Below are 53429 nucleotides of genomic sequence, written 5' to 3' on the forward strand. Positions count from 1 at the left end.
CCCCCCCCTCGTGGGGCTCTTCATTTTGCCTACTGCCGCTGTTAATTTGCCATGCCACCTCCGACCCCCGCGGTCGGGCGTGTCGCCCGTTTTCTCCGTGAGGCACGATTGGGAAGAAACTTCCCTACGTGGTCATGCTCGCCTTACCATAGGCGCTAAGTCCAATTTCGTACTGGTTCCCAGCTGGGCCTGATACAACAATTGGCGCGAACGCCTTTGTTAAAGCAACCTCCGTATTAAAGCACGACCACACTGCAAATGTAAAATCGCGATTCCAAAGTGCAACGTACATCACACCCATTACGGAACAGTCTGCTTAACGACGGCTATTGCGCCGGTCCCATCCCGTCTAATGTCGGCTATGTACAGATACAAAGAATCCCGACTTCCGCTTACGCGGAGTCGGGATTCTTCTAAGACCTAGCTAAAGCATTTCCCCATTGGGGAGAAGACTTACTTAATGATCTTGGTAACGCGGCCAGCGCCGACGGTGCGGCCACCCTCGCGGATAGCGAAGCGCAGGCCCTCGTCCATTGCGACCGGCTGGATCAGCTTGACAGACATGTCAACGTTGTCGCCCGGCATGACCATCTCGACACCTTCCGGCAGGGAAACGACGCCGGTGACGTCGGTGGTGCGGAAGTAGAACTGCGGACGGTAGTTGTTGAAGAACGGGGTGTGGCGGCCGCCCTCATCCTTGGACAGGATGTAGACGGAACCCTCGAACTCGGTGTGCGGGGTGTAAGCGCCCGGCTTAGCAACGATCTGACCGCGCTCGATGTCCTCACGCTTGGTACCGCGGAGCAGCAGACCACAGTTGTCGCCAGCCTCAGCGGAATCCAGCAGCTTGCGGAACATCTCGATACCGGTAACGGTGGTCTTCTGGGACTTCTCCTTGATGCCCAGAATCTCCACCTCGTCGTTGACGTTCAGAACGCCGCGCTCAACACGACCGGTAGCAACGGTGCCGCGACCGGTAATGGTGAAGATGTCCTCAATCGGCATCAGGAACGGCTTGTCGGTCTCGCGGACCGGGTCCGGGATGTTGTCGTCACAAGCCTGCATGAGCTCGACGATGGACTCTGCCCACTTCTCGTCGCCCTCAAGAGCCTTCAGAGCGGAGATGTGAACAATCGGAGCCTCTTCGTCGTAGTCCTGCTCAGCCAGCAGCTCGCGAATCTCCATCTCGACGAGTTCGATGATCTCTTCATCGTCAACCATGTCGCACTTGTTCAGTGCAACGAGGATGTACGGAACGCCAACCTGGCGAGCCAGGAGAACGTGCTCACGGGTCTGCGGCATCGGACCGTCGGTAGCGGCGACAACCAGAATCGCGCCGTCCATCTGAGCAGCACCGGTGATCATGTTCTTGATGTAGTCGGCGTGGCCCGGAGCGTCGACGTGAGCGTAGTGACGCTTCTCGGTCTGGTACTCAACGTGCGAGACGTTGATGGTAATACCGCGCTCCCGCTCTTCCGGCGCCTTGTCAATAGCGTCGAAAGCGAACGACTGGTTCAGGTCCGGGTACTTGTCAGCCAGAACCTTGGTGATAGCGGCGGTAGTGGTGGTCTTACCGTGGTCAACGTGACCAATGGTACCGATGTTGACGTGCGGCTTCGTACGCTCGAACTTCGCCTTTGCCACTTTTAGTCCTCCTGGAGGTCTAGGTGGCCACGACTCTCGCAGCCACAATTTTGTGGTCACTCAATCCGCCTTCACAACATCAGAAGCTTTCAAGCTGTTCGCTTACGACTTCGGAACGTGCGCGCGCAAAAGAGCACTATTCTTTCACTGTGCCAGTTACTCGATACTAGGGCAGGATACTGGAGTTTTCCAAACCAGACCAACCCCCTAGTTAAGGGTGGGTAACGGCCAGCAACTCACATCGTCATTTACCTGCATAAATACTAGATATTTGAGTTGCGATCTAAAATCGCCCAACGATATGAATTGCGAGCAGCTACCCCCAAGAGCTTGCCTGTGCTAACACGAGCCAAGAGTCTGGCGACATCTCAGCACAGTCAAATCTTAAGGGAATCTACTAAAAAGCTGCAGACCCTCGCACTGCACCGTCTAAAAAGAGTGACAGCGCAGTGCGCACAGAGATGGGGTCAGCCCTGATAGAGCGCCCCACCCTGCCGATGCAATTTAAGCGCCGGTGCGCGCTGCAATGATCTCCTCGGCCACGGAGGAAGGAACCTCAGCGTAGGAGTCGAAGATCATGGTGTAGTTAGCGCGACCCTGGGTCTTGGAACGCAGGTCACCAACGTAGCCAAACATCTCGGACAGCGGAACCAGAGCCTTAACAGCCTTGACGCCCGTACGGTCCTCCATGGAGTTAACCTGACCACGACGGGAGTTGATGTCACCGATGACCTCACCCATGTACTCTTCCGGAGTAATGACCTCAACGGCCATCATCGGCTCAAGCAGGACCGGCTTAGCCTTCTGGACAGCTTCCTTCAGAGCCTGCTGACCAGCAATCTTGAAGGCCATTTCAGAGGAGTCAACCTCGTGGTAAGCACCGTCGAGCAGGGTTGCCTGGATGTTCACCAGCGGGTAGCCAGCCAGGGTACCGTACTGCATTGCGTCCTGAATACCAGCGTCGACAGATGGAATGTATTCCTTCGGAACACGGCCACCGGTCACCTCGTTGACGAACTTGTAAGTGGTGGACTCACCCTCTTCAACCTCGTCAGTAGACGGAGCGTAAGGCTCCAGAGCAATGATGACGCGGGCGAACTGACCCGAACCACCGGTCTGCTTCTTGTGGGTGTACTCGAACTTCTCGACCGGCTTGCGGATGGTCTCGCGGTAAGCAACCTGCGGGTTACCGATGTTTGCTTCGACCTTGAACTCGCGCTTCATGCGGTCAACCAGGACGTCAAGGTGGAGCTCGCCCATACCGCCGATAACGGTCTGGCCGGTTTCCTCATCCAGGCGAACGGTGAAGGTCGGGTCCTCTTCAGCAAGACGCTGAATAGCGGTACTCAGCTTCTCCTGGTCAGCCTTGGACTTCGGCTCAATAGCAACGGAGATAACCGGATCCGGGAAGGACATGGACTCCAGAACGATTGGAGCATCCTGTGCACACAGGGTGTCACCAGTGGTGGTGTCCTTCAGACCAATGAAGGCGTAGATGTTACCTGCCACTGCCTCGTCAACAGGGTTCTCCTTGTTGGCGTGCATCTGGAACAGCTTACCGACGCGCTCCTTCTTGTCCTTGGTGGAGTTCAGGACCTGCTGGCCCGGCTCCACGCGACCGGAGTAAACGCGGACGAAGGTCAGCTTACCGAAGAACGGGTGAGCAGCGATCTTGAATGCAAGAGCAGAGAACGGCTCATCCTTAGACGGCTTACGAACCATATCGACGTCCTCGTCGCCCATCTGGTGGCCGTGCACCTCACCGATGTCCAGCGGATTCGGCAGGAAGTCAATGACAGCGTCGAGCAGCGGCTCAACACCCTTGTTCTTGTAAGCGGTACCACAGTAGACCGGGTAGACCTCAGAGTTCAGAACCATCTTGCGGATGGCGCCCTTAATCTCGTCCATGGTCAGCTCTTCGCCACCGAAGTACTTTTCCATGAGCTCCTCGTCGGACTCAGCGACGGTCTCAATGAGCTTCTCACGGTACTCGTTAGCCTTGTCGACCAGGTCAGCCGGAATCTCCTCGACCTGCGCAGGAGTGCCAATCTCGACCTTGCCCGGCCACATGAGGGCCTTCATCTCCAGCAGGTCAACAACGCCGTCGAAGTCATCCTCAGCGCCAATCGGCAGCTGCATAACCAACGGCTTAGCGCCCAGGCGGTCAACGATGGTGCCAACGGTGTAGTAGAAGTCAGCGCCCAGCTTGTCCATCTTGTTGACGAAGCAAATACGTGGGACATCGTACTTCTGAGCCTGACGCCAAACCTGCTCAGACTGCGGCTCGACACCTTCCTTACCGTCGAAGACTGCGACGGCACCGTCGAGCACACGCAAGGAACGCTCGACCTCAACGGTGAAGTCGACGTGACCCGGGGTATCGATGATGTTGATCTGGTTGTCGTTCCAGAAACAGGTCACAGCAGCGGAGGTAATGGTAATACCGCGCTCCTTCTCCTGCTCCATCCAGTCGGTTGTGGACGCACCATCGTGAGTCTCGCCGACCTTGCGGTTAATACCCGTGTAGTACAGGATGCGCTCGGTCGTAGTCGTCTTACCAGCATCGATGTGCGCCATGATGCCGATGTTGCGGACCTTGTGGAGGTCCTTCTTAACGGGAAGTGCACCTTCAGCCACTTGATTCCCCACTCGTTTCAAATCGGTTTGGCGGTGAGGCTCAATTACGGGATTGCAATTGGCCGTCAAATCCGCCGTCGGTCGGGTTTGCTTTATCTATAATGCCACCGTCTTGGCGCGAAGTCGCGCCGTGACGTACACCTTTTGCGTAAATTCTACGCAAGACATCAGGTGTAAGCGCCGGGCTGGCCCTATTTGAGTGACCCTTAAAGATCCGTGGACCGCGACCGACGCGCGCCGTTGACATACCGGCAGCTGCTTTACGACGGTGACCACTCGCGGCCCCGTCGATAAGCGATTACCAGCGGTAGTGAGCGAATGCGCGGTTTGCTTCCGCCATCTTGTGAGTGTCCTCACGACGCTTGACGGATGCACCCAGGCCGTTGGATGCATCGAGGATCTCGTTAGCGAGACGCTCGGTCATGGTGTTCTCACGACGCTGACGCGAGAACATCAGCAGCCAGCGCAGCGCCAGAGTGGTGCCACGGCCCGGACGAACCTCGACCGGGACCTGGTAGGTGGCGCCACCGACACGACGGGAACGAACCTCAAGAGCCGGCTTGACGTTCTCGATTGCGCGCTTCAGAGTCAGCACCGGGTCAGTACCGGTCTTCTCTTCGCACAGCTCAAGTGCACCGTAGACGATGCGCTCTGCGGTCGACTTCTTACCGTCAATCAGAACCTTGTTGACCAGCTGCGACACCAGAGGGGAGCCGTAGACCGGGTCGTTGACGACAGGACGCTTCTGTACTGGGCCCTTACGTGGCATGGCTTACTTCTCCTTCTTTGCGCCGTAGCGGGAACGAGCCTGCTTGCGGTCCTTGACACCCTGGGTGTCGAGGGAACCACGGACGATCTTGTAGCGGACACCCGGGAGGTCCTTAACACGACCACCGCGGACGAGCACCATGGAGTGCTCCTGCAGGTTGTGGCCCTCGCCCGGGATGTAAGCGGAGACCTCGACGCCGGAGGTCAGGCGCACACGAGCGACCTTACGAAGAGCCGAGTTCGGCTTCTTCGGGGTGGTGGTGTAAACACGGGTGCAAACGCCGCGACGCTGAGGGGAACCCTTCAGAGCTGCGGTTGCAACCTTAGCCTTCTTGTCATGGCGGCCCTTACGGACCAGCTGCTGAATAGTGGGCATGAAGCCTCTTTCTTCTTTCTCTCGCCGCCTGAGATTCTCGTGCCCGATGCCGACCGCAGCGGAGTAACCACCATCCGTGTGAATGCTTCACAAGAAAAGTTATTACTCATCCAGTGGTGAGCCCATCGGTTTAACACGAGAAAAGCGGAGGGATTTTGAACGTGCGAAACCCAGTCAGCCGCTCTCGCTGGCCTACTGGGTAATGTCTCAAGTTCCCAATTCTTTTCTGGGATCGTTGTATAACAGTACGCGAGCTGGGGCTTTACTCCAAACACCCAGGTAATAGCGTAAAAATTTCAGCCACTTTGATCAGTGCGAAGGCCGACTCACAAATTATCGTCGTAAAGCACGGCGCGCCTCCCCACGCGCTCTCTTTCGTCACTGCAGTCACGCGCATGCTTTACGACGACTAGTTCTGTGGCCTTATTTATAGCCGGTTTTACGCCTCTAATTCACTTCGATGACACAGTTGCCGGCGAGCCCCACTCGCCCATCGGCTTCCACCTGAATGTTCGGAATGGTGTCGTTGGGGATGTCTGTTGGAATTTGCATCTCGGTCAGCGTGCTCGAAAGCTCAAACCCTTGGGTTTCTGCTTCTCGCTCCGGACTATTGCTATTAATGGTCAGCTTGATGTGGTCACCAGGCTGACCGTGATATGTGATCCGCGCTGTGGGCTTTTCGTGGTCGATTGCGATGACGCTTTCATCACAGGCGCCATTAGGCCCGATATTGCCCAGAATCGGCTCATCGGGCTTTCTGCTGTGCGCATTATTAGCACTCGGGGCAGGCGTTGTAGGTGCCTCCGACTGCGTATCATGACTGCCGTCATCGGCCTCACGGCCGACCTGTTGCTGGTCCTGTCCCCCACAACCAGCCAGGGCAGCCGCACATACAACTGCCGATAATGCGATTACGCCAACTTTTTCTACCTTCATATACTTTCAGGCTAGCTAGCGGACATGAGAATTATCGACGCTTAAGACAATTAGTCTTTCCACCACTGACGCTGCGGGACATCACCACGGGAGCCGTCCGGGAACACCTTTACACCCAGAACCTGGTGCAGCTGGATCTGGTTACATGCGAAGTTGTACTCGGAACCAGCCATGTACATGCCCCACAGCTTTGCGGTCTGCTCACCAACCAGCTCGACGGCCTTGTCCCAATCCTTGTCCAGTCGTTCACACCAGTCATAGAGAGTGTGCTCGTAGTCGAAACGCAGGTTCTGCTGATCGAGCATCTCAAAGCCCTGATCCTGCATTGCTCGCATGATAGTTCCGACACCGGTGAGCTCACCGTCTGGGAAGATGTAACGGTCGATGAAGGTGCCCTTGCGGGTGCGGTGGTTATCCCAGTAGGTGATGCAGTGGTTCAGCATCAAACCGCCTTCTTTCAACTTGCCATAGAGGAAGCCGAAGAAGCTCGGGTAGTTCTCCACACCGATGTGCTCCAAAAGACCGATTGCGGAGATGGCATCGAAGCCTTCTTCAGGAACATCGCGGTAGTCCTGGAAGCGCACCTCAGCAAGATCTTCCAGGCCCTCTTCCTTAATCTTGGCCTGTGCGTACTCTGCCTGCTGCTTCGACAGAGTCACGCCGATGGCCTTAACGCCGCGCCTTGCCGCATAGAGAACCATGCCGCCCCAACCACAGCCAACGTCGAGAAGCCTATCGCCTTCCTTCAGGCGCAACTTATCGAATACCAGGCGGTACTTGTTTTCCTGTGCTTCTTCGAGCGTGGAGTTCTCATTCGGGTAGTAGGCGCAGGTGTACGTCATCGATGGGCCCAGGATGATCTCGTAGAATTCATTACTGACGTCGTAATGCGACGAAATCGAGTCTGCGTCGCGTTCCTTAGAGTGACGTGCTAGACCGTTTTGCAGGCGCTTCTTCCACCATGCAGTACGTTCAATCTCGGGCACAACAGGAACATATGGCAGCCCCATCGAACGCAGGGAGCGAACAATCTTCGCCAAAGTTGCTGCAGGTGGCATCACGAATTGTTCGTGCAATTTCATCAGAGCGTCGAACGCTTCAATTGGGTGTCCGAGACGGACGCGAGTCAGCTCGATCTCACCGGTGACGAATGCGCGACCGAATCCGACATCATCACGCAGATGAGTAACGATGTAGTTCAGCGCATCGAGCGAGCGGACGTTCAAGCCTACTTTTGCATCGTCGGGGCCAGCGACTGAACCATCAAAAGCCGTCAGGCGAATTGGCAGAGGCTTCTCCGAGGTATCGATGAAGGCCTCGAAAATCTCTGCAACGTTCATTGGAGTAAATGCCATGGTGAATCCTTGCTATTAACTGGCTATTTCGAAGAATTGGAGAAAAGCCGCTTGAAGTGGTTGGGCTTCTAGTTAGGCACCAGTGACGGTCTTGTCATACAGCCGCGGGAACCGGGAATCAGGGTCGTAGATTGCTTTGAGCTCATCGGGTAGGTTGCCACCGTAGAGTGCTCCGAATTGTTCTGGTGAGTAGAACGCCTCGGAATACAGTGACTTGTGACCGCCCAAATCGCTGACCTTGGCCTCAATAACGCGGTTGAACGCGCCGAGGCGAGTATCTCCTGGGACATGGTTGTTCGGCACTGCAGACCAGAACCCGACATTGATCCAGGTGGTCTCGGGATCTAGCGGATACAGTGGCCAAGCACTGCTGCTGCCAGCGAGCTTGTCGCCAGTACCAATTAGCTCGCTGGAGCCATCACGAAGGTGAATCGGGCATAGCCACACAGGCTGGATATCGCAGGCTTGGAAAAACCAATCCAGGTATTCAGCCAAGTGGTCAACAGTGACCTCGATATCTTGGACGACGCGCTCATTGGCCGGCAGGCCTTTTCGTGCTTTCATTTCGCGTCAATGTCGTACTTGCGATCGAGGCCGACGAACTTCCAATACACCGAGGATCGTTTGAGCTCGCGCGGCCACATTGCACGAACTGCGGGATTTTGGGTACCGAAGGCTCTAGAGCACCAGAACCAGTCAATATCCCAGCGCCAGATGTAATCGCGAATCTTCAGGCGATCTCGAGTAACGCCGGAGGGGTGCTGCAGGGACCTGTAGTAGATCTTGTCTCGGGAGTAGTCCGAGACGGGACCTTCCTCATCAGTTTTGCGTCCCAGCACCAGGTAAATCTCATTCGGCGAGAAAGCGACACCGTCAAGGAAGTGAACAGGCTCGCCTTGGAACTCCTTTTCCACGGAAATCTTTGCCAGATCCTCTGCCGCTTCCGTCGTGGAGTTGTACCGAACGTGTCGCAGCTCGACGTATGGAAGTGCTTCTTCGAGCTCGATTTTTAACCGTACGGTGTAGCCGAGGGAACCATAGGAGTTTGGAAAGCCACGGAAAAGATCGACATTTTCCGTGCGCGAGCAGGTCACAATTTCGCCGGTACCGACTAGGACATCCATCTCGATGACGGACTCATGTGGCAGGCCGTTACGGAAACTCGTTGGCTCCACGCCAATACCGGTCACAGCTCCACCGAGCGTAATTGTCTTTAGCTCTGGCACAACCAAAGGCATCAGACCGTAGGGCAAAGTGGCATCTACCAGGTCTTCGTAGGTACACATTCCCTGCACGTCGGCAGTCTTTTCAACTGGATCGACGGCGATTACTCCGCCGAGACCGCTGACATCTAGACCTGGTACGAGAGTTTTACTACGCCCGCGAAAAAGGTTTGATGTGCGCTTCGCCAACCTGACCCGCTGGTCAGCAGGAATAGCTTGAAAGCTATCAACTAGCTTCCGCACGCCTTCTTCATGCGCATGCCAGCCCACAGGCTCAATGCGCACTGAATCAATTCCTCGCCCCGGCGCCATTTGCGCCACCGTAGAAGTAATTTTTCCGATTAGTCGTGGCAACGTGCCGACATCAGAATTTGGTCGATGAGCCATGGTGAATACCGCAACGGCATTTCACAGGTATTTTCTACGCGAATTCGCCCTAATTTTGTCTTTTTGGAAAAACTAAGGGCCTCTGCTGGGCTACCAATATCGAAAAATACCCGGATTGAACAGGTAAATTACGTCTACATATATAACTTGATTTAGGACGACTTAACTAGGCGTTCTTGTACCCTGCAAATGGGGTGGCAAGAAGTACGCCTCGCCATACTCAGCGCTCACCGTTCGTCGCTCACCGTTCGTCATGTTCACTGCCAGCGAAGGCAACTGCATTGCTAGTACCAGCGAGCTGACGTATAGGTGGGGCATGGCTAAAAAAGTTATTGTTATCGGCGGCCACGGCAAGGTGGCCCAAATCGCTACTCCCCTACTCATCAATGAAGGCTACGAAGTAACCTCAGTTATTCGTAACCCTGATCAGGTCTCGGACATTGAAGCGCTCGGTGCCACCCCAGCTGTCTATGACATCACCGAGCTCTCGACCGAGAAGTTCGCTGACCTGCTACGCGGCAATGATGCCGTCGTTTGGTCCGCTGGCGCAGGCGGCGGTTCATCAGAGCGCACCTACGCAATCGACCGCGATGCCGCAATCACCTCGATGGCAGCTGCCAAGGCCGCCGGAGTTAACCGCTACGTAATGGTGTCCTACTTTGGTGCCGGCCCGAACCACGGAGTTCCTGAGGATAATTCCTTCTTTGCCTACGCCGAGGCCAAGGCCGCCGCGGATACAGCTTTGCGCGAATCTGACTTGGACTGGACAATCCTGGGACCGAGCACGCTGACCTTCGACGAAGGCCAGGATTCCATTGACACCGATGCCACAAAGGCCACAAAGGTTGCCCGTGCAACGGTTGCCAATGTCATCGCGCAGACCGTATTCAACGATCAAACGATTGGTCGCACCATTAACTTCAATGAGGGCGATACCCCCATCTCAGAGGCGCTAAAGGCCTAGCGCCTCCTCTCAGGACGTTCGCACTGATGCGCTACGCCCCCGCCGCGATTGAGCCGGCATAACATGTCGGCCGTCGCGGTCCATTGTCAGTGCGAGCGAGGATATGTACTGCTCCGCGCCATCGTCGCCACGCTCCGCCGAAAGGATTACATCAGGTCGTTCGACCTGTTCACCGGTGATGACACAGGTGAAAGACTCATTGGATGGGTTCCCGTGCTCGTCGAAAAGCGGTGCGGCGATGCCGTCGTCAAAGCGACGTCGGTAGTAGCGCCCCTTAGTCAGAATTGCCATCGTCGGCGTGACGACGAAGGCGATTGCTGCGGCGACGAGTGCGGAGTACGGCACCAAGCTCTCGCCGAAAGCGCCGAAGTACATGGCGATTGAGATTGTCGCGGAAGCAACGAGCGAGGTAATGCCGACGGGGTTGAAGTCGTGAATCATTCCGCGTCGGTAGTCGGGATAAATCGGCGAGATCTTCAGGACCCACTTGTTAATTGCAATGTCCGTAGCCACTGTGAAAATCCACGCAATGGCGAGGTTTGAGTAGAACCCCAGAACCGCATTGAGCATGGAGAACATGTCGAACTCCATAAGCGCCAGTGCGATGCCGAGATTGACGAAGACGAAGACAATGCGTCCCGGATAGGACTTTGCCACTCGCGTGTAGGCGTTAGTCCACGCCAGCGAGCCAGAGTATGCATTCGTGGCGTTGATCTTGATTTGGCTCATCACCACCAAGACGACCGCCAGCGTGATTGCCAGCCACGTGGGCACCATTTCCTGGTACACCGTCATGAACTGATGCACTGGCTCAACGGCTTCGGTCATGCCGCCGCCGACCACCGAAATCATGTAGACCGCGAGAAACACACCGATAATCTGCTTAGCTGCACCGAAGATAACCCATCCCGGCCCAGCCATGATGACCGAGGCCCACCACGACGTGGCGTTGTCCTTTGTCTTCGGCGGCATGAAACGGATGTAGTCAATGTTCTCGGCAATCTGCGCCACCAGCGCCAAACACACACCGGCAGAAGCCATCATTGCCGCCAGGCTAGGACCTTCTCCCTGCCCCTGATAATGCAAGAAAGCGTCCACGGAGTCAGGGTGCCTGACGACGAGATACACCATCGGTAGCACCATCATGACTAGCCAGAGTGGGTTGGTCCACGTCTGCATCTTCTGTAGCGTCTTCATTCCGAAAACCACTACGGGGATGATGATGAGCACGCTCACCAGGTATCCCAGCCAAAGTGGTATCCCGAGCCCGAGCTTTAGGCCCTGGGCCATAATTGCGCCTTCGGTGGCGAAGAAGATGAATGTAAAAGTCGCGAAAATGACGTTGGTGATTACGGAGCCGTAGTAGCCAAAGCCGGAACCGCGTGTGATGAGGTCGAGGTCGAGATTGAACTTTGCGGCGTAGATTGCCAGCGGCGCGCTGGAGAGAAAAATCAAGACTGCGGCGATGAGAATGCCAACCACAGCGTTTGTTGTTCCGTGAGCAATGCCGATTCCAGCACCGATGGAGAAGTCAGCCAAGTAGGCCATTCCTCCCAGTGCCGAGCTGGCAACTGCTACTGGTGTCCACGTTCGGTAGTGTCGTGGCGCGAATCGGAGCGGATAGTCGTCACCCAACTTCGATGACGACCCAGTATTTCCCGCCCTCCGCTTTCCCTGCTTAGCGTCGGCCATTGTGGTCGTCATGAGATACCCCTGATGTCAGTTCACGACAGCTACTTCCTTCAGCTACCCCACACCAGCCGCCCAACTATAGGCCGGTCATCAGCTGTAATGCTGCCCAGCAAATTGCTGCCTCAGCGCCGAAAACCCATACGGCTGGCTTAGGCATAGCCTGCAAGTAACCAGTCATGATTCGGTAGTGCAGCAATTATTTGCTGTGAAATCAGATATAGTACGAACTGGCGTTGAGTCTCAATGAGCACACATTTTGAGCAGTTAGGCAGGTAACACATGCGCCTCACCCCGCGCGAGCAAGATAAACTCATGCTCTTTCTTGCAGCTCGTGTCGCCGAGCGACGAAAGAACCGCGGTCTAAAACTCAACCGGCCCGAAGCAGTAGCACTGATTAGCGATGCCGTCGTCGAAGCCGCCAGAGATGGTGTGACCGTGTCCGAAGCCATGACCATTGGCACCGAGGTACTCGGACCTGACGATGTCCTCGATGGTGTCCGCGAGGCAATCATGCTGGTACAGGTCGAGGCCACCTTCACCGATGGCACAAAGCTCGTATCCGTCCATGACCCAATTGGCGGCAAATAGATGGCAGCCCAGACCCCACGTATCCTCATCGCTCACTGCGGAGTCGATGCCAGCCCAGAGTTCATCACCACCGCAGTAGAGGGCCTCGACACTTTTGATCAGACCATCGTGACCTCCACAGGCACCGAGCTGCGCAGCACACTGGCGGATTTGGGCCGCGAGGACACCGAGAATCTCCATATCGTCGTTATGCCCATGACAAGTGGCCGCAATCTGCCACTCATCGCCGACACGGCCAAGACTTGTCAGTGGTTCAAGCGCAATCACTCGAATGTGCGCATTGCACTCGCGGCACCGCCGCTGGGTGCCACCACCACGCTGGCGTTTCTACGCGCAACGCTCCGGCGCGAGACCTCGGCCGACGATATCGCGGTCATATGTTCCGCTGCCATCGATCCGTTCGCGGACGCGGAGCTGTTCCGTATCGCTCGTCTGGCGTGGACGCACAGTTCTGGCGCCGATGTAGTGGTCGCGTTCGACGATGTCTACCCATCCGTCTCGCAGACGCTGGCACCGTATAAAGCCACGCTTGACGACGAGTCCTTGCGCCCAACCCGTCGGAGCACAGTAATCCGCGCTGATTTGCAGACAGCCGAGAATCAAAAACCACTCATCACCAGTACTGCACTGGCGACGGCCATCTCCCAGTCTGCTAAAACCGCTCTGCATCTTTTGCAGTCGCATGATGATGACGGCATTGAGGCAGCATTACTTGCCGATCATGAGCACGGTTATGCCCATAGTCACGGCGAGGAGGATGGCGGCCATGGACACAGTCACGGCCACGTGCATGGCCACGGTCATCATCACCACGGCCACGTGCATGGGCACAGTCACGGTCATGGTCACAACCATCATCACCACCATCACAGCGCAGATGTCCACACTGAGTTTGACCTAGGAAATATCGATGCAGATGCAACCGAGTAACAACACAGATTGTCGACAAATAGTTCTGAATAAAGGCCGCCGCGCTCTGCGACTAAAGGTGGCCAATACCGGCGACCGCGCAATCCAGGTCGGTTCTCACTATCACTTCTTCGAAGCCAATGCGGCCCTTTGCTTTGATCGCTATCAGGCCTGGGGAATGCACCTAAATATCCCCGCCGGCCTGGCAGTGCGCTTTGAACCCGGCGATACCAAGACGGTCACACTGGTCGACTTCGGTGGAGACCGCATTATCCACGGCTTCGCGGGGATGACTGAGGGCCCGCTGGATGATGAAGCCACTCGGGAAGCTGCCTTTCAGCGAATTGCCGACTACGGTTTTGCGCACGAGCCTGCAGAACCGATGCCAGTTGCCGCGGATGAGGAAACGACGATCAGCTCGTCGAGATACGCGGAGCTCTACGGCCCCACAACCGGCGATGTAGTACCGCTGGCGGATACCAATCTGGTCATTCGAATCGAGAAGGACTACACGGCCAACTTCCCCGGCGACGAGTCCATCTATGGCGGCGGTAAGTCCATCCGTGACGGCATGGCCCAAGATCCGCAGGCAACTCGCGCACAAGGCACGCCCGATACGGTTATTACGAGCGCGATTATTGTTGATGCTCTCCTGGGCGTCGTCAAGGCAGACGTGGGTCTGCGAGATGGCAAGATTGTCGCAATTGGTAAGTCGGGCAACCCGCATACGCAGGACGGAGTTCACCCCGACCTGGTCATTGGTGCTGGTACCGAGGTTATTGCCGGTGAGCATCGACTGCTGACGGCCGGTGGCATCGATACGCACATCCACTACCTGGCACCGCAGCAGGCCGAAGAGGGTCTCTCCAACGGCATTACGACGTTCTTCGGTGGCGGTACCGGGCCTGCGGAGGGGTCAAAGGGCACGACGTGTACGCCTGGTCAATTCCATATTCACACCATGCTGCGCGCGGCAGAGGGTCTGCCGGTCAATGCTGGTTTCCTGGGCAAGGGTTCGGGCAGTCAGCCGGACGCGCTGGTTGAACAGCTACTCGCTGGCGCTGCCGGGCTCAAGATTCACGAGGACTGGGGCGCGACACCTGCGACTATTCACAATGCGCTGGACATCTGCGATAAGTACGACGTTCAGCTGGCCATCCACACGGATACGCTCAACGAGTCAGGTTTCTTCGAGGACACGCGCAAAGCCATTGGTGACCAGACCATCCACACCTTCCACTCTGAAGGCGCCGGTGGCGGTCACGCCCCGGACATTTTGAAGGTCACGGCGATTCCGAATGTTCTGCCGGCTTCGACGAACCCGACGCTGCCCTACTCCATCAACAGCGCCGAAGAACTGCTGGATATGGTGATGGTCTGTCATCACCTTTCCCACTCGGTGCCGGAAGATGTCGCTTTTGCCGATTCGCGTGTTCGACCTGAGACCATCGCAGCTGAAACCGTGCTCCATGACATGGGCATCATTTCCATTTTCTCCTCCGATTCGCAGGCGATGGGACGAGTCGGCGAGTCCTTCACGCGCGCATTCCAGACTGCTCATCACTGCCGCGCCCAGCTCGGCCCACTTCCCGGTGCTGATGAAACCAATGGCGATGACAATGAACGCGTCCTGCGCTACTTGGCGAAGCTGACCATCAATCCCGCCATTTCCGCTGGAATTGATGACTATCTGGGTTCGGTGGAAGTCGGCAAGATTGCGGATTTGGTGCTGTGGCCAATCGATTCCTTTGCCGCAAAACCGGATGTGGTTCTGCGCTCCGGGGTAATCTGCTGGTCACAAATGGGCGATCCCAATGCATCCATCCCGACTCCTGAACCCTGCTATTTCCGCAATATGTTCGGCAATTACGGTTCCGCTCTCACGGCTACTCGCATTACCTTCATGTCCCAGGCCGCAATTGATGCCGGTGTGCCGGAAGAGCTCGGTTTGCAAAGCCGTGTTCTGCCGGTAAAGGACTGCCGCGGAATTGGCAAGGCAAACATGGTGCGAAACAACACTCTGGCCAAGATTGACGTCGATCCGGAAACCTATGTGGTCACCGTCGATGGCGAGCCCGTCAGCATCGAGCCTGCCCAGGAGCTTCCGCTAACGCGCCTGCACTATCTCTTCTAGGCTCTGGTGATGAGCTTGACTTCGTCGTTTTACCAGGCCTTGCAGTGGTCTGACACCGCATTCCCCTCCGGTCGCTATACGCTGTCGCATGGTCTCGAGGGGCTGGTCGCCGAGGGGATCGTCGGCAAGCGTGACGAGGCAGCACTTGCCACCGTCGCCGAGGACATGTTGCGTTATTCCTTCGCGCCGGTCGATCTGGCTGCGCATTTTCGCACGTGGGAGCAGGATTCGGTCGCTGGGATAATGCGAATCGACGCGATGGTGCATGCGGCACGACCGACGTTTTCGCAGCGGAGGGGCAGCGTGCGCGTCGGCAAGCAGATGCTGTTTATGGCGCGTGAGTTAGGGCTTGACGACGATACCCTGCGCGCGTATTCGAAAGCGGTGAGCAGCCCGGATGCGTCCAGCCGCTTGGCGTATGGGCACAGCCCGGTGGTGATGGCGTTGATTCATCGGTCCGCTGGACTGGATTCCGATGAGGCGGCGCAGGCCGAGGCCTTTGGTTTCGTCTCTGCTGTGGCATCAGCGGCGGTGCGATTGCAGGTGGCTGATTTTGTCGGTGCGCAGCGTCTGATTCGACAGCTGGCTCCAGTGGTCACGGAGGTTGTTGAGACTTCGCGGACGATTGGCACCGACGATATTGGTGCCTGTACGCCGCTGTTAGATATTGCCTCTGCGCGCCACGAGACTGCGGCGGCCCGATTGTTTATTACCTAAAGCTCGGCTTTTGGCCTCTGACAAGCAACTAGCAAGTTAACTATTAAGAAGGAATTTTTGACAATGGTTTTTCACGTTGGCATTGGTGGACCAGTCGGCTCCGGCAAGACGGCCTTGATTGAAACGCTCGTACCTGAGCTGATTTCCCGTGGTTTCACACCGGGCATCATTACCAATGACATCTACACCCAAGAGGATGCTCATCACATCCGGCAGGCGCTGGACGGCGTGGTCGACTCCTCGCGCATTATCGGTGTGGAGACAGGCTCGTGCCCACACACTGCGGTGCGCGATGATCCCACTATGAACCTCATGGCCAGCGCCGAGTTGCTGGAGGAGCACCCAGATATCGACATTGTTTTCTACGAATCCGGTGGCGATAACCTCACGCTGACTTTCTCACCTGCACTGGCGGACCTATTTGTCTTTGTGCTCGATACCGCCGAGGGGCAGAAGATGCCGAAGAAGCGTGGCCCTGGCATCACGGACTCCGATGTTCTTGTCATTAACAAGATTGACATCGCGCCCTATGTCCGCTGCGATGTGGACCAGATGCACACTGATGCGCTTGCCGTGCGCTCTGACAAGCCGGTCATGCTGACCAATTGTCTAGACGGCTCCGGCATTGCGGAGTTCGCCGATCTCATTGAGGCTGCGGCGAAGTCTGCGTCGGTTGATTCCTCCTCTGACCAGGCATAACCATGCTACGACCTGGCAAGGACGGCTTACTCGACCTGGAGATTCTGCCTGCTGGCCCCGGTACCCGGCGTGTTCGTGCACCGCTGTCTCTGGGGCGCATTCTCCATTCCGACCCGTCCTTCCCCGATGCCCACGTGGTCTATATTCGTGCCACCGGCGGCGGTCTCGCCCAGGGCGACCATGTTCGCCAGCGGATACAGGTTCGAAGTGGCGCACATGCGATTGTCACCTCTCAGGCGGCTACTCGAGTGCACTCAATGACCAGCGGCTACGCCGAACAGCTGACTGAATTCACGGTTGAGCCGGATGCCGTCCTCGAATACCTGCCGGACCCGGCAATTCCTTCGCGTGATTGCCACTTCCGCCAGCACACAAAGGTGACTGTCTCCCCCGGTGCTACTGCAATTGTCGGCGACTGCTTTACCGCTGGTCGCGTCGCTCACGGAGAGCTCCACGATGCCGCCGAGATTGATCTGCGTGCAGAGTTACACGCGCACGACAGTGTTCCCGCATTTATCGAAAAGGCTCACTATCTCGGCAAACGCGACCTCTCCTCGCCCATCGCGCATGGCAACTACCGCGCCTGGGCAAACCTCTGGGTCATATGTTCGCCACCGCTTGTCGACGATGTCCTTACCTCTTGGCAGGACTATCCACACAGCGACACTGCCCCGCTTATCGGCGCGTCTTCACTTCCCGATGGCCTTGGCATCTGGGCCAGGTTCATGGGCAATTCAATCGAGCATGTAACAGACGCTCAACATGATTACTGGAATCTAGCGCGGCGCATAGTCCTTAATGCACCGGCGTTTTCGCTGCGCAAGATGTAGCACGTCGCGAGTGCCGCGGTAGTCATCTGCTTTCCCGCCCCCACCGCGGCCCCGGGGTGCGTGCTGTGTCTAATCAGGCAGCCTGCTTAGACACCCGCATCAACACTGCAGGCACGCTTGGGCTGATTGGCACCCACCTGCTCGACGAATGCCGCAATCAACGCACGCCCATTGGCTTCCACCTGCTTATCGACGGCTCGGAGCTTGGCCACAATCGCCTCCGAATCCGTGCCATTGGTCTTTGACCATTCCTCCACTAACTCTGGGGTGGCCTCTGGGTGGAACTGCACACCGACGATGCTGCCAAGCCGGAAGGCTTGGACGGGGCATGGCTCACCAGTGGCCAGTAACGTCGCCTGCGGTGGGAGTACATCGACTGCGTCAAAGTGGGACTCTGCCACCTCGAAGGTTGTAGGTAGCGCACCGAGAAGTGGATCGCACGCACCTTCCGAGGTCAACGTGACCTCCGCTGCGCCTTCTTGACCTTGACCAGGTGCTGCCACTGTCACCGTACCGCCAAAGCAATTGGCAATGATTTGGTGTCCGAGGCAGATACCGATAACGGGAATGTGGGTGGTAAGAGCGTCGTCAAGCAGTGTGCGTAGTGCGGGCAGCCACGGTGCCTTTTCTTCATTGAGGGCGTCCATTGCGCCGCCCAGAATGATAATGCCCTCGCCGCAGTCAGTGATTGCCGGAACTGGTTCGCGACATAAGCGGACGGTGGTGTACGTTGCTCCGATTTCTTCGAGCCATGGTGCGATTCGGCCGATGGGGACTGTCGGATCGGGTTGGATGATGGTGATTTCAGTCATGGCGGGCACCTCTCATGCGCGCTGCTATGTCTACCGTACGAACGTACTGTTTATTGTAGCCACAAATTACGCATTTCAATAGCAAATTACTTAAGTAAATAGCAAAAAATCCCCCAACACCTTTTGGCTAGCTGTTTAAAAACAACTGACCAACTGTGGTGTCGGGGGAATTTTTGGGTTGCCGCCTAATGTCGGGCTCGGTTAACCGCGTATTGCTAACCAGTAAGCCCTGTTAGGAGCGTGGCTCTGCTCAGCGGTGAACTGGGGGATCTCAAAGGATTGCCACCCCCAGCCGCGGCCGCAAAGCTATTGATTTTTACTCGAAGGTTCCGATGTCATCCAGCGGAACTGCGGAACCAACCTGGTCGATGCCGTAGGTGTCCTCGGCACCGTAGAAGCCCTCACCGAAGGAGGCAAATGGTGCGGCTGCCTGGCGGGCAGCTTCCTCAGTCGGCTCAACAGTGATGTTGCGGTAGCGCGAGATACCCGTACCAGCCGGGATTAGCTTACCGATGATCACGTTCTCCTTCAGGCCGATGAGCTTATCCGAGCGCTTGTTGATAGCGGCGTCGGTAAGCACGCGCGTCGTCTCCTGGAAGGAGGCCGCGGACAGCCAGGACTCGGTGGCCAGCGATGCCTTGGTAATACCCATCAGCACGCGACGGCCCTCGATGACGCTGCCGCCGGAGGCAACAATCTCGCGGTTCTTAGCCATGACCGTGGAGCGCTCGACCAATGCGCCTGGCAGCAGGTCGGAGTCACCCGGCTTGGACACAATCACGCGGCGCAGCATCTGGCTGACAATAACCTCGATGTGCTTGTCGTGAATGGCCACACCCTGGTCACGGTAGACCGACTGGACTTCCTCAATGAGGTGACGCTGGACACCGCGGCGCCCCAGGACCTCGAGGACCTCGTGCGGATCGGCAGCGCCCTTGAGCAGCTGCTGCCCCTTAACCACATGGTCACCATCGCGGATGGCGCGACGACGGCCATCGACGGTGATTTCAGCCAGACCCTGACGCTTGGACAGCTTGTCGTAGACGACCTCGTCCTCGCTGTTGGCATCCGGGATGAGGGTGAGCGTGTAGAAGTGCTCGTCCTCCTCCAGGCGCACGCGACCGTTTTCGCGAACCAGTGGAGCCTTGTTCTTCGGCACTCGGGCCTCGAACAGCTCCTGGACACGCGGCAGACCACCGGTAATGTCGCCACCGACACCACCCTGGTGGAACGTACGCATGGTCAGCTGGGTACCCGGCTCACCAATGGACTGCGCAGCGACAATACCGACAGCCTCTCCGATGTCGACCAGCTTGCCGGTTGCCATCGAACGACCGTAGCACTTGGCACAGACACCGGTTGCGGTGGAACAGGTCAGAACCGAGCGGACCTTGACTTCCTTGACACCGTGGCTGAGAGCCAGGGTGATGTGGTCGTCGTTCAGGTCGGTGTCAGCCTCGATAAGGACATTGCCCTCAGCGTCGGTGACATCTGCTGCCAGTACGCGAGCAATCGCGGCGGTCTCGACGTACTTCGCACGACGGATCTCGCCGGTCGGGTTGCCGGTTGCGTCCAGAACATCCTCGCCAATCTCGACAACGACACCGTCGTGGGTGCCACAGTCCTCTTCGCGAACGATGACGTCCTGTGCAACGTCGACCAGACGACGGGTCAGGTAACCCGAGTCAGCGGTACGAAGCGCGGTATCGGCCAGACCCTTACGGGAACCGTGCGAGTTGTTGAAGTACTCGAGAACCGACAGGCCTTCGCGGAAGGAGGTCTTAATCGGGCGGGTGATGTATTCACCACGCGGGTTCGTAACCATGCCCTTCATGCCGGCCAGCGAGTGAATCTGGCCCATGTTACCGGCAGCACCCGACTTCACGATCATCGGAATCGGGTTGTCATCCGGGTACAGAGCCTCGACCTTTTCACCGACCTCAGCCGTCGCAGCCTTCCACAGGTTAACCAGCGACTCGTGACGCTCAGCGGCCGAGAGCTTACCGCGGCGGAACTTCTTCTCCACCGTGGCGGCCTTCTCTTCGTAGCCGTTCAGGATCTCACGCTTGTTCGGGAGAACCAGCACGTCAGACATAGCAATGGTGACACCAGAACGGGTAGCCCAGTAGAAACCAGCATCCTTGAGCTTGTCGACGGTCTGAGCGACCGTAATCATCGGGTACTTGGCAGCCAAGTCGTTGATGATCGCAGCCTGCGGCTTCTTAGCCATAACGCCTTCGACGTATGGGTAGTTCCACGGCAGCAGGTCGTTGAACATAACGCGGCCCAGCGTGGTGGAAGCCAGCCAGGTATCGCCCTTGTTCCAACCATCTGGAAACTGCTCGGACTCAATCTCGGCCGGCGGACGCAGGTGGCTGATGCGAACCTTAATTGGGCTCTGCAGGCCAATTGCACCGCGGTCGTAAGCCATGATGGCCTCGGCCGGGCTGGTGTAAATACCCTGCTCCGGTGCGTCCTCGGTGGCATCCTGGTGTCCACCCGGCAGCTCCGGCTTCTCCAGTGTCAGGAAGTACAGGCCAGTGACCATATCCAGACGCGGCATAGCCAGCGGCTTACCGGAAGCCGGCGACAGAATGTTGTTCGAGGACAGCATCAGGACGCGAGCCTCGGCCTGTGCTTCAGCGGACAGCGGCAGGTGAACTGCCATCTGGTCACCGTCGAAGTCGGCGTTGAAAGCCTCACATGCCAGTGGGTGCAGCTGAATTGCCTTACCCTCAACCAGGACCGGCTCGAACGCCTGAATACCCAGGCGGTGCAGCGTAGGTGCACGGTTCAGCAGGACCGGGTGTCCGGTAATGACATCTTCGAGGACGTCCCACACCTCTGGGCGCTGACGCTCAACCATGCGCTTCGCGCTCTTGATGTTCTGCGCGTAGCTCTTGGCCACGAGCTCCTTCATAACGAACGGCTTGAACAGCTCAAGAGCCATCAGCTTCGGCAGACCACACTGGTGCAGCTTCAGCTGCGGGCCGACGATAATAACCGAACGGCCGGAGTAGTCAACACGCTTACCCAGCAGGTTCTGACGGAAACGACCCTGCTTGCCCTTGAGCAGGTCGCTCAGGGACTTCAGCGGGCGGTTACCCGGACCAGTGACCGGGCGGCCACGACGTCCGTTGTCAAACAGTGCGTCAACGGATTCCTGAAGCATGCGCTTCTCGTTGTTGACGATGATTTCCGGAGCGCCCAGGTCAATCATGCGCTTCAGGCGGTTGTTTCGGTTGATGACACGACGGTAGAGGTCGTTCAAGTCCGAGGTCGCAAAGCGGCCACCGTCGAGCTGCACCATCGGGCGCAGCTCCGGCGGAATCACCGGAATGCAGTCGAGCACCATAGCGGCCGGGTCGTTGCCGGACTGCAGGAATGCAGTGACAACCTTCAGGCGCTTGAGGGCGCGCATCTTCTTCTGTCCCTTGCCGTCGCGAATAATCTCGCGCAGCTCCTCGGCCTCCTTGGCCAGGTCGAAGTTGCGGATCAGGGTCTGAATAGCCTCAGCACCCATACCACCGGTGAAGTAATCCTCGTAGCGGTCGACGAGTTCGGTGTAAATACCCTCGTCGATAATCATCTGCTTCGGCTCGAGCTTGATGAAGGTGTTCCAAATCTCGTCGAGACGATCCAGCTCGCGCTGGGCGCGCTCACGGATGTGGCGCATCTCGCGCTCGGCTGCGGACTGAACCTTCTTACGGGCATCAGCCTTGGCACCCGCTGCCTCGAGTTCAGCCAGATCCTCTTCCAGGGTCTGGGCACGCTCGGCCAGCTCCTGGTCACGATCGTCCTCAACCAGCTTCTTGTCCACGAGCATGTCTGCTTCGAGGGTTTCCTGGTCGTTGTGGCGAGCCTCTTCATCCACGGAGGTGATGATGTTGGCAGCGAAGTAGATGATCTTTTCCAGATCCTTCGGAGCCAGGTCGAGCAGGTAGCCGAGGCGGGACGGCACACCCTTGAAGTACCAGATGTGAGTGACCGGAGCGGCCAGCTCAATGTGGCCCATGCGCTCACGGCGAACCTTCGACTTGGTCACCTCAACGCCACAGCGTTCACAGATGATGCCCTTGAAGCGAACGCGCTTGTACTTACCACAAGCACACTCCCAGTCACGGGTCGGGCCGAAGATACGCTCACAGAAAAGGCCATCCTTTTCCGGCTTCAGCGTACGGTAGTTAATCGTCTCGGGCTTCTTGACCTCACCGCGAGACCAGCGGCGGATGTCGTCGGCGGTAGCGAGCCCAATCCGGAGCTCGTCAAAGTTGTTGACGTCGAGCACCTGTTTTCCCTTTCCCTCCGCATCGAAGTAATGCGGAAACCAAATTCTCTGCGGAGGTTTTTGTACGTTGTCGTCTGTGTTGGGTTATTCGCGAGTTAGGGCTTCCCGACCCTGATACTCACGCAATGTTTCGTCGTTAAGCGAGAAACTATGCGGAGTCAGCGTCGGAACGCTCATCGCGGGACAGGTTAATGCCGAGGGAAGCGGTCGCGTGGTCGAGTTCCTCATCGTCGGAGGAGCCCAACTCAACCGGAACGCCGTCGGCCGAAAGGACCTCAACGTTCAGGCAGAGCGACTGCAGTTCCTTCAGAAGCACCTTGAACGACTCCGGAATACCCGGATCCGGAATGTTGTCGCCCTTCACGATTGCCTCGTAGACCTTGACGCGGCCAACCACGTCATCGGACTTGATGGTGAGCAGCTCCTGCAGGGTGTAGGCAGCGCCGTATGCCTGCATTGCCCACACCTCCATCTCACCGAAGCGCTGACCACCGAACTGAGCCTTACCACCCAGCGGCTGCTGGGTAATCATGGAGTACGGACCGGTGGAACGAGCGTGAATCTTCTCGTCGACCAGGTGGTGCAGCTTCAGCATGTACATGTAGCCCACCGAAACCGGGAACGGGAACTTTTCGCCAGAGCGGCCGTCGAACAGCGTGGCCTTACCGTCAGCGTTGACCAGCACCTCGCCGTCACGGTTCGGGCGGGACGACGCGAGCAGACCAGCGAGTTCCTCGTTCTCAGCACCGTCGAACACTGGGGTTGCAACCAGGGAGTCGGACGGAACGTCGTGCAGGTCGGCCGGAAGACGCTTAGCCCAATCCGGGTCGCCCTCAATGCTCCAGCCGGCCTTCGCCAGCCAGCCGAGGTGAACCTCGAGGACCTGGCCGATGTTCATACGACGCGGAACACCGTGGGTGTTCAGAATGATGTCGACCGGGGTGCCGTCCGGCAGGAACGGCATGTCCTCCTGCGGCAGGATCTTGCCGATAACGCCCTTGTTACCGTGGCGACCTGCCATCTTGTCGCCGTCCTGGATCTTGCGCTTCTGCGCAACGTACACGCGGACCATCTCGTTGACACCCGGTGCCAGGTCGTCATCGTCTTCACGGGAGAAGACACGGACGCCGATGACCTTGCCGGACTCACCGTGCGGAACACGCATGGAAGTGTCACGGACCTCGCGGGACTTCTCGCCGAAGATAGCGCGCAGCAGGCGCTCCTCCGGAGTCAGCTCAGTCTCACCCTTCGGCGTGGTCTTAGCGACCAGGATGTCACCGTCGCGAACGTCGGCACCGATGCGGACGATGCCGCGTTCATCCAGATCCTTCAGCATCTCCTCGGACGCGTTCGGGATGTCACGGGTGATTTCCTCCGGACCCAGCTTGGTGTCGCGGGCGTCGATCTCGTGCTCCTCGATGTGAATCGAGGTCAAGATGTCCTCCTCAACCATGCGCTGGTTCAGGATGATGGCGTCCTCGTAGTTGTGACCTTCCCACGGCATGAATGCCACGAGCAGGTTCTTACCAAGTGCCATCTCACCGTTGTCGGTACCCGGACCGTCAGCGATGACCTGGCCGGCCTCAACACGCTGGCCCTCGTCAACCAGTGGCTTCTGGTTGTAGCAGGTGCCCTGGTTGGTGCGCTCGAACTTGCGCAGCAGGTAGGTGTGGCGCTGGCCTTCATCGTCCATGATGGTGATGAAGTCTGCCGACACGGTCTCGACCACACCGGCGGCCGAAGCGACAATGACATCGCCCGCGTCGTAAGCAGCACGCTGCTCCATACCGGTACCGACGAACGGAGCCTCCGAACGCAGTAGCGGCACAGCCTGACGCTGCATGTTCGCACCCATCAGGGCACGGTTAGCGTCGTCGTGCTCGAGGAACGGAATCATGGCAGTAGCCACGGAGACCATCTGACGCGGGGAAACATCGAGGTAGTCGACCTCATCAGCGCGGACGGACTCGACGTCACCACCCTTCTTACGAACAGACAGGGTCTCCTGAACGAAGTGGCCGTTCTCGTCGATCGGAGTGTTGGCCTGCGCAACGACGTAGCGGTCTTCCTCATCAGCGGTGAGGTAGTCGACCTCATCGGTGATGACACCATCGCGGACGCGACGGTACGGAGTCTCAATGAAACCGAACGGGTTCACGCGTGCGTAGCAGGACAGCGAACCAATCAGGCCAATGTTCGGACCCTCTGGGGTCTCAATTGGACACATGCGGCCGTAGTGGGACGGGTGAACGTCTCGAACCTCGAGACCAGCACGGTCACGGGTCAGACCACCCGGACCCAGTGCGGACAGACGACGCTTGTGGGTCAGACCCGACAGCGAGTTGTTCTGGTCCATGAACTGGGACAGCTGGGAAGTACCGAAGAACTCACGGATAGCCGCGGAGACCGGGCGCACGTTAATCAGAGTGGTCGGCTGGATCGACTCCACGTCCTGAGTGGTCATGCGCTCACGAACCACGCGTTCCATGCGGGACAGACCCACGCGAACCTGGTTCTGAATCAGCTCGCCTACGGTACGCAGACGACGGTTACCGAAGTGGTCGATATCGTCGGTCTCAACCGGGATCTCGACCCCTTCCGGCGAGGTCATAACATTCTCGCCGTCGTGCAGGCGCACGAGGTATTCAATGGTGGTAGCGATATCCTGTTCGGTCAGGACCATCTCGCCAGAGACCTCAGTACCCAGGCCCAGCTTGCGGTTGACCTTGTAGCGACCGACCTTGGCCAGGTCGTAGCGCTTCGGCTTGAAGAAGTTGTTCTCCAGCAGAGCCAGCGCGGACTCGCGCGTCGGCGGCTCACCCGGGCGCTGCTTGCGGTAAATCTCCAGCAGAGCCTCGTCGGTGTTTGCAACACCGTCCTTCTCCAGGGTGGCCATCATGATCTCAGAGAAGCCGAAGCGCTCCTTGATTTCCTCAGTGGTCCAGCCGAAAGCCTTCAGCAGAACCGTGACCGGCTGGCGACGCTTACGGTCAATACGAACGCCGACGGTGTCCCGCTTGTCGACGTCGAACTCCAGCCACGCACCGCGCGACGGAATAATCTTCACCGAGTGCAGCGGGCGCTCGGTGGACTTGTCGATGGTCTCATCGAAGTAGACGCCCGGAGAGCGCACCAGCTGAGAAACAACGACACGCTCAGTTCCGTTGACGATGAACGTACCCTTGTCCGTCATCATCGGGAAGTCACCGATGAAGACAGTCTGGCTCTTGATCTCACCGGTCTCGCGGTTGGTGAACTCCGCGGTGACGTAGAGGGGAGCCGAGTAGTTGATGTCCTTATCCTTGGACTCATCCACGGTGTTCTTGACGGAGTCGAACCATGGGTCCGACAGCGTCAGGGACATCTTCTGGGAGTAGTCCTCGATCGGAGAGAGCTCTTCTAGAATATCTTCGAGACCGCTGGTAACCCGAGCGTCTTCTCCGAGCTCCTCCTGGCGACGAGCGCGCCACTCAGGCGTGCCAATGAGCCATGCGAAAGACTCACGCTGCAGGTCGAGCAGACCAGGAACCGCAATCGGCTCCTGAATCTTTGCAAACGAGTACCTCTTCGAAGCTCCGGGAATACCGGTTACTGCCTTGGTCTGGCGGGAGACTGCCAAGATGCGTCCTTCCAGCACCTCACGCGGTGAAGCACACCGGCAACCGGTGGTGCGCTCCGCCCGCTTGGTTTATACGCGATTCAAGTTGCAGGAATTATTTCTGTTGCGCACCGGGATACTTTGCGTCTAACCTTTGGTCACACACGAAAGTGATTCCCCCGCCGCTTGGCCCCCAAGACCAGCCTTTAAAAGGCGAGCCCCCGAGCCCTAACGGCGGCGCCGCGGCAACTCCTTTAACAGCTAGATGCACGAAAAACGGTGCTAAATAATAGCCCCGAGCCCCGAGCGCAAACTATAAAAGAGCTGGCGACAGATACACTAATTCCAGCGCAACGATTTAGCCTATATCAAAAACTGGTAGTTGTCTAGTACAACTTGACAAATCGGGCGTGTCGCATTCACCCGTCACCGATATAAAGGGTGAGGCCTGGGCGCTATGGCCGTCGTAAAGCGTTACTCTGCTTTACGACGGGTCGAAGGACGCACGATGCCCACGATTGCGATGAATACCAGAATCGAACCGGACGTAATGAGACCGATTGACCTCGGCTCTAGAGCTGGGCGCTGGAAATTCTGTATTGCGCCAAAGAGAAGCTGATTGGAAAGGCCTTCGTCCATCTTTCCGTTGAAGCGCAGGTAGTCCATGATCGGCTCGCCGTCGCGAGTCTCCCACCAAAGGTGGATGTCCTCGGCCATATCGATGACCGAGCCAGACTTCGGCTCAACCCACAAATCACGGGTGCCCTGGTACTGGAGGAACCCGGATTTGTCATCCTGAGTTAGCTGAGAGACGTAAGAACGGTACTTCTGGGCGAGATTCGTCTTCTCAATATCCTGACGGAAATGCAGAATGCGGTTGCCACCGCGCTCCTCTTCCCCGACAAACTTTGCCGGCAGGGAATCGTGGAGGAAATCATCAAAGATCAGGTATTCTTTTTCCTCAGTGTCGGCCGGGAGCTTCACCCAGTTCCCCTCGAAAGCCACTGATCGTGGAACGCCCGCCATGCGGTCGACAAGAGTCGCAGGAGCCAGCGCCTCGCCGGTGAGTCGGTCGATGGTCACTGTCCAGATATTGGCCTCGATAAGCTCGGTCAGCGGGTCGGTACCCATGACCTCCGGGGGAAGCTCACGCATTTCAGTCACACCGACACGGAGCGAAACCTTGTCCGCATCGGCGGGTTCGATGAGCACGCCGTGGAGCTGTCGCTGCAGCGGCGAGTGCACTTCTTCCCGCTTGCCTTCTTCGTTAATCCTGGTGGACACGCCGTCTTCCGCCCGCAGGGTGTACGACACCGGCGGCAGGTCAAGCGGCATTTTGGGATCAACATTGAGCACTTTGGGCAGCAAGATGCCAGCAGCAAGCAGTGCGGTGCCTAGACCCAACAGAAGGATAGACAGAATTCTCGGCCGTGAGAGCATGTTAGATACTTTACAGGCCAATAAGGGCAATCAAGACAATGAGTGGGCTGGTTTTTGCCCCAACTTCCTGTGACGGGTGAGATTAGTGAGGTTTTGCCCGGGTCAGGTGGGTTAGCAAAGGCCCCAGAAACAAAAGAACCGCCAACCCCGGGCAAGAAGCCCAGAATTGGCGGTCAGAATTGGCAGCTTTAGGCCACTACCGGGGCCGAAGCAAGTAACTGAATTACTTGAGGGAGACCTTTGCGCCAGCCTCTTCCAGCTTAGCCTTAGCAGCCTCAGCGTCGTCCTTAGAAGCACCCTCCAGGATAGCCTTCGGAGCGGACTCAACCATCTCCTTAGCCTCCTTCAGGCCCAGGCCGGAGACGATCTCGCGGACAGCCTTAATAACGCCGATCTTCTTAGCGCCAGCGTCCTCGAGGACGACGTCGAACTCGTCCTTCTCCTCAGCAGCAGCCTCGCCGCCAGCAGCGCCTGCAGCAGCAACTGCGACCGGAGCAGCAGCGGTGACGTCGAACTCTTCCTCGAAAGCCTTCTTGAACTCGGTGAGCTCAACGAGGGTCATTTCCTTGAAAGCCTCGAGCAGTTCCTCAGTGGTGTACTTAGCCATGGATATTCTCCTATGAGTGTGGTGCGGCCGCTCCCCTCAGAGATCCCTGGGGTCGAAGCCGTCAAAGTGATATTTAAAAGTTTTTCGCGTGATTTAGTTCGCGTAGTTCGCGAGCCGCTCGGGATTACTTCTTTTCCTCGAGTGCCGCTGCAAGGCGGGCAACCGAGGAGGTCGGAGCATCGAGCAGGCCAGCGACGTTCGCCAGAACGCCGTTGAAGGCACCAGCCAGCTTTGCCAGCGTGGTCTCACGGTTATCCATATCCGCAAGAGCCTCGAACTGTGCTGCATCGATTGCAGCACCGTCCATGTAGCCGCCCTTGATCACGAGGTTCTTGTTGTCACCGGCGAACTTCTTAATCGCCTTAGCCGCATCCACAGCCTCGCCCTTGATGAAGGCGACTGCAGTCGGGCCGTTCAGGTGCTCATCAAGACCCTCAATCCCTGCCTCGTCGGCAGCGATCTTGATCATGGTGTTCTTGGCGACGGAGTACTTAACATCAGCACCGAGGGCGCGACGCAGTTCCGTGATTTCCGCAACGGACAGGCCGCGGTACTCAGTCAGCACGATAGCGTTGGACTCTTCGACGTCCTGCTTCAGCGCTGCAACAGCTGCAATCTTCTCAGTATTTGCTGCCATGTGTACTCTCGCCTCCTTCCTGGTCTTTGCAATTTTCCGCTCGGCCAAGTGAAGGATTCTTTTGCGCAAATACAACAAACGCCCCAATCCTCGCACAAGGATGGGGCGCACAATTCTTTTGGCATGTTCCACTTCAACTCCGCCGACCCCAGGGCCAGCAGGTGAAGCCAAACTGCGCAAGCGCTTCCAAGTCCTCCTGCGTGGGCCGCTCACTGTATTCCTACAATGAAACCTTCAATCCGCTTCTTTCAAAGCGAATGACCGACGGTCTTCGGTGAAACTTGAGTACCAACCTCCATCGTCCCAACTTAATGTTGGTGCCGATTGGAAGCCGGTCAAACTTCGTGAAGAAACTCTATACCAGACCCAGGCAATTAATCAAATCGCCTATCCAAAGCGCGCCGCACCAGGCTCTCCAAAGCGGCCGAACTCCAGGTCCTTCTCACGTTGCTGCACAATCATCTCGAGCTCGGCAAAGTACGCATTCAGGTCATCGTCGGCAAGCCAGAGCACTTGGTCTGCATAGTCGAGTACTACGCGCACCATGTCGTCGGGATGCGCGTCCAACCTGGCGGCATCGAGAATATCCACGGTGAGTGTCAATGCCACACGCACGACCGGCGGGATCTGCGATGCCAGGCACTGCTGCGCCACGGCGTTGCGAAGCTCCACGGCCTCCATCCGCGCAATGATGCGCAGCAACCGCACGACCACGACCTGCGCCGCCCGAGCTTGCAGAGCTTCCTCCTCGCTCATCCCCGCAAGCACCACAGAATCCTGGATATTGCGGCGAAGCACCTCAGCTACGCGCTCGTCCTCCCCTAGCCCCGTCAGTACCTCGCCCAGCAGCGTCTGCCCCGCGATGCGCAGGCAAGGCATGTCATAGGCGTCGTCGCCCAACGAGTCGAGGTACGAGATGAGCTGCGGTTCAATAATTCCGGAACCGTCGTCGAGCTGCGCCAGGCGATTAATCTCGCCAAGCGCCTCCAGCCCTTCTTCGGGTTCCAAAATCAACGTCATAGTCGCGATTTTAAGCAACAAACTTTGGCTGTGAGTCCATTTCGGCTCGATTAGTTCTTTGGATTAGCAATTCGCTTTACGACGTCTACCGCGCCCAAACCCCCACCGCGCTATCGGTATCCCTTATGAGAATGCAAAACCGCCGCCTCACACACCGGGAGAAAGTGCGCGTGGCGGCGGTTTTAAAGAGCTTGGCTCTGAGTCACCCTCGAGCGACTTGCGAAGAGCACACTCGCCTATCGGCTGATGCTGATTTAGGCGGTGTAGTCCTTGATCACGCTGGTGTCAACCGGGATGCCCGGGCCATTGGTGGCGGAGACGGTGATCTTCTTCAGGTACTTACCCTTAGCAGCGGATGGCTTGAGACGCATCAGCTCGTCGATAAGCGCACCGTAGTTCTCGGCCAGCTTCTCGGCGTCGAAGGAAGCCTTACCGATAACAGCCTGCAGGTTTGCAGCCTTATCAACGCGGAAGGAAATCTTACCGCCCTTAATCTCGGTGACAGCCTTAGCGACATCCGGGGTAACGGTGCCGGTCTTCGGGTTCGGCATCAGACCACGCGGGCCGAGGATACGAGCCACGCGACCAACCTTGGCCATCTGGTCCGGGGTCGCGATTGCAGCATCGAAGTCGGTCCAGCCACCCTGAATCTTTTCGATCAGTTCCTCGGAACCGACGAAGTCAGCGCCGGCCTCTTCAGCCTTGGTGGCGTTCTCGCCAGCGGCGAAAACGACGACTCGAACGGTCTTACCGGTGCCGTTCGGCAGGGAGACAGTGCCGCGAACCAGCTGGTCAGCCTTGCGCGGGTCAACGCCCAGGCGGATAGCAACGTCAATCGTGGCGTCGTAGTTCTTGGAGGAGGTCTCCTTGGCCAGGTTAGCGGCCTCGAGTGGAGAGTAGATGCGGCCGGCGTCGATCTTCTCGGCGGCGGCGCGGTATGCCTTAGAGTTCTTGCTCATGAAAAGTCCAATCTCAATTAAGTGAAATGGTTGGATTGTGGTGTTTAGCGGGCCGAAGCTGGCCCTACCACTTGATGAAGGTGCAGCTAAACGCTGACGGTTTACTTAGCGCCCTCGACGGTGATGCCCATGGAGCGAGCGGTACCGGCGATGATGCGTGCACCCATCTCGATGTCGTTAGCGTTCAGGTCCGGCTTCTTCAGCTCGGCGATTTCCTTGCACTGCTCCCAGGTCACGGAACCGACCTTGTTGGTGTGCGGAACGCCAGAGCCCTTCTGAATGCCAGCGGCCTTCAGCAGCAGCTTAGCTGCCGGCGGGGTCTTCAGAACGAAGGTGAAGGAGCGGTCTTCGTAGACGGAGATTTCAACCGGGACAACGTTGCCACGCTGGTTCTCAGTTGCTGCGTTGTAAGCCTTGCAGAACTCCATGATGTTGACACCATGGGCACCCAGTGCCGGACCAACCGGCGGAGCCGGGTTAGCCTGACCAGCCTGGATCTGCAGCTTAATGATCGCAGAAAGCTTCTTCTTCGGAGCCATCGGATTAACCTACTTCCTAGTTACCGGGGCACGCCGCCCCGATGAAAAGGCGACTCACCCCGTCCGGATGCCGACGCTTTGCGACGACCCTTGCGCCCACGACCATCATGGCCGCTGGCGCTGGTCATCGAGTTGGTGCCAGCCACCGGGGATACGAATTACTTGGCACATCTGTGCTCAAGGCACAAAAATGCACGCCTGGCTACGTTACCGCAGCGTATGGCGTGCATCAAAATCCGTTACCAGATTGGTTGCTCGAGAGAGCTAGCTGGTGCCTTTGCTCGGCGCTTGGCTTGCCGCCCGGCTTAGTGCGAGGTCCGCTTAGTGCGAGGCCTAGTTCAGCTTCTCGACCTCATCGATGCCCAGCTCGACCGGGGTCTCACGGCCGAAGATGGAAACCAGGGCCTTCATGCGGCCGGTGTCCGGGTCGATCTCGGAGATGGTCGCAGCCACAGATGCGAACGGGCCGGACAGGATGGTGACGGACTCGCCGACCTCGTAGTCGATGACTACGGCCTTCTTCTCTGCCTGCGGAGCCGCTGCGACAGCCAGCTCACCGTCGGCATTTGCAGCTTCCTCAGCGGCGTCCGCGGTGATGGTCTCCTTCGGCATGAGGAACTTAGCGACCTCACGAATCTTGACCTTGGACGGCTGACCCTCGCTACCGACGAAGGAAGTAACACCCGGGGTGTCGCGGACGACGGACCAGGACGGGTCATCCAGGCTCATGCGGACCAGAACGTAGCCCGGCAGCAGCTTGCGCTTAACGATTTTCTTCTTGCCGTCGTCCTTGCGCTCTTCGACTTCCTCAACCGGAACGATGACCTCGTGAATCTGCTCATCGACACCCATGGTCTGGGCACGCATTTCCAGGTTGGTCTTCACCTTGTTCTCGTAGCCGGAGTAGCACTGGATGATGTACCAGTCGCCCGGACGACGCTTGAGCTCACGCTGGAACTCGCGCAGGCGCTTACGGTACTCGGCGTCTGCGTCAGCAGCTGCTTGCGCCTCAGCGTCAGCGGCGGTCTCCTCTGCCGGCGCTGCTTCTGCTGCGGCAGTGTTAGCTGCGGCTGCGTCGGCTGCGGCTGCACCCTCGGCCGGAGCTTCTACCTGAGCCGGTGCGCCCTGCGCATCCTGCTCAGTTGCGGCAGCATCCGCGGACTGGGCGTCGGAGAAAATATTCTGACCATCATTCATGTCGTGCTAACCCCTCTTGTATCTACATCAACGGTTCGCGACATTGGCATCTTCGCTCAAAGAGTCTTAAGAGCCAATATGCCATCCGCAATCACTTCGCACAGCAAGACACCAGCTGCGCTAACGAATAATCCCGCCGTCCGGAACTCGGAGGCGGGATGAAAAGCATCACTGCGAAACAGTATAACCGATTACTTGCCCAACACCGATCGGACACCCAGACCGGCCAGCGTGTCCACACCCCACACGAGAGCAATCATGGCAATCAGGAACAGGATCACGATGATGCTGTAGGTGACCATCTGGCGGCCGGTCGGCCAAATCACCTTGCGCAGCTCGTCAACAACCTGCTTGATGAAAACCAAAGGGTTACGAGTCGAAAGCTCGTTGGTCTCCTTCTCACGCGCAGGCTTCTTCGCCACGGTGGTCTGCGCGCCCGTCGCCTGGCGCTTACCGGACGGGCGAGCCGCCGCCTGGAAAGTCTGGTTTTCCTCAGACACGATGCTCCTTCGCTACTTCGTGCATATGAGACCTAAAGATACTGCACAGTGAAACTCAAACGTGAATTCTTCAAGAGCAAACTCCAGGGATAATCTCCGGAGCCGAGCCCCCACTGTGCAGAGCAAGTCTGGTTCAGTGCGTAAATTCTAGCCGATTATCCACACTATCGAAGAAATGCGCTTCGTGGGAACCGCAGGCTTCGAGATTCGATTCCGCTGCTGGCCTTGCAGCGATACTCACTGACGGCCACTTCACTGCTGCTTCGCCCTAGCTCGTGCTGCAAGCCTGGGCTGCTCGCTCGTGCTGCAAGCTTGGGCTGCAAAAAGGACGACCCACCAGACTACGGGCTGCAAATGTGAAACTGTGCGAGTTTATGACACTTTCAAGCCATTTTTCGAGCCATTTTTGACATAACCGCAGTCAGTAACTCGCATTGACCCACCGCCGCCGAATATAAACGAAAAACCCGCCACCCAGACGCATTTTCATACGCCCTGGATGACGGATACTTGCAGGGGCGACAGGACTCGAACCTGCAACCTGCGGTTTTGGAGACCGCTGCTCTACCAATTGAGCCACGCCCCTTCACCACCAGCAAAAGAACTTTCCAGCCCTTAGCTGACAATGTCCCACCTTACTGCATTGCTGCATAATCAAGGCGGGGTTCGACGAACATCACTGTCCGTAGTAGCGATGGGGGGGATCGAACCCCCGACCTCACGATTATGAGTCGTGCGCTCTCACCATCTGAGCTACATCGCCCCTATTCTCTACCGGACATAAGTCCGTATAAAAGAACAGAGCCCCCTGACAGAATCGAACTGTCGACCTTTTCCTTACCATGGAAACGCTCTGCCGACTGAGCTAAGGGGGCATCAGCATCCATTGAACTCAGCACGTAACTCCGTGGCCAATTGTTGACCGCTTCGTTTCGCTCTGTGCTCTCCGTGAAGCCTTGCAAAGATTAACCCGAAATCACCACTGAGCACAAATCAGCAGGTAGGCGGCGGTATTTCTTGTCACGTTTGCTGACATTTTGGCGCGCACTTATGGATAATCTATTCACTTATCGATGAGCCCCACCGGAACCATAAGTGAATAGCTCATCGATGGGTGGCCGCCCCTAACCCAAACCCCTAGCCCGAACCCCTAGCCCGAACCCTGCCCCGTATCCCCACCAACAGCTCCTACAAACAAAAAATCACCGCGAGAAAAATCTCGCGGTGATTTCACTGTGCCAGATGATGGATTCGAACCAACGAAGGCAATGCCGACGGATTTACAATCCGCTCCCTTTGGCCGCTCGGGCAATCTGGCGTGCACTCTTAAACGGTGCGAATGGAATGCTACCCACTACTCTGTCATTTACACAAATCGGCAGGTAAGGAGGACATTTTCCTACTTGGATTCACCCCTCAGCAGGGGTCACCCCCAGCAGGGCCCAACTTTCAGCAGAGCTCGCCCCTAGGTTCGTCTCGACAGTGGAGCTCAATCCACTACCCCACGCGCTCCACGGTGTAGCGAGCAACGTGACGCAGAGCATCCTTGGCCGCACAGTCGGGAAGGTCAGCGATGACGCGGTCGGACTCATCCAGCAGTTCATTGACCTTCTCCATCGCGCGAGCCACGCCGTTGGTCTGAGCCAGGAGCTCGAGGGCCTCGTCGACAAGCGCGTCCTCGGAGACTGGGCCGACGAGAATCTCACGGAGGCGATTAGCGGCTGGGGTGTCCTCCTGCAGCGCGTAGAGAACCGGTAGCGTGAAGACGCCCTCGCGCAAGTCAGTGCCCGGAGTCTTGCCGGACTGATCTGTGTTGGAGGAGATGTCGATGATGTCGTCGACGATCTGGAAAACGATGCCGATTAGTTCGCCATAGCGGCGCAGTGCGTTGGAAATATCGGCGGACGCACCGGCGTGATAAGCACCGAGATAACCAGCCGATGCGATGAGCACACCGGTCTTTTCGGCAATGACCTTCAGGTAGCGCTCGATGCGCTCTTCAATCGGCAGGTCCAAGTCGTTGAGGCACTCACGCATCTGACCTGTGACAAGAACACCGAAGGTCTCGGCGAAGTGGGCTACGCTCTCGGAACCGAGCTCCGCCAGCAGGCGGGATGCAGCAGCGAAGAGGTAGTCACCGGCCAGAATGGCGACGGTGTTGTCCCAGCGCGAGTTTGCGGAGGGCACACCGCGACGCTTGTCCGCTTCATCCATAACGTCGTCGTGGTAGAGCGTCGCCAGGTGCGTCAACTCCAGCACAGTCGCAGCCGTGATGACGTTATCGTTCTCGGGCTGCTCACCGAACTGCGCGGACAGCATGGTAAACATTGGGCGGAAGCGCTTACCACCAGCCTGAGCTAGGTGGGAAACCCGCTCGGCTAGGAAGTCCTCGCCGCGCCCCAGCTCAGTAATCAGGAGGTCCTCGCTCTTGCGCATTCCCTCGGTGATTGTTGCTTCCAGCGCCTCATCAACGAAGTGAGAACTAGTGGCGGTGTGCTCACCAGTGCCCTGAGCACTTCCGGAACTAAGCCCGGAGTAGTCTCCAGTACGCATTCGAGACCTGCCTAACTGACGATAAAAGATAAGAAACTGCTAAATAAACTACCCTACGAGCATAGTGGCTAGCAGACCAGTTCCCATATTTGTTTCAACGTCGTTATACGCTGGGGCAATGACCTCAAGCCCGATTTCGCGAGTTTCCCCCACGTTCGACGGCGCCGTCGCTCTACCCAGCAGCACTGACGTGCTCATTGTTGGCGCTGGCCCCACCGGCTCCGCAGCCGCAATTCACGCCGCCCGCGCCGGTTTTTCGGTCACTGTGGTCGACTCGCAGCGCTTCCCGCGCGACAAGACTTGTGGCGACGGACTCACTCCTCGCGCTATCGCTGAGCTACGTCGCCTAGGGCTTGACGACGAGCTCCTGCGCCGCAACCGTAACCGCGGACTCAAGCTGCACGGCTTCGGCGGCTCCATCACCGCACCTTGGCCAGATGATGCCTCCGGCACTTTTCCCGCTGTCGGATCCGCGATGCCGCGTGTTGAGCTCGACACTTTCTTGCTCAATGCCGCCGCTGATGCCGGAGCACAAGTCTTTGATGGGGTCACTGCGCGGAAGGTGGTTCTCGGAGCGCTAAGCAGTGGTGGCACGCGGGGTCACGGCGTGCGCGAGGTGGAACTTTCCGACCGCGAAGGCAAGCCACACACCATCTCGGCCCGCTGGCTGCTCGTGGCCGATGGGGTCCGAAGTACCGTCGGTAAGCAGCTGGGGCGTGCGTGGCATCGCGACAGCGTCTTTGGCGTGGCCGCGCGGTCATACGTCAGCTTCGACAGCGCGGACGTAGCGGATGGCTGGATTCACTCGCACCTGGAACTGCGCGACTCCGAGGGGCAGACGCACCCGGGCTATGGCTGGATTTTCCCGCTGGGAGAAGGCCGGGCGAACGTGGGGTGCGGGGCGCTGGCGACGTCGGCACGCCCGGCGCGCGCGAACGTGAAGAAGTTGCTACGCGAGTACCACGGGCAGGTGCGTGAGCAGTGGCAGATGAGCGAACCGGAGCACGTGACGTCGGCGCTGCTACCGATGGGTGGTGCCGTGTCGAATGTGGCGGGGCCGAACTGGGCGTTGCTCGGTGATGCTGCGTGCCTGGTCAACCCGCTCAACGGCGAGGGCATTGACTACGGCATGGAATCGGCGCGGCTAGCGGTGGAGCTGATGAGTTCGATTGGTGCGGGTCGCGATGGGCTGACTCACTCCTGGCCCGCCCTGCTTCGCGAACACTACGGCACCGGCTTCTCGCTGGCTCGCAAGTTGGCACTGACGTTGACGTACCCGAGCTTCCTGCCGACCGTCGGCCCGCTGACCATCGGCGCCCCGTGGGGCGGCCAGTTCATGGGTGTTGCCGCACGCCTGATGGGAAACCTGGTCACGGAACACGACCGGGATGTGGTAGCGCGACTGTGGCGCGCTTCGGGGCAGGCGGCGCTGGCCTCCGATAAGTGGTTTGGACGCCAGCCCTGGCGGTAAAAACTGCTTTACGACGGGCCCCGCGCCCCAGCCCGATTGCGAGCTCGCGAGCTACTGCACGGGCTTGGTTGCCGAGTGCAGCGCCGCGATGCCAAAGGTGAGATTCTGCCAACCAGCATCCTCCCAGCCCGAGGCATTGATGTCGCGGGCGAGCTGCGGCTGATTTGGCCAGGCGCGAATCGACTCCGCCAAGTACACGTAGGCCTCCGGGTTCGAGGAGACGACCTTGGCGATCTGCGGCAGTGCCCGCATCAAGTACTCCTTGTAGAAGGTGCTGAACACTGGCACCACAGGGGTGGAGAATTCACAGACTGTTAGCTGGCCACCGGGCTTGGTCACGCGGGCTAGTTCGGCGAGGCCCGCCTTGTAGTCCACGATGTTGCGAAGACCGAAGCTGATGGTCACCGCGTCGAAGGTGTTGTCCGGGAATGGCAGCTTCATGCCGTCACCGCAGACCTTGGGAACATTGCGGTGCGCACCGGCCTTGAGCATGCCTCGGGAGAAGTCACAGGCAACGACGTATGCGCCAGACTTTGCCAACTCCACTGAGGAAACAGCCGTACCGGCGGCCAGGTCGAGAACCTTCTGGCCAGGCTGCAGGTTCAGGCGCTTTGCCGTGCGCACGCGCCAGTAGTGGTCAATACCACCGGTGAGCACGGTATTGGTGATGTCGTAATTCTTTCCCACGCCGTCGAACATCGAGGCGACTTCGCTGGGATTTTTCGTTAAATCAGCCCTAGACACGCTGTCCAGATTACGCGACCGACTTCTGACGCGTAGCAGCACCTGTACGGGAAGCGTCCATCGTATCTGCTGCGACCTTGCTTGACGTCTCGGCCGCGGAGACCCCAGAAACCTCCTCATAGTGGCGAACAAGGTCTGCACACAGTGCTCCCCAGGTACGTTCGGTCACGGTGTCGCGGCAGCGGTTGCGCAGCTGCTTGCGTGCCAGCTCATCGTCGACGAGCAGTAGCTTGTCGACCGCCTCAGACAGATTGCGGGTGAAAGTCTTGGGCTCCAGCAGATAGCCGTTGACGTCGTTAGTAATCAGGTCGCGCGGGCCACCTGCGTTCGGAGCGATGGCCGGAACACCGGAAGCGTGGGCTTCCTGTACGGCCTGGCAGAAGGTTTCAAAGTCACCGGTGTGGACGAACACGTCCAGGCTGGCGAATGCCGCTGCCAACTTATCGCCGGTGAGCTGCCCGGTAAAGACGGCATTCGGCATCTGCTTCTGCAGCTTCGGCAGCTCCGGGCCATTACCAACAATGACCACCTGGATATCATCGCGGCCGTTCAGCGCTGCCAGCCGCTCCACGGATTTCTCCGCCGCCAGCCTGCCGACATAACCAACAATCGGCTTGCCCTCCGGGCTCCACTGCTTCCTGAGCTCTTCACTACGCTTTGTCGGAGTAAAGCGAACCGCATCAACACCACGACCCCAGCGGTAGACATCACGAATCTTGTGATTCTGCAGGTCTTCGATAGTCGGTGACGACGGCGCCAGCGTTCGGGCGCAGGAGTTGTGAATCACGCGCGTCCACAACCACGCTGCCGTGGAGAGCCCCGCCAACTTGTAGTTCTTGGCAAAACCCGCAACGTCGGTTTGATAAATGGCAACAGCCGGGATGCCCAGTGCCTTGGCGGTCAGCGCGCCCGCACCACCGAGCACAAACGGTGAGGCCAGGTGAACCACGTCCGGCTTAAACTGCGTCAGCGCCGACGCTACCCGACGGTTCGGCACACCAATCGGTAGCGAATCAATCAACGGCACCATCACGGTGGGCACACGCTCAATGCGGTAGTCGCAGTAGAACTCTGCTTCTTCTTGCCAGTCCCGAGCACCCGGCGCAATCACCAGCGCCTCGTGCCCCTCACGGCGTAAGTGTTCCAACACCCGCAGCACGGAGTTTGTCACTCCATTGATGTTGGGCAAGAAGCTTTCAGCAATGATGGCAACGCGCATGGTGCTAGTTTTCCATCTCGTCGGAAAGCGAAAGTGACCCTCTGTTTACCTTTTGGGGATCTCTTTGTAAACGACGGGTTGCGCGCAACGACAACCACCACAACGGCGCGACGACGATAAACGCAACCACAGCGATGCTGGCAGCCGGGAGAAGCGACAGCGTCCAAGTGCGTCCGGCGACGCGGACGACATTGGGGTCAGTGCGGTCGTATTCGACGCGGACGCGCTGCCCCTCTTCCAGACCAACGGGATAGAGCAAGCCGGTTGGTGGCGACTGAAAGTCACCATTCTCGTCGACGAAATCGACCGTGGTGCGAAGAAGCTCGACCGAGCGCACATTGGCTACGGACTGCCCCATGTTCGACTCGATATTGCGGTCATTAATGAAGCAGCCAACCACCATGGCCAGGCACGAAAGTAACAGGCAAATAATTACAAAGAGCAGCACCTGACGAAGGAAGCGCGGCCAATTGGCCAGGGCAGTTTTCCACTGCATGGCGGTCGCGACCTCCTTATTCTTCTGTCCTTGATTGTTTCCAGCTCTAATCTGATGCTGCCGGCCAGCTAGTTCTTGTCCAGCAAGCCTTGTCCAGCTAGTGCTTGTCCAGCACCCCAATCTCCGCATTGTATGCCAGCTTGTGATGCAACTGCCGACGTGTCGCACGCGTGGTCGCCACCTCGATGACGCGAATGCCGTCGACGTCGGTATCCGGGTGCAGCTGCGCGAGCAGATCTGGGAGGCGGTCAACGCGCACGTGCTCGACCCCGTAAGCCTGGCAGATGCCCTCAAAATCCACGTCCTGCGGGGTGCCGAAGATGCGCTCAAAGCTTCCCCGCAGAGCCGGGCTGCCCGCTTCCAGCGTCTCGAAAATACCGCCACCGGCATCATTGGCCACCACGATGGTGAGGTTTTCCGGCCTCGGCTCCAGCGGCCCAATCGCTAGCGCTGCGGAATCGTGCTGGAACGTCAGGTCCCCCATGAGCGCAATCGTCCTTGGCGGGCGGATCTCGTCGGCATGCTCGCGGTCGGACGCCAGCGCAATACCAATCGCCGTCGCCACCGTGCCGTCGATGCCCGCGGCACCTCGTCCCGCATACGTGTTCACCCCCGGGAAAGGCAGGCCCGTGTACGACGCATCGCGCACCGGGTTCGACGCACCCAGCACCACATTGTCACCCGTGCGCAGGCTATCCGTCAGAGCCGCCGCTACATGAAATCCGGTCAGTGGCTCCTCCGCTTCAATCGACTCGGTAAGCGTGTCTCGCACGGACTTCACCGCCAATTCGCTGGCAGCCTCACAGATTTTCGTCCACTGCGGGTCCTGGTCCCCCACAGTCTGCACATGCTTTACGACGGCCCTTGCGTTCGCTGTCACATCCGGGAACTCCACTCCAAAGCCGTGGTTTTCCGCATCCGAGACAACAGTTAACTCGATATCAGGATTGGCCAGCAGCTTAGAGATCCCTCGGTGCAGCGTCGGCCTGCCGACTAATACAATCTGCTCCGGCGGAATCTGCGCAAAAGTACCCGCCGCAAGCGGGTGAACCGGGTGCGCCGGCGCATATGCATTCGGCTCAGCGATGGTTGGCAAATCCTCCAACTCTGGCAGATGCGGGGCATTCGAGCCCGCAATCACGAGTGTGCGGCGGCTGATGTCAATTGTGGCTGTGCTAGCTGCGTCGGCCGGGCTGGTAGGGGCCGAGTTGGCTGAGTGGGCTGCGATGGCAGCTGCGCCGACGTTGTTGCTGTTGGTAGGCGCAATCGTGGTCCAGGGGCCGCCGTCTGCGCGGCCCTCGGGGATGTCGGCGACGGAGTCGTCGCCAGGCACGAGCGGTTCGACAAAACGAACGTTGAGGTGGCCGGCGCCGGATGCCATGGCAGCGACGACGCGGTCGATGCGGGCACGAATCTGCGCGGCGGTGGCCTTCGTGACCGGGGCGGTGCCGTCGAGATCAAACTCGACTACGGAGGCATCGGCGAACAGGCGGTCCTGGACGATGGTCTGGTTCGCGCCGGTGCCGCGATAATGCGCGGGGCGGTCAGCGGTCAGTGCCAGCAGCGGAATACCCGACGCGGTGGCTTCCACCATGGCGGGAACGAGGTTCGCCACCGCCGTGCCGGACGTTGTAATTACCGGGGTCACCTTGCGGGTGCGCGAGGCCAGGCCGAGGGCGAGGAAGGCGGCGGAGCGTTCATCGATGCGCACATGGAGGCGGACCTTCGCCGCATCGGCGGCCTGGACCAGAGCGCGGGCCAGCGGGGCGGACCGGGAACCCGGGCACACTACGGCATCGACCATGCCGAGACGCAGCAGCTCATCGACGATGAGGCCCGCTACCACTGCGGATGGGGCCGTGGGGGTTGTATGGGCTGCGGAGGTGGGGGGCGTGGCGTCGGTTGCCGAGGCTGGGGTGCCAGCATCGGTGCCGGCGGCATTGGTGATGTTGGCGCCCTGAGCGTGCGAAGTCTGGGAGGTGTCCTGGTTGTCGTTCACACTCAATAGGCTACTTGTCAGGCCGGATATCGGGCTCGTTGGGAGTTACTGACCCCGTTTATGACAGTTTGGAGCCGTTTTTCGAACTCAAAGTGTCATAAACGGGGTCAGTATCTCTGGATGCTCCGTGAGTTGGAGCAGATCGTGAGCCGCCACTGCACTGCGCCACTGCACTGCGCCGCTACAGGTGCACATACGCCGCGCGGAGACGGTCGAACCACCAATCGCGGCGGGGACCCGGCGCGGCGAGCTCGGCCAGGCGGGAAGGGTCGGGCGCGGGGTTGGTGACGGGCAGACGGCCATCGATAAGTGGCCGGGGCTCGATGACGTCCTCAATAAACAGCGACGACGTGGCCAAACCCGCCGCGTTTGGCTCCGGCTGCAGCTCGGTGGCAGGCAGGGCCGCCGCCGTGAACAATCCCGCGGCCATGCCAACACCGGTGTCCAAGGCGCTGGCGACGGTCACCTTTATCGCCAGCTCCTCGGCCAACCGAAGCAAACGGCGTGGCCCGCCAAGCGGTGCGACCTTCATTACGCCCACGTCCGCCGCCTGTTCGCGCGCAACCAAATACGGATCCTCGGCCTTGCGAATCGACTCATCGGCAGCAATCGGGCAAAACTCCCCCACTGCGTCGCGGACCTCGCGAAGCTCGGCGACAGTCGCAACTGGCTGCTCCATATATTCCAGCGGGCCCAACTCATGAGCGGCGCGGATGGCCTGCTCCACCGACCAGCCACGGTTCGCATCCACCCGCACCACAGGTTCATAGCCATAGGCTTCGGCCACCGCGGTGCGGACGGCGGCTACGCGCTCGATGTCGTCGTTAAGCGATTGGCCGCTCTCTGCGACCTTGACCTTGAACGTGCGGCACCCGGGGTAGCGCGCCACGACCTCCGGCACCTGGTCGGGTGTGACGGCGGGGATGGTGGCGTTGACCTCGACAAACTCGCGCTTCGGGGTGGGCAGGCCGACGTATGCGCATTCGATGGCCGAGCGCAGCCACGCGGCAGCTTCGGGCGCCTCGTACTCCAGGAAGGGCGCGAACTCGCCCCAGGTGGCGGGGCCGTCGATGAGGAGTGCCTCGCGGGTGGTGACGCCGCGGAATTTCACCGCCATGGGTAGCGCCACGACGTGGGCGCGGTCGAGAATGTCATCGATTGGCGGAAACTGGATGTTGGGCGCAGCGGACACAGACATACCCCTCATGCTAGAGACCTTTATGCTGGAAGCCATGACTGATACCGCGAAGTACTCGACCGATAACCCCTTCCGCCCCGAGCAGTGGAAGACGGTTGATGGTTTTGAGGATTTGACCGACATCACCTACCACCGCCACGTCGGCGAGGGCCGCGAGAACGGCATTGTGCGTATTGCGTTTGATCGCCCGGAGGTTCGTAACGCATTCCGCCCGCATACCGTCGATGAGCTCTACCGCGCGCTCGACCACGCGCGCCGTACCCCGGATGTCGGCGTTGTGCTGCTGACCGGTAACGGCCCTAGCACCAAGGACGGTGGCTGGGCATTCTGTTCGGGCGGCGACCAGCGCATTCGTGGTCGTTCCGGTTACCAGTACGCAACGTCTCACGAGCATGACGACGCCACCGCGGACGCATCCACCATCGATACCGCGCGAGCCAAAGTCGAGGGAGGTCGCCTGCACATCCTGGAGGTGCAGCGCCTAATTCGCACTATGCCGAAGGTTGTCATTGCCGTGGTCAACGGTTGGGCCGCAGGTGGCGGACACTCCCTGCACGTGGTGTGTGACCTGACGCTCGCATCGCGCCAGGAGGCCCGCTTTAAGCAGACCGACGCTGACGTGGGATCTTTCGACGCCGGCTATGGCTCGGCCTACCTGGCAAAGCAGGTTGGTCAGAAGTTTGCCCGCGAGATTTTCTTCCTCGGCCGCTCCTACGACGCTGAGACCATGCACCGCATGGGCGCCGTGAACGAGGTCGCCGACCACGCTGAGTTGGAAGATGTCGCGGTGGAGTGGGGTCGCATGATCAACGGTAAGTCCCCGACGGCGCAGCGCATGCTGAAGTTCGCCTTCAACCTGACCGATGACGGCCTGATGGGCCAGCAGGTCTTCGCAGGTGAGGCCACTCGCTTGGCGTACATGACCGACGAGGCCGTCGAGGGCAAGGAAGCGTTCCTGGAAAAGCGCGACCCGAACTGGGACGAGTTCCCGTTCTATTACTAGGCACGGGGGCTGAACCCAGCACTACTGCCCCAGCCCTACTGCCCAGCCTTACGCCACCTTCGTTACCTCAAACCGCTGCTCCGGGTTGACGTAGGCCTCCTGCGCACGAACGAGCTCCAGCTCGCCAGAGCCGGACTCGTGCGTGACCTTCAGCAGTTCAAAGACGCTGGCCGCTGTGTTGCCCAGTGCGACCGAAAGGTCACCGTCAATACCGCGACCACGCAGCAGGTTACCCGCGAACAGCGCGGCCGTGACATCACCGGAACCGTTGCGCTTCAGCGGCAGGTACGGTGTCGCCACCAGCCATGCGCCCGAACCGTTGACGGCGAGCATCTCAATCTCGCCCTCCTTGCGCTCCGGACGCAGCACGCTGGTGACCAGCACGGCCTCCGGGCCCATCTCACGAGCAGCATGGGCTGCCGCAATGGTGGACTCCAGGTCGCTGACCTCGCGGCCTGTCAGGTATCCCAGCTCAAACTGGTTCGGCGTAATCACGTCTGCCACCGGCACGACCTTGTCGCGCAGCAGCGGCGGAATGTCATCCGAGACGTGGCAGCCACTCTTGGCATTTCCCATCACCGGGTCACACGAGTAAATGGCCTTCGGGTTGCGCTGCTTGGCTATCGCCACGGCCTCGATGATGACATCCGCAATATCGCTACCGCCCTGGTAGCCGGAGATAATCGCATCGACGTCGTCAAGCTTTCCCAGCTCATCGATACCCTTGATAACCTCGCGCACATCCGTGGCCGGAATCATCGGGCCGCGCCACTGGCCATAGCCGGTGTGGTTGGAGAAATCGACGGTGTGGACCGGCCACACTTCAAAACCTGCGCGCTGCAGCGGGAAAACGGCAGCGGAGTTACCCACATGGCCGTAGCTCACATGCGACTGGATGGACAGGATCGAGGGCACGCGGTTGAACTCCGCGACGGCTTCAGCTGCCTTTTCGGTAGGGGCCTGATTTTCGCTCATTCCTCTATATTGCAACGAATGCGTGAAAATCCCATATTCCCCTAGTAGGAGCTGGGTCGGCGCCTGCTGGCTTTGAGCTCAGAGCGGCGTTGCTTCTGCGCTTTACGACGGGCAATCGAGGCCCGACTTGGTCGAGTCCGCCGGCGTCTCGGAGGCGGTGGCTGCACGGCTTCCCGAATGAGTTCCGCCAAGCGACGCCGGGCTTCCGCGCGGTTGCGCACTTGGGAGCGCTGGGTGGTGACGGACACTGTGAGTGTCGTGCCGTCGAGTCGGTGGCTGAGGTTCTGGAGAGCGCGGCGGCGGTGGACGTCGGAAAGCACGGTGAGCTCGGCAATATCGACCGATAGCTGCACCTTGGAGTCGGTGGTGTTAACGCCCTGACCGCCCGGCCCTCCGGAGCGTGCGAAGCGTTCGGTGAGTTCCGCCGCGGGGATGACGAGGCCCTTTGGGATGCCGGGACCTGGTGGAATCTTCAGGGGTTTCATGGTGGCCAGTGTAGAGGGCGCGTTTGTAATCAGGGCGCGTTTCCTCCAATCCGCCGTTAAACAACAAATGCTCATCTAAGCTGGCGAATAACATTTATCCACTTATAAAAACAGCAAGAAAAGGCAGGATTGAGGCGCTATGGCTGCTTCTGATTCCCCGTCCATTTTCATCTCCGGCGGCGCGCAGGGCATTGGCCGCGCGGTGGCCGAGAAGTTCCTGGCTGCAGGCTGGACCGTAGGCGTCTACGACATCAACGAGGATGCCCTGGCGAAGCTTAAGGCTGAGCGCCCGGAGGTAATCGTCGGCAAGCTGGACGTGACGGACTTTAAGCAGTGGGAGGACGCGCTTGCGGACTTCACCTCCCACACCGGTGGCAAGCTGACGGTGCTGGACAATAACGCGGGCATCATCGGCGATGGCGATATCACTGACCAGTCGCCGGAGATTATTCGCGCGCAGGTGGACATCAACTGCACCGGCCTGACGCTGGGTGCGAAGGCGGCGCATCCGTACCTGAAGCGCACCAAGGGGTCTCACCTGGTCAACATGGGTTCGGCTTCGGGTATCTACGGTCAGCCGCACATCGCGCCGTACTCTGCGTCGAAGTTCTACGTCTCGGGTCTAACGCAAGCTCTGGATTTGGAATGGCGCAAGGACAAGATCCGCGTCGTCGCCATCATGCCGCTGTGGGCGAAGACCAAGCTGGCGGACGTTTCCGCTGGTTCGACCCGCCGTCTTGGCGTGCGCATCACGCCGGATCAGGTCGCAGATGCCGTGTGGAAGGCAACGCATCCGCAGAACTTCATTGAGCGCCAGCGGCACTTCTATTCGGTGTCGGCAGCGGACTTTATCCTGCGCTACCTGGGCAAGATTGGTCCGCAGTTCCTTTCCCGCCCGGTTAACGCAATCATCGCGGGTTAAGAGGCAAACTAGACCTATGCTCTTCGATCAGCTCCCGCGCGACGATGCCCGCATCACGCCGGGAGTTGTTCATCTTCCGGGGTGGCTTCCATTGGAGCGGCAGGCCGGCATCATCACGCAACTCCGCGACATCGCCCGCGACGTTGCCGGCACTCCCCTGGCCATGACTCGCCCGCAGCTCAAAAGTGGTCAGATGCAGGTCTTCATGCTGCATCTGGGGCGCATGTGGGCCACGAATCCGTACCGCTACGTCACGCACGCAGGCGGCGTTCGCGTCCCGCCTGTGCCTGACAATCTGCTGCAGCTCGCCACCAAAGCACTTCGTGCCGCCGCGCTTTACGACGAATCCCTGAACCAGTGGCCCTCCGCTTTTCGTCCCGACATGGCGTTGGTCAACTACTACCCACCCGGGGCCACCATGGGGATGCACCAGGATCGCAACGAAAACTCCCCTGCCCCGATTGTGTCGCTCTCTATCGGCGACGAGGCCCTGTTCCGCATTGGCGGGACTGAAAACCGCAACAAGCCCTGGGATGACGTGACTCTCGCCAGCGGGGATGTGATTGTGTTTGGTGGTCCCAAGCGGCTTGCGTTTCACGGTGTACCCAAGACTCGTCCGGGCACCTTGCCGGAGGAGTGCGGGCTTAAAGAGGGCCGCATCAACATCACTTTTCGGCAGGTGGAGAGGTGACGGTTAGCAAAGCCCACGCCCCCTTGACGATCTTGACTAAAACCTTATTTGTCCCGCTCAAGTCTTCTGCCAGTTCAACCCTGGAGTCCCTAGCTCCAAAAGATACAGTCCCACCTGCGCGATGTTTGAATAGACGCCTCTAATCTAACATCAATTGAAGGTTTGGAGGATTTGATGACAGATTAAAGTCGGTCAAAATTCGATTACTTCACATAGACACAATTGCGATTCCCGACGATGACTTGAAACTCCTCCACAAACACACGAAGTCACACTTTTTCTCGCTACCTTTGGAACATGCAGAACATGCCGACAGGGCTTAGGCCGCTAACAACCATTGCCCCTACATCCGCGCAGTCTGCAACCACGCAGACTCCTGCCCCACTCGACTGGCGCAGCCGGATGCGTTTCTTTGTCGGCTCGTTCCCAGCTGCCGACCTCACTATTGCGGCTACCTTCCTGCTGTGCTGCTGGTTGAGCATGACATCGCTACTTACTTATGGCCCGAGCTTCACTTATGTCACCAATGTGATTCTGTCCTCGATGATTGCCGGAGCCGCAGCGTTTCGTCATAAAGCAGTGCGTGCATCGTTTGTGATTACGTACAGTGCCCTAGCGGGCCTCGCCTTGCTGGTGTGGCTATCCCCGGTGAACCTTGGGGTAGACCCTATTATTGTTGCTGCCCCGCTATCGTTATGGGCTGTGACCAGGTGGGAACAGAATCGCACATGGGGCATAGTTGGGCTCTTTTTAGGGTTGATTGGCAGTTTCCTCAACCCAGCGGTTCCAGCCTTCGGTTTTACTCCGGAACGGCTGTTGGTCTTCGGTCTGCCGGCGGTGCTCATCACGGCGAGCGCGTACGCAGTGCCGCTGTGGCTGCGCATCAACGCCGAGGAACATGCCGCGGAGTTGGAGAACGTCGTGGCGCTCAACAAGCTGGAGTTGTCCCGGGAGCTTCACGACGTCGTGGGGCACGGACTCACCTCTATTAAGGTTCAGGCCCAAACCGCACTGTACCTGGCGGAGATGGATGACTCACGAGCGGAATCCACGGCTGAAAGAGCTGCGCTGGAAGGCATTGCCCAGACCGCAGCACGATCGTTGCGAGATGTGCATGCGCTTGTCGATGCACTACGTGAAGGTGGCGAGATTAGCGCTGACCCGAATGAGAAACTTTCCACCCTGGTTGGATACAAATGCGTGCGAACTGCGTTTTGGCCGTCTGATTGGTTCAAAACGGAGGCAGCTGGTTCAATTCAGAGTTTCGCCCCTATTACGGAGCCGCTTGAGGCTCAGCGCGTCGCGTGTAATAAAATTGGATTCATCGACTGACGACCTGCCCGATTCGAGGAGCGTGTAGTTCCGGTGAGCATATGATCTCCACCCAGCTCTGCTGAGACGTGACCTAAGTTATTTCTACGTTCTGGAGATCATCATGCCCGAAATCTTCCTCGATGCTATTTCTTTTTCATTCGGCTCCCGCCTCATTCTCGACCGTGTGAGCCTGCACGTGTCAAACGGTGAACGTGTCTTTTTGATTGGGCCGAATGGGGTAGGCAAGTCCACCCTGTTGAGAATCCTCACCGGTGATTTGACGCCTGATTCGGGTCGAATAATTTCTGGCGCTGTTCCTCAGTACGTTCCCGACCCAGAGTCTTTCGACGGCAGCGTTGCGCAATTCCTTGACTCGGTGCTCAAACCGTTGAATGAACTGCTCAAGCGCTTCGAACAAGCCACAGAAGCCATAGCAGCAGGAGACAATCTTCGAGCAGTGGAGTTTGACGAACTCCTTGCTCGGTTGAACGCCCTTGATGTGTGGTCGTTGGATGCACGGGTGAATGAAACACTCGCAGGACTAGGGCTCGGAGGTTTCATAGGTTCGGGAAGCAATCGAATGATGCAGACCCTTTCGCCAGGTCAGCGTGCACGCCTGAAACTGGCTGCCCTGCTTATGGTGCGACCTGAGGTGTTGATCCTAGACGAGCCGACCAATCATCTCGATCATGAAGCAGCCGACTTCCTCGCTGGCGTTGTCAAGAACTGGGACGGTCCAGTGATCGCTACGAGCCATGACAGATCTTTTATCAACGACACCGCTACCGCGATTTACGACATGGACATCACCGTTTGGCAAGAACTCGCCAAAGTGGATGGTGAGCCGATTGTGGGCTTGTACCGCAACGCAGGGGGCTACAGTGACTATCTGCTGGCGAAGGAGGCTGCCCGTGCAAAACACCAACAGATCCATGCCGCACAGCAAGCAGAGAAACGCGAGTTACACGAGCATCGCCGCGAGAGCATGAAGATCGCCCGTGGTGGAGTTCGGGTGGAAACCGCAGCTCGCAAAGAAAAGAAGTTCTTCACCGATCGCGCAGCAGCCACATCGGTGAAAAGAACTCGAAGTGTCGACGTCCGCCTAGAACGCCTTTCGGAGCGAGAGGTACGGAAACCCCGCCACTACAACCTGTCGTTTCCCTCCCTCGAAGTTGACCCCGGATCTGGTCTGGCCGTCTCTCTAAGAGATGCGACAGTAGTAGGTCGGCTTGCGCCGGTTTCGTTCGATTTAGGGCGAGGCGAGCACCTCCTCGTGACAGGAGAAAACGGGGCGGGTAAATCAACCCTTCTTAACTGGATCGCCACAGGAAACGCACCCGAGGGGACTGCGCACAATGGCGCCATCACCCGTGATGAACCCGTCGGCGTGGTGCCACAGACGCTTCCCGACGATTCAACTGCAGGGTTTGGCACGGAAAGGTGGCAAGGTGGCGTTGGCGAGGCTGGGAAAGGAATCCTACACCCGTCAATGTGGAACACTCCCATCGCGGACTTGTCTGCGGGGAATCAACGCCGGGCCCAACTTGCAGTCGCACTAGCGACACAACCAGCTTTGCTGATCATTGATGAGCCAACCAACTACCTTGATTTGGAAACGATGGATGCACTCGAGGACGCGCTACGCGACTGGCGAGGAACTCTCATCATCGCCAGTCATGACCGCTGGCTGATTGAACACTGGCACGGGCGTCATCTTCGCCTCACTTCTGTTCGCCAGTCAGCATCGACATGAGACTTGGGAGTCCTCTCTAAATGTGAAGGTCAGCGATCCATCAATGTCGACCTCGGCGTGGTTGATGAGGATGTGCCACAGGTATGGGGTGAAGTAGATGCTGGCCAATGCTTGCGTGACCTGCTCGGCTTTGAGGTGCTCTACGAAAGACCCGAGGAGGGTTTCACCTTCCTCGCCCTGGATGACGCCCACATCGTGCTCGACCAAGCCGACATCGGCAGGACGTGACAAACATTCGAGCCGCCTTTGGGCAAGGGAGCAACTTCCTGCTCTCCGCGACTTATATTGCGGATCAAGTTGGGTGGCGACGTGAAGCGGACTGGCCACAGTTCATGGAGCCGGAAGAGAAGTGGTACTGCACCAGCGCAGGTAGATGCAGGTCGGACTTCGTTTGGCTGCGGGTGGGGAGCCCTTGTACCGAGCCGAATGGGTGGCAACGGCCCGCACTACGGGATCTTTGGCGGCGTCGAACAGAACGCGATGGAGCAACGGCGAGGGGCTCTCGCCAGACAAGACACGTTCAGAGCTCGCAGACCAATGGCCAATAATTGACCGCGGTCATGTTTACCGTTACTCTAAACTCATGAGTTCGAGTGAACGCGTGATGCGCCGCAAGGAAGCTACCCGGCAGCGGATCGTCGAGACCGCATTGGAGTTGTTCCTGGCGCAGGGTTTTGAGCAGACGTCAGTGGCTCAGATCACTGAGGCCGCGGACATCGGCAAGGGTACGTTCTTCACCTACTTCGCGACTAAGCAGGACGTGTTGTCCTTCCTGGGTGAGCAGATCTTGGCCACCATGGCTGCCGCGGACTTGCCGGGTGCCGGTGCGGAGGTGCGGCTGCGCCGGGTGTTCAGCGCTGCCGGGGACTGGTTCGTTGAGCATGAGGCGCTCGCGCGGCTGATGTGTATTGCTCGGATGTCGTCGCTGGCCCAGCAGGCAGTGACCTCGTCTCGAGGGCAGTTAATTTCCTTGCTGGGGTCTGTGGTCGATGAGGGGCTAACCTCGGGCGAGTTTCGTGAAGTGAATCACGACGCGGCGGTGACGCTGGTCGCTTCGGCGTACTTCGCTCCGGTAGCGCAGTGGACATGGGACCCAGACGGCCCTACCGTGCCGCAGCGGCTTGCAGCACAGCTGGACTTGGCATTGGCAGCACTGGCGGCTTGATGTCGCCCCAGATTCCCCGGCGGGTGGTGATGGCGTTGTGCGCCGCGATGCTGGGCATGTGCGCCTCCACACTACAGCAGACGCTGCTGGCGACCGCGACACCGACGATCATCGCCGAGCTGGGACATCCTGACGCGTACGCGTGGGTCATGGGGGCCAACCTACTCGCATCGACACTGGTCCTGCCGTGGGCAGGTGTCGTGACCGATCGAATCGGCGCCCGTCCGATGTATCTGGCCGGAATGGGACTGTTCACTCTAGCCACTGTTTTGGTGTGTCTCTCGCACGCCATGGGCGTGTTGCTGGTGTTTCGGATGCTGCAGGGCGTGGGGGCTGGTCTGCTGGTGCCGGCCGCGCTGTCCGTGGTCGGGCTTCTGGACACCGATTGCCTCCGGGGCCGAGTCTTCGGTCTGATGGGCCTGGCGCAGGTCCTGGCCAACGTGGCCGGCCCGTTGTGGGGCGGCTGGTCCACCGAGAACATCGGGTGGCGCTGGGGCATGGCCGCCACGACTTCGTTCGCTGTCATCGGCTGGCTTCTGTCATCCGTGTCCATGCCCACCGCCGATCGACCAGCTGGGTGGTGGCGGGTGCGGCGCAGTGATCTGGCGCTGCGATCGGCCACACCTGGTCTGACAGGGATGCTCGCCATGGCGTTCCTGATCGGCGGCATGACGGTGTCAGTGGTGACGTTCCTTCCTTGGGCATTGCAGGCGGTGCATTACCTGGACGCCTCGGCGATCGGCCGCAGACTGCTGCCTATGCTGTTGGCATCCGCGGTGGGCAGTGTGCTCGGCGGCACCTTGGCAAGCGGATCCCGGACGCTGACGGGCTGTTGGCTCGTGCTGTTGACAGCAAGCCTGACGGCGGCGCGCGGGGATGTCACGGCGTTGACGCTCGGGGCGGCGGGTATCGGACTGGGCTGCGGCGCGGCTCTGACCGTGGTCCTGACCCGTGCCCAGACACTTGCAGGCACCGGACAGGTTGCCGGTGTCTCGGCACTGGTCCAACTCGCCCGACACGCCGGTGCGGCCTTGTTCGTGCCCCTTCTGGGGCTGTGGCCAGCGCAGACCCCAGCGTCCATCGCCTGCACCGGCTTACTTCTTTCATTCGCTGTGGCTGCCTTCGGTGGCCTCGTCATTTCCTGGAGGATCACATGACCATACCGTTCATCGACGCCACCCTCGCCTCGGGCGGCGGCAAGGCTGCCAACCTCGGTGAGCTGCAACGCGCCGGATTCCCGGTCCCCGACGGTTTCGTTATCACGGCCGACACTTACCGCAACGCAGTTGCCGACCTGGACTTGGAGGAACTGCTCGGGCAGGGCCCTGACGCGGTCCGCGCCGCTGTTGAGGCCAAGACCATTCCCGACGCAGTCGCCCAGGACATCACCGACCGGCTGGCCGCTTGGGGCGAAGATGCTGCGGTGGCGGTGAGGTCGTCGGCGACCGCCGAGGACCTGCCGGAAGCGTCGTTCGCCGGGCAACAGGACACCTTCCTCGGCGTCATTGGCGCAGACGCGGTGCTGGAAGCCGTGCGCCGCTGCTGGGGCTCGTTGTGGACCGCCCGCGCCGTGGACTACCGCCAACGTAATGGCTTCGATCACCACGACGTGGCTCTCGCCGTCGTCGTCCAGCGACTCGTCGACGCGGACACCGCCGGTGTTCTGTTCACTCGTGATCCCGTCACCGGTGCTGAGCAGACACTCATCGATGCCTCCTGGGGGCTCGGGGAAAGCGTCGTGTCTGGTGCCGTCACCCCGGATGAGTACCACACCACCGTCAGCACCGTCCTTGAACGACGCCTCGGCGCGAAGCAGACCCGCATCGACCGCCATGGCACCACCACCCGCATCATCGAAGTCCCCACCGGCGACCGAACACGGTTCTGTTTGAGTGACGCCCAGGTGCTCGAGCTTGCCCGCTTGGGACAGGCCGTGCACGACCATTTCGGCACCGGCATGGACCTGGAATGGTCCTACACTGGTA

At 58.9% G+C, this 53429-nt stretch carries 43 protein-coding genes, 4 tRNA genes and 1 pseudogene; 16 read left to right on the forward strand and 32 right to left on the reverse strand.

Features of this window, described 5'->3' with window-relative positions; all coding sequences use genetic code 11:
• Window positions 1-453 precede the first annotated feature (453 nt).
• The 7 genes and pseudogenes from tuf to HMPREF3011_RS08875 form a co-directional block, all read right to left on the reverse strand.
• Complete coding sequence (tuf, locus tag HMPREF3011_RS08845; protein WP_038627641.1) at window positions 454-1644, reverse strand: elongation factor Tu; 1191 nt, start codon at window positions 1642-1644, stop codon at window positions 454-456.
• Between the two features lie 504 nt (window positions 1645-2148).
• The gene (gene fusA / locus HMPREF3011_RS08850) at window positions 2149-4281 is read right to left on the reverse strand and encodes an elongation factor G (protein ID WP_038627639.1); all 2133 of its coding nucleotides are present in this window, start codon (window positions 4279-4281) and stop codon (window positions 2149-2151) included.
• Between the two features lie 298 nt (window positions 4282-4579).
• The gene (gene rpsG / locus HMPREF3011_RS08855) at window positions 4580-5050 is read right to left on the reverse strand and encodes a 30S ribosomal protein S7 (RefSeq protein ID WP_016422052.1); all 471 of its coding nucleotides are present in this window, start codon (window positions 5048-5050) and stop codon (window positions 4580-4582) included.
• 3 nt (window positions 5051-5053) lie between these two features.
• On the reverse strand, window positions 5054-5425 hold the full coding sequence (rpsL, locus tag HMPREF3011_RS08860; RefSeq protein WP_038627636.1) for a 30S ribosomal protein S12: 372 nt from the start codon (window positions 5423-5425) through the stop codon (window positions 5054-5056).
• A 447-nt stretch (window positions 5426-5872) separates the two neighbouring features.
• Window positions 5873-6361 (reverse strand): hypothetical protein, encoded by a 489-nt coding sequence (locus HMPREF3011_RS08865; RefSeq protein ID WP_038627634.1) that lies wholly within the window; start codon window positions 6359-6361, stop codon window positions 5873-5875.
• A 50-nt stretch (window positions 6362-6411) separates the two neighbouring features.
• Window positions 6412-7716: an SAM-dependent methyltransferase gene (locus tag HMPREF3011_RS08870; protein WP_038627632.1), complete on the reverse strand. Its 1305-nt coding sequence runs from the start codon at window positions 7714-7716 to the stop codon at window positions 6412-6414.
• A 72-nt stretch (window positions 7717-7788) separates the two neighbouring features.
• Window positions 7789-9251: pseudogene (locus HMPREF3011_RS08875) on the reverse strand (FAD-binding protein).
• A 391-nt stretch (window positions 9252-9642) separates the two neighbouring features.
• On the opposite strand from HMPREF3011_RS08875, the gene HMPREF3011_RS08880 reads away from it, so the two are divergent.
• Entirely contained in the window at window positions 9643-10290 is a 648-nt protein-coding gene (locus HMPREF3011_RS08880; protein WP_038627630.1) for an SDR family oxidoreductase, read from the forward strand.
• Between the two features lie 9 nt (window positions 10291-10299).
• Here HMPREF3011_RS08880 and HMPREF3011_RS08885 read toward each other — a convergent pair whose 3' ends face one another.
• On the reverse strand, window positions 10300-11994 hold the full coding sequence (locus HMPREF3011_RS08885) for a purine-cytosine permease family protein (RefSeq protein ID WP_070841398.1): 1695 nt from the start codon (window positions 11992-11994) through the stop codon (window positions 10300-10302).
• A 267-nt stretch (window positions 11995-12261) separates the two neighbouring features.
• Here HMPREF3011_RS08885 and HMPREF3011_RS08890 point away from each other — a divergent pair, with 267 nt between their 5' ends.
• The 6 genes from HMPREF3011_RS08890 to HMPREF3011_RS08915 all read left to right on the forward strand — a co-directional run bounded on the left by HMPREF3011_RS08890 (window position 12262) and on the right by HMPREF3011_RS08915 (window position 17859).
• Window positions 12262-12570 (forward strand): urease subunit gamma, encoded by a 309-nt coding sequence (locus HMPREF3011_RS08890; protein ID WP_038627628.1) that lies wholly within the window; start codon window positions 12262-12264, stop codon window positions 12568-12570.
• Complete coding sequence (locus HMPREF3011_RS08895) at window positions 12571-13500, forward strand: hypothetical protein (protein ID WP_049180775.1); 930 nt, start codon at window positions 12571-12573, stop codon at window positions 13498-13500. It begins immediately after the preceding gene.
• On the forward strand, window positions 13487-15613 hold the full coding sequence (gene ureC, locus HMPREF3011_RS08900; protein WP_083327078.1) for an urease subunit alpha: 2127 nt from the start codon (window positions 13487-13489) through the stop codon (window positions 15611-15613). Before HMPREF3011_RS08895 ends, ureC begins: the two co-directional genes overlap by 14 nt.
• Before the next feature lie 9 nt (window positions 15614-15622).
• The gene (locus HMPREF3011_RS08905; protein ID WP_038627626.1) at window positions 15623-16330 is read left to right on the forward strand and encodes an urease accessory protein UreF; all 708 of its coding nucleotides are present in this window, start codon (window positions 15623-15625) and stop codon (window positions 16328-16330) included.
• Between the two features lie 63 nt (window positions 16331-16393).
• Entirely contained in the window at window positions 16394-17029 is a 636-nt protein-coding gene (ureG, locus tag HMPREF3011_RS08910) for an urease accessory protein UreG (RefSeq protein ID WP_141737478.1), read from the forward strand.
• Between the two features lie 2 nt (window positions 17030-17031).
• A complete protein-coding gene (locus HMPREF3011_RS08915) occupies window positions 17032-17859 on the forward strand; it encodes an urease accessory protein UreD (RefSeq protein WP_049180773.1) in 828 nt (275 codons plus the stop codon).
• 86 nt (window positions 17860-17945) lie between these two features.
• Here HMPREF3011_RS08915 and HMPREF3011_RS08920 read toward each other — a convergent pair whose 3' ends face one another.
• The 16 genes from HMPREF3011_RS08920 to HMPREF3011_RS08995 form a co-directional block, all read right to left on the reverse strand.
• A complete protein-coding gene (locus tag HMPREF3011_RS08920) occupies window positions 17946-18671 on the reverse strand; it encodes a type 1 glutamine amidotransferase (RefSeq protein ID WP_049180772.1) in 726 nt (241 codons plus the stop codon).
• A gap of 316 nt (window positions 18672-18987) precedes the next feature.
• Window positions 18988-22959 (reverse strand): DNA-directed RNA polymerase subunit beta', encoded by a 3972-nt coding sequence (locus tag HMPREF3011_RS08925; RefSeq protein WP_005509745.1) that lies wholly within the window; start codon window positions 22957-22959, stop codon window positions 18988-18990.
• 148 nt (window positions 22960-23107) lie between these two features.
• Entirely contained in the window at window positions 23108-26596 is a 3489-nt protein-coding gene (locus HMPREF3011_RS08930) for a DNA-directed RNA polymerase subunit beta (protein WP_038627624.1), read from the reverse strand.
• A 435-nt stretch (window positions 26597-27031) separates the two neighbouring features.
• Entirely contained in the window at window positions 27032-27997 is a 966-nt protein-coding gene (locus HMPREF3011_RS08935) for a cell envelope lipid trafficking protein PgfA (protein ID WP_070841399.1), read from the reverse strand.
• A gap of 223 nt (window positions 27998-28220) precedes the next feature.
• Complete coding sequence (gene rplL, locus HMPREF3011_RS08940; RefSeq protein ID WP_038627619.1) at window positions 28221-28604, reverse strand: 50S ribosomal protein L7/L12; 384 nt, start codon at window positions 28602-28604, stop codon at window positions 28221-28223.
• A 124-nt stretch (window positions 28605-28728) separates the two neighbouring features.
• Entirely contained in the window at window positions 28729-29241 is a 513-nt protein-coding gene (gene rplJ, locus HMPREF3011_RS08945) for a 50S ribosomal protein L10 (RefSeq protein ID WP_038627617.1), read from the reverse strand.
• A gap of 387 nt (window positions 29242-29628) precedes the next feature.
• Window positions 29629-30261: a hypothetical protein gene (locus HMPREF3011_RS08950; protein WP_038627615.1), complete on the reverse strand. Its 633-nt coding sequence runs from the start codon at window positions 30259-30261 to the stop codon at window positions 29629-29631.
• 254 nt (window positions 30262-30515) lie between these two features.
• Window positions 30516-31220, reverse strand: a complete 705-nt coding sequence (gene rplA, locus HMPREF3011_RS08955; RefSeq protein WP_016422044.1) for a 50S ribosomal protein L1 — start codon at window positions 31218-31220, stop codon at window positions 30516-30518.
• A 101-nt stretch (window positions 31221-31321) separates the two neighbouring features.
• A complete protein-coding gene (rplK, locus tag HMPREF3011_RS08960; RefSeq protein ID WP_016422043.1) occupies window positions 31322-31759 on the reverse strand; it encodes a 50S ribosomal protein L11 in 438 nt (145 codons plus the stop codon).
• 333 nt (window positions 31760-32092) lie between these two features.
• Window positions 32093-32956, reverse strand: coding sequence for a transcription termination/antitermination protein NusG (nusG, locus tag HMPREF3011_RS08965; protein ID WP_070841400.1), 864 nt, complete (start codon window positions 32954-32956; stop codon window positions 32093-32095).
• A 191-nt stretch (window positions 32957-33147) separates the two neighbouring features.
• Window positions 33148-33456, reverse strand: coding sequence for a preprotein translocase subunit SecE (secE, locus tag HMPREF3011_RS08970; RefSeq protein WP_016422041.1), 309 nt, complete (start codon window positions 33454-33456; stop codon window positions 33148-33150).
• Window positions 33457-33969: 513 nt separating this feature from the next.
• Window positions 33970-34042: transfer RNA gene (locus HMPREF3011_RS08975), tRNA-Trp, on the reverse strand.
• 103 nt (window positions 34043-34145) lie between these two features.
• A tRNA-Met gene (locus HMPREF3011_RS08980) sits at window positions 34146-34219 on the reverse strand.
• 39 nt (window positions 34220-34258) lie between these two features.
• Window positions 34259-34331, reverse strand: a tRNA-Thr gene (locus HMPREF3011_RS08985).
• Window positions 34332-34692: 361 nt separating this feature from the next.
• Window positions 34693-34774, reverse strand: a tRNA-Tyr gene (locus HMPREF3011_RS08990).
• Between the two features lie 179 nt (window positions 34775-34953).
• On the reverse strand, window positions 34954-36009 hold the full coding sequence (locus HMPREF3011_RS08995; RefSeq protein ID WP_070841401.1) for a polyprenyl synthetase family protein: 1056 nt from the start codon (window positions 36007-36009) through the stop codon (window positions 34954-34956).
• 118 nt (window positions 36010-36127) lie between these two features.
• Between HMPREF3011_RS08995 and HMPREF3011_RS09000 the strand changes: the two genes are divergently transcribed.
• Window positions 36128-37480: a geranylgeranyl reductase family protein gene (locus tag HMPREF3011_RS09000; RefSeq protein WP_236658470.1), complete on the forward strand. Its 1353-nt coding sequence runs from the start codon at window positions 36128-36130 to the stop codon at window positions 37478-37480.
• 51 nt (window positions 37481-37531) lie between these two features.
• Here HMPREF3011_RS09000 and HMPREF3011_RS09005 read toward each other — a convergent pair whose 3' ends face one another.
• From HMPREF3011_RS09005 to HMPREF3011_RS09025, 5 genes are all read right to left on the reverse strand, one after another.
• Window positions 37532-38224 (reverse strand): demethylmenaquinone methyltransferase, encoded by a 693-nt coding sequence (locus HMPREF3011_RS09005; RefSeq protein WP_070560795.1) that lies wholly within the window; start codon window positions 38222-38224, stop codon window positions 37532-37534.
• A gap of 10 nt (window positions 38225-38234) precedes the next feature.
• Window positions 38235-39443 (reverse strand): glycosyltransferase family 4 protein, encoded by a 1209-nt coding sequence (locus HMPREF3011_RS09010; RefSeq protein WP_070560793.1) that lies wholly within the window; start codon window positions 39441-39443, stop codon window positions 38235-38237.
• A gap of 4 nt (window positions 39444-39447) precedes the next feature.
• Window positions 39448-39939, reverse strand: coding sequence for a DUF3592 domain-containing protein (locus tag HMPREF3011_RS09015; protein WP_038627602.1), 492 nt, complete (start codon window positions 39937-39939; stop codon window positions 39448-39450).
• A 97-nt stretch (window positions 39940-40036) separates the two neighbouring features.
• Complete coding sequence (gene menD / locus HMPREF3011_RS09020) at window positions 40037-41938, reverse strand: 2-succinyl-5-enolpyruvyl-6-hydroxy-3-cyclohexene-1-carboxylic-acid synthase (RefSeq protein ID WP_083327079.1); 1902 nt, start codon at window positions 41936-41938, stop codon at window positions 40037-40039.
• Between the two features lie 181 nt (window positions 41939-42119).
• On the reverse strand, window positions 42120-43145 hold the full coding sequence (locus HMPREF3011_RS09025; protein WP_070560791.1) for an o-succinylbenzoate synthase: 1026 nt from the start codon (window positions 43143-43145) through the stop codon (window positions 42120-42122).
• A 13-nt stretch (window positions 43146-43158) separates the two neighbouring features.
• Between HMPREF3011_RS09025 and HMPREF3011_RS09030 the strand changes: the two genes are divergently transcribed.
• On the forward strand, window positions 43159-44139 hold the full coding sequence (locus HMPREF3011_RS09030; protein WP_016422029.1) for a 1,4-dihydroxy-2-naphthoyl-CoA synthase: 981 nt from the start codon (window positions 43159-43161) through the stop codon (window positions 44137-44139).
• 48 nt (window positions 44140-44187) lie between these two features.
• Here the strand turns inward: HMPREF3011_RS09030 and pdxY are convergent, their stop codons facing one another.
• Window positions 44188-45114, reverse strand: a complete 927-nt coding sequence (pdxY, locus tag HMPREF3011_RS09035) for a pyridoxal kinase PdxY (protein ID WP_236658469.1) — start codon at window positions 45112-45114, stop codon at window positions 44188-44190.
• 41 nt (window positions 45115-45155) lie between these two features.
• Window positions 45156-45599 (reverse strand): alternative ribosome rescue aminoacyl-tRNA hydrolase ArfB, encoded by a 444-nt coding sequence (arfB, locus tag HMPREF3011_RS09040; RefSeq protein WP_038627596.1) that lies wholly within the window; start codon window positions 45597-45599, stop codon window positions 45156-45158.
• 139 nt (window positions 45600-45738) lie between these two features.
• On the opposite strand from arfB, the gene HMPREF3011_RS09045 reads away from it, so the two are divergent.
• The 4 genes from HMPREF3011_RS09045 (at window position 45739) to HMPREF3011_RS09060 (ending at window position 50279) form a co-directional block, all read left to right on the forward strand.
• Window positions 45739-46521, forward strand: coding sequence for an SDR family oxidoreductase (locus tag HMPREF3011_RS09045; protein WP_070841402.1), 783 nt, complete (start codon window positions 45739-45741; stop codon window positions 46519-46521).
• 16 nt (window positions 46522-46537) lie between these two features.
• Window positions 46538-47212, forward strand: coding sequence for an alpha-ketoglutarate-dependent dioxygenase AlkB family protein (locus HMPREF3011_RS09050; protein ID WP_070841403.1), 675 nt, complete (start codon window positions 46538-46540; stop codon window positions 47210-47212).
• Window positions 47213-47509: 297 nt separating this feature from the next.
• Complete coding sequence (locus HMPREF3011_RS09055; RefSeq protein ID WP_224786594.1) at window positions 47510-48544, forward strand: histidine kinase dimerization/phosphoacceptor domain-containing protein; 1035 nt, start codon at window positions 47510-47512, stop codon at window positions 48542-48544.
• A 103-nt stretch (window positions 48545-48647) separates the two neighbouring features.
• Window positions 48648-50279: an ABC-F family ATP-binding cassette domain-containing protein gene (locus HMPREF3011_RS09060; RefSeq protein WP_070841404.1), complete on the forward strand. Its 1632-nt coding sequence runs from the start codon at window positions 48648-48650 to the stop codon at window positions 50277-50279.
• On the opposite strand, the gene HMPREF3011_RS11120 is transcribed toward HMPREF3011_RS09060, so the two are convergent.
• Window positions 50265-50510 (reverse strand): hypothetical protein, encoded by a 246-nt coding sequence (locus tag HMPREF3011_RS11120; RefSeq protein ID WP_141764755.1) that lies wholly within the window; start codon window positions 50508-50510, stop codon window positions 50265-50267. The genes HMPREF3011_RS09060 and HMPREF3011_RS11120 overlap by 15 nt on opposite strands.
• Before the next feature lie 352 nt (window positions 50511-50862).
• Between HMPREF3011_RS11120 and HMPREF3011_RS09065 the strand changes: the two genes are divergently transcribed.
• From HMPREF3011_RS09065 to HMPREF3011_RS09075, 3 genes are all read left to right on the forward strand, one after another.
• Entirely contained in the window at window positions 50863-51444 is a 582-nt protein-coding gene (locus HMPREF3011_RS09065; RefSeq protein WP_070841405.1) for a TetR/AcrR family transcriptional regulator, read from the forward strand.
• On the forward strand, window positions 51444-52601 hold the full coding sequence (locus HMPREF3011_RS09070; RefSeq protein WP_070841406.1) for an MFS transporter: 1158 nt from the start codon (window positions 51444-51446) through the stop codon (window positions 52599-52601). Before HMPREF3011_RS09065 ends, HMPREF3011_RS09070 begins: the two co-directional genes overlap by 1 nt.
• The coding region (locus tag HMPREF3011_RS09075; protein WP_305764131.1) for a PEP/pyruvate-binding domain-containing protein at window positions 52598-53429 on the forward strand (832 nt) is incomplete at its 3' end. The genes HMPREF3011_RS09070 and HMPREF3011_RS09075, both read left to right, overlap by 4 nt.

Source organism: Corynebacterium sp. HMSC074C04 (assembly GCF_001838295.1).
In the GTDB taxonomy this organism is placed as follows: domain Bacteria; phylum Actinomycetota; class Actinomycetes; order Mycobacteriales; family Mycobacteriaceae; genus Corynebacterium; species Corynebacterium amycolatum.

Bases quoted from the DNA above. Each gene is read 5' to 3' on its own strand.
- rpsG (WP_016422052.1), bottom strand. From the start codon at position 5,050: ATGCCACGTAAGGGCCCAGTACAGAAGCGTCCTGTCGTCAACGACCCG.
- rpsL (WP_038627636.1), bottom strand. From the start codon at position 5,425: ATGCCCACTATTCAGCAGCTGGTCCGTAAGGGCCGCCATGACAAGAAG.
- HMPREF3011_RS08865 (WP_038627634.1), bottom strand. From the start codon at position 6,361: ATGAAGGTAGAAAAAGTTGGCGTAATCGCATTATCGGCAGTTGTATGT.
- HMPREF3011_RS08870 (WP_038627632.1), bottom strand. From the start codon at position 7,716: ATGGCATTTACTCCAATGAACGTTGCAGAGATTTTCGAGGCCTTCATC.
- HMPREF3011_RS08880 (WP_038627630.1), top strand. From the start codon at position 9,643: ATGGCTAAAAAAGTTATTGTTATCGGCGGCCACGGCAAGGTGGCCCAA.
- HMPREF3011_RS08885 (WP_070841398.1), bottom strand. From the start codon at position 11,994: ATGACGACCACAATGGCCGACGCTAAGCAGGGAAAGCGGAGGGCGGGA.
- HMPREF3011_RS08890 (WP_038627628.1), top strand. From the start codon at position 12,262: ATGCGCCTCACCCCGCGCGAGCAAGATAAACTCATGCTCTTTCTTGCA.
- HMPREF3011_RS08895 (WP_049180775.1), top strand. From the start codon at position 12,571: ATGGCAGCCCAGACCCCACGTATCCTCATCGCTCACTGCGGAGTCGAT.
- ureC (WP_083327078.1), top strand. From the start codon at position 13,487: ATGCAACCGAGTAACAACACAGATTGTCGACAAATAGTTCTGAATAAA.
- HMPREF3011_RS08905 (WP_038627626.1), top strand. From the start codon at position 15,623: ATGAGCTTGACTTCGTCGTTTTACCAGGCCTTGCAGTGGTCTGACACC.
- ureG (WP_141737478.1), top strand. From the start codon at position 16,394: ATGGTTTTTCACGTTGGCATTGGTGGACCAGTCGGCTCCGGCAAGACG.
- HMPREF3011_RS08915 (WP_049180773.1), top strand. From the start codon at position 17,032: ATGCTACGACCTGGCAAGGACGGCTTACTCGACCTGGAGATTCTGCCT.
- HMPREF3011_RS08920 (WP_049180772.1), bottom strand. From the start codon at position 18,671: ATGACTGAAATCACCATCATCCAACCCGATCCGACAGTCCCCATCGGC.
- HMPREF3011_RS08935 (WP_070841399.1), bottom strand. From the start codon at position 27,997: ATGCTCTCACGGCCGAGAATTCTGTCTATCCTTCTGTTGGGTCTAGGC.
- rplL (WP_038627619.1), bottom strand. From the start codon at position 28,604: ATGGCTAAGTACACCACTGAGGAACTGCTCGAGGCTTTCAAGGAAATG.
- rplJ (WP_038627617.1), bottom strand. From the start codon at position 29,241: ATGGCAGCAAATACTGAGAAGATTGCAGCTGTTGCAGCGCTGAAGCAG.
- HMPREF3011_RS08950 (WP_038627615.1), bottom strand. From the start codon at position 30,261: ATGACGTTGATTTTGGAACCCGAAGAAGGGCTGGAGGCGCTTGGCGAG.
- rplA (WP_016422044.1), bottom strand. From the start codon at position 31,220: ATGAGCAAGAACTCTAAGGCATACCGCGCCGCCGCCGAGAAGATCGAC.
- rplK (WP_016422043.1), bottom strand. From the start codon at position 31,759: ATGGCTCCGAAGAAGAAGCTTTCTGCGATCATTAAGCTGCAGATCCAG.
- nusG (WP_070841400.1), bottom strand. From the start codon at position 32,956: ATGAATGATGGTCAGAATATTTTCTCCGACGCCCAGTCCGCGGATGCT.
- HMPREF3011_RS08995 (WP_070841401.1), bottom strand. From the start codon at position 36,009: ATGCGTACTGGAGACTACTCCGGGCTTAGTTCCGGAAGTGCTCAGGGC.
- HMPREF3011_RS09000 (WP_236658470.1), top strand. From the start codon at position 36,128: ATGACCTCAAGCCCGATTTCGCGAGTTTCCCCCACGTTCGACGGCGCC.
- HMPREF3011_RS09010 (WP_070560793.1), bottom strand. From the start codon at position 39,443: ATGCGCGTTGCCATCATTGCTGAAAGCTTCTTGCCCAACATCAATGGA.
- HMPREF3011_RS09015 (WP_038627602.1), bottom strand. From the start codon at position 39,939: ATGCAGTGGAAAACTGCCCTGGCCAATTGGCCGCGCTTCCTTCGTCAG.
- HMPREF3011_RS09025 (WP_070560791.1), bottom strand. From the start codon at position 43,145: ATGAGGGGTATGTCTGTGTCCGCTGCGCCCAACATCCAGTTTCCGCCA.
- HMPREF3011_RS09030 (WP_016422029.1), top strand. From the start codon at position 43,159: ATGCTGGAAGCCATGACTGATACCGCGAAGTACTCGACCGATAACCCC.
- pdxY (WP_236658469.1), bottom strand. From the start codon at position 45,114: ATGAGCGAAAATCAGGCCCCTACCGAAAAGGCAGCTGAAGCCGTCGCG.
- arfB (WP_038627596.1), bottom strand. From the start codon at position 45,599: ATGAAACCCCTGAAGATTCCACCAGGTCCCGGCATCCCAAAGGGCCTC.
- HMPREF3011_RS09045 (WP_070841402.1), top strand. From the start codon at position 45,739: ATGGCTGCTTCTGATTCCCCGTCCATTTTCATCTCCGGCGGCGCGCAG.
- HMPREF3011_RS09050 (WP_070841403.1), top strand. From the start codon at position 46,538: ATGCTCTTCGATCAGCTCCCGCGCGACGATGCCCGCATCACGCCGGGA.
- HMPREF3011_RS09055 (WP_224786594.1), top strand. From the start codon at position 47,510: ATGCAGAACATGCCGACAGGGCTTAGGCCGCTAACAACCATTGCCCCT.
- HMPREF3011_RS09060 (WP_070841404.1), top strand. From the start codon at position 48,648: ATGCCCGAAATCTTCCTCGATGCTATTTCTTTTTCATTCGGCTCCCGC.
- HMPREF3011_RS09065 (WP_070841405.1), top strand. From the start codon at position 50,863: ATGAGTTCGAGTGAACGCGTGATGCGCCGCAAGGAAGCTACCCGGCAG.
- HMPREF3011_RS09070 (WP_070841406.1), top strand. From the start codon at position 51,444: ATGTCGCCCCAGATTCCCCGGCGGGTGGTGATGGCGTTGTGCGCCGCG.